General features: G+C 39.3%; 47 protein-coding genes, 1 tRNA gene, 2 rRNA genes, 1 pseudogene and 1 riboswitch (1 of these 52 running past the window's edge). Of the genes and pseudogenes, 24 read left to right on the top strand and 27 right to left on the bottom strand.

The genetic code is table 11. The features are described from left to right. The 6 genes and pseudogenes from DC083_RS05970 to DC083_RS05945 form a co-directional block, all read left to right on the top strand. A protein-coding gene (locus tag DC083_RS05970) for a hypothetical protein (protein WP_229822376.1) crosses the window boundary here: on the top strand, positions 1-881 show its 3' portion. Its footprint begins 580 nt before the window's first position; 881 of the gene's 1,461 nt are visible here — the last part of the coding sequence; its start codon lies beyond the left edge, outside the window; the stop codon is at positions 879-881. 256 nt (positions 882-1,137) lie between these two features. Continuing rightward, on the top strand, positions 1,138-2,298 hold the full coding sequence (locus DC083_RS05965; RefSeq protein ID WP_109189329.1) for an iron-containing alcohol dehydrogenase: 1,161 nt from the start codon (positions 1,138-1,140) through the stop codon (positions 2,296-2,298). Between the two features lie 681 nt (positions 2,299-2,979). Next, positions 2,980-3,852 (top strand): metal ABC transporter substrate-binding protein, encoded by an 873-nt coding sequence (locus DC083_RS05960; RefSeq protein ID WP_229822406.1) that lies wholly within the window; start codon positions 2,980-2,982, stop codon positions 3,850-3,852. Next, positions 3,849-4,772: pseudogene (locus tag DC083_RS05955) on the top strand (manganese/iron ABC transporter ATP-binding protein); the annotation flags it as partial. The gene DC083_RS05960 and the pseudogene DC083_RS05955, both read left to right, overlap by 4 nt. Positions 4,773-4,837: 65 nt before the next feature. After that, positions 4,838-5,719, top strand: coding sequence for a metal ABC transporter permease (locus DC083_RS05950; RefSeq protein WP_109189327.1), 882 nt, complete (start codon positions 4,838-4,840; stop codon positions 5,717-5,719). After that, entirely contained in the window at positions 5,716-6,564 is an 849-nt protein-coding gene (locus DC083_RS05945) for a metal ABC transporter permease (RefSeq protein ID WP_109189326.1), read from the top strand. The genes DC083_RS05950 and DC083_RS05945 overlap by 4 nt, the downstream gene beginning before the upstream one ends. Positions 6,565-6,907: 343 nt before the next feature. On the opposite strand, the gene DC083_RS05940 is transcribed toward DC083_RS05945, so the two are convergent. Next, positions 6,908-8,524 carry an N-acetylmuramoyl-L-alanine amidase gene (locus DC083_RS05940; RefSeq protein ID WP_109189325.1) on the bottom strand — a complete coding sequence of 539 codons (1,617 nt, stop codon included), beginning with the start codon at positions 8,522-8,524 and terminating at the stop codon, positions 6,908-6,910. 343 nt (positions 8,525-8,867) lie between these two features. Next, complete coding sequence (locus DC083_RS05935) at positions 8,868-10,736, bottom strand: tetratricopeptide repeat protein (protein ID WP_109189324.1); 1,869 nt, start codon at positions 10,734-10,736, stop codon at positions 8,868-8,870. A gap of 762 nt (positions 10,737-11,498) precedes the next feature. On the opposite strand from DC083_RS05935, the gene elbB reads away from it, so the two are divergent. The 11 genes from elbB to DC083_RS05880 all read left to right on the top strand — a co-directional run bounded on the left by elbB (position 11,499) and on the right by DC083_RS05880 (position 25,107). Continuing rightward, complete coding sequence (elbB, locus tag DC083_RS05930; RefSeq protein WP_229822379.1) at positions 11,499-12,185, top strand: isoprenoid biosynthesis glyoxalase ElbB; 687 nt, start codon at positions 11,499-11,501, stop codon at positions 12,183-12,185. A gap of 453 nt (positions 12,186-12,638) precedes the next feature. Continuing rightward, complete coding sequence (locus DC083_RS05925; protein ID WP_109189323.1) at positions 12,639-13,922, top strand: homoserine dehydrogenase; 1,284 nt, start codon at positions 12,639-12,641, stop codon at positions 13,920-13,922. Positions 13,923-14,153: 231 nt separating this feature from the next. Then, a complete protein-coding gene (gene ilvB / locus DC083_RS05920) occupies positions 14,154-15,896 on the top strand; it encodes a biosynthetic-type acetolactate synthase large subunit (RefSeq protein ID WP_109189322.1) in 1,743 nt (580 codons plus the stop codon). Positions 15,897-15,907: 11 nt separating this feature from the next. Further along, positions 15,908-16,420 carry an acetolactate synthase small subunit gene (ilvN, locus tag DC083_RS05915; protein ID WP_026878326.1) on the top strand — a complete coding sequence of 171 codons (513 nt, stop codon included), beginning with the start codon at positions 15,908-15,910 and terminating at the stop codon, positions 16,418-16,420. A 333-nt stretch (positions 16,421-16,753) separates the two neighbouring features. After that, a complete protein-coding gene (gene ilvC / locus DC083_RS05910) occupies positions 16,754-17,770 on the top strand; it encodes a ketol-acid reductoisomerase (RefSeq protein WP_026878325.1) in 1,017 nt (338 codons plus the stop codon). A gap of 242 nt (positions 17,771-18,012) precedes the next feature. Beyond that, positions 18,013-19,377 carry a class II 3-deoxy-7-phosphoheptulonate synthase gene (locus DC083_RS05905; protein WP_109189321.1) on the top strand — a complete coding sequence of 455 codons (1,365 nt, stop codon included), beginning with the start codon at positions 18,013-18,015 and terminating at the stop codon, positions 19,375-19,377. An 80-nt stretch (positions 19,378-19,457) separates the two neighbouring features. Beyond that, positions 19,458-20,417 carry an acetyl-CoA carboxylase carboxyl transferase subunit alpha gene (gene accA, locus DC083_RS05900; RefSeq protein WP_026878323.1) on the top strand — a complete coding sequence of 320 codons (960 nt, stop codon included), beginning with the start codon at positions 19,458-19,460 and terminating at the stop codon, positions 20,415-20,417. 289 nt (positions 20,418-20,706) lie between these two features. After that, a complete protein-coding gene (locus DC083_RS05895; protein ID WP_109189320.1) occupies positions 20,707-21,585 on the top strand; it encodes an ATP-binding protein in 879 nt (292 codons plus the stop codon). A 140-nt stretch (positions 21,586-21,725) separates the two neighbouring features. Further along, positions 21,726-22,745: an SIS domain-containing protein gene (locus tag DC083_RS05890; protein ID WP_189364569.1), complete on the top strand. Its 1,020-nt coding sequence runs from the start codon at positions 21,726-21,728 to the stop codon at positions 22,743-22,745. 277 nt (positions 22,746-23,022) lie between these two features. Beyond that, positions 23,023-24,180: an N-acetylglucosamine-6-phosphate deacetylase gene (gene nagA, locus DC083_RS05885; protein WP_109189318.1), complete on the top strand. Its 1,158-nt coding sequence runs from the start codon at positions 23,023-23,025 to the stop codon at positions 24,178-24,180. Between the two features lie 24 nt (positions 24,181-24,204). Next, the gene (locus DC083_RS05880) at positions 24,205-25,107 is read left to right on the top strand and encodes an AEC family transporter (RefSeq protein ID WP_026878319.1); all 903 of its coding nucleotides are present in this window, start codon (positions 24,205-24,207) and stop codon (positions 25,105-25,107) included. A 57-nt stretch (positions 25,108-25,164) separates the two neighbouring features. Here the strand turns inward: DC083_RS05880 and ttcA are convergent, their stop codons facing one another. The 4 genes from ttcA to DC083_RS05860 form a co-directional block, all read right to left on the bottom strand. Further along, the gene (gene ttcA / locus DC083_RS05875; RefSeq protein WP_109189317.1) at positions 25,165-26,082 is read right to left on the bottom strand and encodes a tRNA 2-thiocytidine(32) synthetase TtcA; all 918 of its coding nucleotides are present in this window, start codon (positions 26,080-26,082) and stop codon (positions 25,165-25,167) included. A gap of 155 nt (positions 26,083-26,237) precedes the next feature. After that, positions 26,238-28,118 (bottom strand): ATP-dependent zinc metalloprotease FtsH, encoded by a 1,881-nt coding sequence (ftsH, locus tag DC083_RS05870; RefSeq protein ID WP_268248490.1) that lies wholly within the window; start codon positions 28,116-28,118, stop codon positions 26,238-26,240. 469 nt (positions 28,119-28,587) lie between these two features. Continuing rightward, positions 28,588-29,214, bottom strand: coding sequence for a 23S rRNA (uridine(2552)-2'-O)-methyltransferase RlmE (gene rlmE, locus DC083_RS05865; protein WP_109189315.1), 627 nt, complete (start codon positions 29,212-29,214; stop codon positions 28,588-28,590). A gap of 216 nt (positions 29,215-29,430) precedes the next feature. Next, the gene (locus DC083_RS05860; RefSeq protein WP_109189314.1) at positions 29,431-29,766 is read right to left on the bottom strand and encodes a hypothetical protein; all 336 of its coding nucleotides are present in this window, start codon (positions 29,764-29,766) and stop codon (positions 29,431-29,433) included. Here DC083_RS05860 and yhbY point away from each other — a divergent pair. Continuing rightward, positions 29,765-30,073, top strand: coding sequence for a ribosome assembly RNA-binding protein YhbY (gene yhbY / locus DC083_RS05855; RefSeq protein ID WP_109189313.1), 309 nt, complete (start codon positions 29,765-29,767; stop codon positions 30,071-30,073). The genes DC083_RS05860 and yhbY overlap by 2 nt on opposite strands. Positions 30,074-30,268: 195 nt before the next feature. Here the strand turns inward: yhbY and DC083_RS05850 are convergent, their stop codons facing one another. Together DC083_RS05850 and xerD are read right to left on the bottom strand one after the other, a co-directional pair. Then, positions 30,269-30,997: a thioredoxin fold domain-containing protein gene (locus DC083_RS05850; protein ID WP_109189312.1), complete on the bottom strand. Its 729-nt coding sequence runs from the start codon at positions 30,995-30,997 to the stop codon at positions 30,269-30,271. Between the two features lie 228 nt (positions 30,998-31,225). Further along, a complete protein-coding gene (gene xerD / locus DC083_RS05845; protein WP_109189311.1) occupies positions 31,226-32,134 on the bottom strand; it encodes a site-specific tyrosine recombinase XerD in 909 nt (302 codons plus the stop codon). A 481-nt stretch (positions 32,135-32,615) separates the two neighbouring features. Between xerD and DC083_RS05840 the strand changes: the two genes are divergently transcribed. Together DC083_RS05840 and DC083_RS05835 are read left to right on the top strand one after the other, a co-directional pair. Beyond that, entirely contained in the window at positions 32,616-34,481 is a 1,866-nt protein-coding gene (locus tag DC083_RS05840) for a Na/Pi cotransporter family protein (protein WP_189364570.1), read from the top strand. A 279-nt stretch (positions 34,482-34,760) separates the two neighbouring features. Further along, positions 34,761-35,576: a hypothetical protein gene (locus tag DC083_RS05835; RefSeq protein ID WP_109189309.1), complete on the top strand. Its 816-nt coding sequence runs from the start codon at positions 34,761-34,763 to the stop codon at positions 35,574-35,576. A gap of 97 nt (positions 35,577-35,673) precedes the next feature. Here the strand turns inward: DC083_RS05835 and DC083_RS05830 are convergent, their stop codons facing one another. From DC083_RS05830 to DC083_RS05780, 11 genes are all read right to left on the bottom strand, one after another. Beyond that, on the bottom strand, positions 35,674-35,916 hold the full coding sequence (locus DC083_RS05830) for a DUF3820 family protein (protein WP_109189308.1): 243 nt from the start codon (positions 35,914-35,916) through the stop codon (positions 35,674-35,676). Positions 35,917-35,988: 72 nt separating this feature from the next. Further along, positions 35,989-37,317 (bottom strand): tRNA uridine-5-carboxymethylaminomethyl(34) synthesis GTPase MnmE, encoded by a 1,329-nt coding sequence (gene mnmE / locus DC083_RS05825; protein WP_109189307.1) that lies wholly within the window; start codon positions 37,315-37,317, stop codon positions 35,989-35,991. 118 nt (positions 37,318-37,435) lie between these two features. Beyond that, positions 37,436-39,181 (bottom strand): membrane protein insertase YidC, encoded by a 1,746-nt coding sequence (gene yidC / locus DC083_RS05820; RefSeq protein WP_109189306.1) that lies wholly within the window; start codon positions 39,179-39,181, stop codon positions 37,436-37,438. Between the two features lie 43 nt (positions 39,182-39,224). After that, positions 39,225-39,434 carry a membrane protein insertion efficiency factor YidD gene (gene yidD, locus DC083_RS05815; RefSeq protein ID WP_109189305.1) on the bottom strand — a complete coding sequence of 70 codons (210 nt, stop codon included), beginning with the start codon at positions 39,432-39,434 and terminating at the stop codon, positions 39,225-39,227. Positions 39,435-39,521: 87 nt separating this feature from the next. Next, positions 39,522-39,914 carry a ribonuclease P protein component gene (gene rnpA / locus DC083_RS05810; protein WP_109189676.1) on the bottom strand — a complete coding sequence of 131 codons (393 nt, stop codon included), beginning with the start codon at positions 39,912-39,914 and terminating at the stop codon, positions 39,522-39,524. Between the two features lie 137 nt (positions 39,915-40,051). Beyond that, positions 40,052-40,186: a 50S ribosomal protein L34 gene (gene rpmH / locus DC083_RS05805; RefSeq protein WP_026878661.1), complete on the bottom strand. Its 135-nt coding sequence runs from the start codon at positions 40,184-40,186 to the stop codon at positions 40,052-40,054. A gap of 222 nt (positions 40,187-40,408) precedes the next feature. Continuing rightward, on the bottom strand, positions 40,409-41,617 hold the full coding sequence (gene metK, locus DC083_RS05800) for a methionine adenosyltransferase (protein WP_109189304.1): 1,209 nt from the start codon (positions 41,615-41,617) through the stop codon (positions 40,409-40,411). 661 nt (positions 41,618-42,278) lie between these two features. After that, entirely contained in the window at positions 42,279-43,961 is a 1,683-nt protein-coding gene (gene leuA / locus DC083_RS05795) for a 2-isopropylmalate synthase (RefSeq protein ID WP_109189303.1), read from the bottom strand. A 603-nt stretch (positions 43,962-44,564) separates the two neighbouring features. Then, a complete protein-coding gene (locus tag DC083_RS05790) occupies positions 44,565-44,831 on the bottom strand; it encodes an oxidative damage protection protein (protein WP_109189302.1) in 267 nt (88 codons plus the stop codon). Positions 44,832-45,116: 285 nt separating this feature from the next. Further along, the gene (locus DC083_RS05785) at positions 45,117-46,076 is read right to left on the bottom strand and encodes a ribose-phosphate pyrophosphokinase (RefSeq protein ID WP_109189301.1); all 960 of its coding nucleotides are present in this window, start codon (positions 46,074-46,076) and stop codon (positions 45,117-45,119) included. Between the two features lie 125 nt (positions 46,077-46,201). Next, positions 46,202-46,276, bottom strand: a tRNA-Gln gene (locus DC083_RS05780). Between the two features lie 211 nt (positions 46,277-46,487). On the opposite strand from DC083_RS05780, the gene lolB reads away from it, so the two are divergent. After that, the gene (gene lolB / locus DC083_RS05775) at positions 46,488-47,045 is read left to right on the top strand and encodes a lipoprotein insertase outer membrane protein LolB (RefSeq protein ID WP_109189300.1); all 558 of its coding nucleotides are present in this window, start codon (positions 46,488-46,490) and stop codon (positions 47,043-47,045) included. A 93-nt stretch (positions 47,046-47,138) separates the two neighbouring features. Continuing rightward, positions 47,139-47,993, top strand: a complete 855-nt coding sequence (gene ispE, locus DC083_RS05770) for a 4-(cytidine 5'-diphospho)-2-C-methyl-D-erythritol kinase (RefSeq protein WP_109189299.1) — start codon at positions 47,139-47,141, stop codon at positions 47,991-47,993. An 81-nt stretch (positions 47,994-48,074) separates the two neighbouring features. Here the strand turns inward: ispE and DC083_RS05765 are convergent, their stop codons facing one another. The 3 genes from DC083_RS05765 to DC083_RS05755 all read right to left on the bottom strand — a co-directional run bounded on the left by DC083_RS05765 (position 48,075) and on the right by DC083_RS05755 (position 51,273). Beyond that, positions 48,075-49,622 carry a B12-binding domain-containing radical SAM protein gene (locus tag DC083_RS05765; protein WP_109189298.1) on the bottom strand — a complete coding sequence of 516 codons (1,548 nt, stop codon included), beginning with the start codon at positions 49,620-49,622 and terminating at the stop codon, positions 48,075-48,077. A 254-nt stretch (positions 49,623-49,876) separates the two neighbouring features. Next, the gene (xpt, locus tag DC083_RS05760; RefSeq protein ID WP_026878669.1) at positions 49,877-50,452 is read right to left on the bottom strand and encodes a xanthine phosphoribosyltransferase; all 576 of its coding nucleotides are present in this window, start codon (positions 50,450-50,452) and stop codon (positions 49,877-49,879) included. Between the two features lie 221 nt (positions 50,453-50,673). Continuing rightward, positions 50,674-51,273: a 2OG-Fe(II) oxygenase gene (locus DC083_RS05755; protein ID WP_109189297.1), complete on the bottom strand. Its 600-nt coding sequence runs from the start codon at positions 51,271-51,273 to the stop codon at positions 50,674-50,676. A 234-nt stretch (positions 51,274-51,507) separates the two neighbouring features. Between DC083_RS05755 and DC083_RS05750 the strand changes: the two genes are divergently transcribed. Next, positions 51,508-53,415, top strand: a complete 1,908-nt coding sequence (locus DC083_RS05750; RefSeq protein ID WP_109189296.1) for an FUSC family protein — start codon at positions 51,508-51,510, stop codon at positions 53,413-53,415. A 67-nt stretch (positions 53,416-53,482) separates the two neighbouring features. Then, positions 53,483-53,527, top strand: a riboswitch (PreQ1 riboswitch). Between the two features lie 7 nt (positions 53,528-53,534). After that, positions 53,535-54,194 carry a 7-cyano-7-deazaguanine/7-aminomethyl-7-deazaguanine transporter gene (locus DC083_RS05745; protein ID WP_109189295.1) on the top strand — a complete coding sequence of 220 codons (660 nt, stop codon included), beginning with the start codon at positions 53,535-53,537 and terminating at the stop codon, positions 54,192-54,194. 161 nt (positions 54,195-54,355) lie between these two features. Here DC083_RS05745 and cfa read toward each other — a convergent pair whose 3' ends face one another. The 5 genes from cfa to DC083_RS05720 all read right to left on the bottom strand — a co-directional run. Next, positions 54,356-55,504, bottom strand: a complete 1,149-nt coding sequence (gene cfa, locus DC083_RS05740) for a cyclopropane fatty acyl phospholipid synthase (RefSeq protein WP_109189294.1) — start codon at positions 55,502-55,504, stop codon at positions 54,356-54,358. 208 nt (positions 55,505-55,712) lie between these two features. Beyond that, the gene (locus DC083_RS05735) at positions 55,713-56,666 is read right to left on the bottom strand and encodes an NYN domain-containing protein (RefSeq protein WP_109189293.1); all 954 of its coding nucleotides are present in this window, start codon (positions 56,664-56,666) and stop codon (positions 55,713-55,715) included. Positions 56,667-56,693: 27 nt separating this feature from the next. Next, positions 56,694-57,017, bottom strand: a complete 324-nt coding sequence (locus DC083_RS05730; RefSeq protein ID WP_109189292.1) for a hypothetical protein — start codon at positions 57,015-57,017, stop codon at positions 56,694-56,696. A 128-nt stretch (positions 57,018-57,145) separates the two neighbouring features. After that, a 5S ribosomal RNA gene (rrf, locus tag DC083_RS05725) occupies positions 57,146-57,260 on the bottom strand. Between the two features lie 169 nt (positions 57,261-57,429). Next, positions 57,430-57,671: ribosomal RNA gene (locus tag DC083_RS05720) — 23S ribosomal RNA — on the bottom strand; the annotation flags it as partial.

The following is a 57,671-nucleotide window of genomic DNA, read 5'->3' as shown; positions in this document are numbered from 1 at the left end:
TTCAGAAAATTCAGAAGAAAAACCGAGTGCTTAAACTGCTAGCTCAACTCGGGATTTTTCCGATTATTATTCTCGCAGTCATCATCGCCCCTCTTACCGGTGAAGCCTCTTGGCCTACGATTGAATGGGGATTTTCAGCACCTGACTTTACTCGCTTATGGAAAGAATACACCGTATTTGGCCTCGGATTTCCGCCGATTATGATGTTTATTACAGCGATTCCAACCGTATTAGCCACCTATATTGTGTTATTTGGTGATATTTTACAGAATCAAGCGCTAATCAAAGAGGGGCAACGTCATCGTCCTGATGAAAAGATCGATTATCGTAGCGATCGGGCGCATCTTATCTTTGGGGGACGCAATTCAGCGATGAGTATTATTGGTCCTGATGTCACAATGTGTGGCCCCATCTGGTCGGCAATGCAAGTGGTAATGATCGAGCGTTGGAAAAAGGGGCGTAAAGCAATGGATTCGCTCTTTGGGGGCGTGGGTTCATTCCGCTGGGGAACCAATACCGGATTACTGCTTTTACCCATCGTGACGCTTGTACAACCGATTTTAGGGGTCGCACTAGCCCTCACGCTCTTAATTCAAGGATATGTGAATGTGAAAGTCGGCGTGTTGGAAGCCCGCAGTCAAACAGACTTAGGCATTGCCGGTGTTGTTGCAGCAATTCTCTGTATTAAAGGTGCAAGCTGGGCATTTGGTGCCGGCGTACTACTCTGCCTTTTGATCTATGGTCGCAATTTCTTTAAAGGCTCTGTTGATACTACTTTTACCAAAGATCAACCTACAGACCAAGCGACAGATCAGCTTAATGCTACGATCAATGGAGTTGATGTCTCGACCTCAACAGTCGCAACCAATGAGACAAAATAGTAAAACAATCACTAAAGATTATCACTGAACTTCGGTGCGGGTGAAATCGCTCACCTGGCGCAAATGTTACATGGATGTAACACTCACCGGCACCGAACCTATTTCAAAAATCTATTTCAACAAGCCAAAAAATAAATAGAACAAAAAGACGTAAATCATTTTGTGATTTTTATAAAATAACAATTTTATCTTAATATAAATTTTAACTACCCTATTTAACTACCCTATTTAACTACCTTAGCTAAAGGAAATACCTATGATTGCGAAAACAACGCTTGTTCCCCAAACTTATCATGGTTGGAATGCTTGCCAAAAACTCCCGGAAATCATCGAGCAACTAGCGATACGTAATATTATGCTTATTGCCGATCCTTTTCTCGTTAAAAGTGGTCAGATCGAACAATTCACAACCCTGCTTGCCCAATATCAAGTAGCCATATTCTCGGAAATAGAACCCGAACCCAGTCTTGCTCTAGGCGAACGGATTGTAGATTTTGCTCGGCAAAATGAAGCTGATCTCATTATTGGCATCGGTGGTGGCAGTGCTTTAGATTTAGCGAAACTTGTGGCGGTACTCGCCACTCATGAGGGGAAAGTCGCCGATTATCTTAATTTAAGTGGTCATTTAACCTTAACCCATAAAGGTCTACCCTCTATTATGATTCCGACCACGTCAGGTACCGGTTCAGAGGTCACCAATATTTCTGTGCTCTCGTTAGAATCGAGTAAAGATGTCATTGCCCACGATTATCTCTTAGCCGATATCGCCATTTTAGATCCGGCATTAACACAAAGTGTACCCCCAAGAGTCACAGCGGCAACCGGCATTGATGCCCTCACCCACGCCGTTGAAGCCTATCTCTCAATCAATGCCGATCCTATTAGCGATCAGTTTGCCCTTAAAGCGATTTCTCTAATCTATCATTCATTACCCAAAGCGTATACAGATGGCAATGATGTTGAAGCACGTACCGATATGAGCTATGGCAGTTATCTTGCCGGTCTTGCATTCTTTAATGCAGGTGTTGCAGGGGTTCATGCCCTTGCCTATCCACTCGGTGGACAATTTCATATTAGTCATGGCGAATCAAATGCACTTCTACTCCCTTATGTGCTTGAGTATATTAGCGGTGCTTGTGAAGCAAGATTATGTGATATTGGTAAAGTCATCGGCCTTGATCTTGGTAGATTAACAATTCCTGAAGGGGCAAAATTGACTATTGTTGCCCTGCAACAATTAGTTAAAACAGTGAATATCCCTAATTCTCTGCAAGAATTTGCCATTGAAGAGCACCATTTAGAAGGCTTAACAGTTGATGCATTAAAACAAACACGTCTTTTAGCAAGAAGCCCTCTAAAATTAGAGAGAGACGATATTTTCACTATCTATAACGCGGCTTATAAAGGTGGATTTTAATGATTGTTTTAAATGATTTGAACAATTTGAATAAGTTAAACAATTCAAATTAATCTCCTCTATCAATATTCTAATACTAAGGCCGATCTTACAAGATTGGCCTTTTTATCATCCAGGAAGACTGATCACTAGCCCATTATAGTAAGTAAATTTGGTTTAAGAAAAATGGCTTTTAAACAGCTATTTTGGGGTTTTAAAAGAACATAAAACCATACTAAACAACATTTGCAAGATGCCGGATAGAACAGCTTACGGACTTTTTACAGTTGATGCGCCGGCATTTGGATAAGCTTATTGTGACTCTATTTCTCTTAATTTCTGCTCAATCTATATAAAGTCGGCTGATATTATTTTTAAATCATTTAAATTTAAAAAATAACGATAAATTACATCAATATCCTATCCTTTATTTAAGGATTCCTTTTACTGCCTGATTTATATCGTTTATTATGAATGATCTACTTTCCGTAGTTACCTAGCCAAAGTGATTATTGATCTTAATATATTCAGTTTAAAGGCAATTTTCCAAATGGTCTTTAATAAATAATCTTTGACCTTTTAACCTAAATAATATAAATTTACAAATGAGAATGATTATCAAATAAAAGTCTTAGGAGGGCTTGCAATATGGGAAATAGAGAATTTAGAAAAGGGAAATGGTCACGCAAATGGATGAAAGTGATGCTATTGAGTAGCTTGTTTGCGCTGGCAAGTGGAATATCTTTTGCCAAAGAACCTTTTAAAGTTATCACAACCTTTACCATCATTCAAGATATTGCCCAAAATGTAGCGGGTGATGCGGCGATTGTGGAATCCATTACCAAGCCCGGCGCGGAAATTCATGATTATCAACCGACCCCGAAAGACTTAGTAAAGGCGCAAGATGCGCAACTTATTCTCTGGAATGGTCTGAATCTAGAGCGTTGGTTTGAACGCTTCTTCCAAAGTATTCGTAATGTCCCCTCTGTGGTCGTCACTGAAGGGATTACACCGCTCTCTATCTATGAAGGTGACTATGAAGGTATGCCTAACCCTCACGCCTGGATGAGCCCCAATAACGCCCTTGTCTATATTGAGAATATTCGTAAAGCACTCGTTGAATATGATCCTGATAATGCTGAAACTTATAATGCTAATGCAGAACGTTATGCCGAAGAGATTAAAGCACTCGATGCCCCTCTTCGTGCTAAGCTTGATCAAATCCCTGAAGAGAAACGTTGGCTAGTCACTAGTGAAGGAGCCTTTGGTTATTTAGCGCAAGATTATAATCTTAAAGAAGCTTATCTCTGGCCGATCAATGCCGATGAAGAAGGTTCACCACAGCAAGTTAAAAGATTAATTGATACCATTCGTGCTAATCAAATCCCGGTACTTTTTAGTGAAAGCACCATCTCCGATAAACCAGCGAAACAAGTCGCTAAAGAGACAGGCGCACAATATGGCGGCGTACTCTATGTCGATTCTCTCTCTGAAGAGAATGGTCCTGTTCCCACCTATATCGATCTATTACAAACCACTGTTGAAACTATTGTGAAAGGATTTAACTTAGAATGAGTATCGTCGTTGATAATGTTTCCGTAACTTATAATAATGGCCATCGAGCAATTTTCGATGTCAATTTCCGCCTAGACTCAGGGACGATCTGTGGCTTAGTGGGCGTCAATGGAAGTGGTAAGTCAACGCTCTTTAAATCCATTATGGGACTTGTTACCCCGACTGAAGGAACAATTACCATTGGGGGTATGCCGATTAAAGCGGCTCTCAAAGCGAATCAAATCGCCTATGTTCCCCAAACAGAAGAGGTGGATTGGAATTTCCCAGTGTTAGTAGAAGATGTGGTGATGATGGGACGCTATGGAAAGATGGGATTTTTACGAATCCCCTCTAAACAAGATCACACAATGGTAGAGGAAGCGCTTGCTCGAGTCGACCTTCTTCCCTTTCGTAAAAGACAAATCGGTGAACTCTCCGGTGGGCAGAAAAAACGGGTTTTCCTCGCAAGAGCCCTCGCCCAAGAGAGCCGAATTCTCCTCCTTGATGAACCTTTCACCGGTGTTGACCTAAAAACAGAAGATAGCATTATCGAACTCCTAATCTCACTGCGCGAAGAGGGTTATCTGATGCTAGTGTCTACTCACAACCTCGGTTCTATTCCCGAGTTTTGTGACCAGGTTATTCTGCTCAATCAGACAGTATTAGCACAAGGACCGACCGAAACCACCTATACGCAAGAGAATTTAACACAGACTTTCGGTGGCGTATTACGTGAAATCTCCTTACAAGGCGATCATCTACACGATGATGATGATCCCCGTAGTGTGACGGTCTTAACCGATGATGAACGTCCTGCAGTCTTTTATGGTTATGAAAATGCACAAAACCTTAAAAAAGCTCGAGATATTCCCTGTGTAGACTCATTAAAGATGCCTAAACAGTTCCAAAACCCTGAAAATAGTTGCCAAGCAAGTAGTTCCACAACGATGAAAAATTCGGCTGATCAATCTTCCGAACATCGTTCTACAGGTCAGGAGGTGTCGTAATGTCCTTAGCAATATTACTTGAACCCTTTGAATATCAATATATGGTTAAAGCCATTATTATGTGTCTTTTAGTCGGCGCAGCGTGTGCTTTTCTCTCCGCTTATTTAGTACTCAAAGGTTGGTCATTAATGGGAGATGCGCTCTCTCACTCCGTTGTCCCGGGGGTTGCTGGTGCTTATGCCCTTAATCTCCCTTATGCCATTGGCGCTTTCTTTACCGGAATCTTAGCGGCACTGGCAATGGGGCTTGTAAAACACTTTACCAAACTACGCGAAGATGCCATTATTGGCCTTGTCTTTAGTAGCTTTTTTGCAGCGGGGTTACTGATCATTTCGCTCAATCCTACCCATATTAATGTCAATTCTATTATCTTTGGGAATGTACTTGGTATTTCTGATGGTGATGCTTGGCAAGCAACCATTATTACTATTATTGCTATCGGCGTACTCTTCTTCTATTGGAAAGATCTTATGCTTCTCTTCTTCGATGAAGTGCAAGCTTCTACAATTGGCTTACCAGTTCATCGCCTGAAAATCCTCTTCTTTGTATTATTGAGCGCTTGTACTGTGGCAGCGCTACAGACGGTGGGGGCAATTCTGGTCATTGCAATGGTTATTACACCTGGCGCTACCGCTTATCTCTTAACCGATCGATTTGGCGTAATGTTGAGTTTATCGATCCTCATTGGCGCCCTCACTAGCTTTATCGGCGCTTATGTCAGCTTCTTTCTTCCCGGTGGTTCAACAGGAAGTCTCATTGTTGTTTTACAATCAAGTGTTTTCCTCTTTGCCTTTCTCTTTGCGCCTAAACATGGACAACTTGCAAAAAGACGCGCCATTCGAATTGCTCAAGATCATAACGCTCAGGAGGTATCATCATGATTGAATCAATCATTTTAGTACCCCTACACTATCCCTTTATGCAGCAAGCTTTACTCGGTGCGATGATCGCCGGCATTGTTTGTGCCGTACTCTCTTGTTACCTCATCCTTAAAGGCTGGGCGCTCATGGGGGATGCTATTTCTCATGCGGTATTACCCGGAATTGTCATTGCGTTTACCCTCGGGGTTCCCATTGTAATCGGTGCCTTTATCTCAGGACTTTTTTGCGCCGTTGCAACCGGTTATATCAAAGCCAATAGTCGAGTCAAAGAGGATGCGGTATTAGGAATAGTCTTCTCCGGACTCTTTGCACTGGGGCTCTTTCTCTTTACTTTCGTTAAAACCGATCAGCACCTCAATCATGTGCTTTTTGGTAATATCCTTGGGATTCTACCGTCAGAATTATGGCAAATTATTATTATCGCCATTATTACGCTAGTAATTATTGCTGTAAAACGGAAAGATTTTATGCTCTACAGCTTCGATCCTGTTCAAGCACAGGTAATTGGCCTACCGGTGAAACTGCTTCACTATACGCTTCTGATTCTTTTAGCGCTCAGCATCGTGGCATCTCTACAAGCAGTCGGTGTTATCCTCGTCATTGCGATGTTGGTCGCTCCCGGCATTATCGGTTTTTTGATGACTAAACGCTTCCCGATTATGATGCTCATTGCCATTGTCTCGGCGATTCTCTCCTCTTTTATTGGCGTATTGGTTAGCTTTCATATCGATGCAGAAACCGGCCCTTGTATTGCCTTAACACAAGCGGCACTCTTCTTACTTGCCTTTTTCTATAATCGCACCCGAGGCTATATCATTACGGCACGAAAAAGAGCGGCAACTTAGTCCCTATCTCATTTTAGGATTAATCTTGTAACTAAAAATTATAGTCAATTTGGTGTAAGAAAAATTGTTTTTAAACAGCTAGTGCAAGGTTTTAAAAAAGATAAAACCTGACTCACCAACACTTGCAAGATTGCCGGATAGAACAGCTTCCTTGCCTCGATCAGCTGATGCGTCGGCATTTAAATAATGCTTATTTTGAACCGATCTTACTATATAACTGAAAAGCAAAATCGAAAAGTAAAAGGCGATCTAGCATTAATCTCTAGATCGCCTTTATTATGACTTCAAAATAATCGAACTACTAATAACCGAATGGCTTTATCGCCCTTGCTCTATCGCATCATCATTGTGGAATGACTAGTCGTGTACCCACCGGTACGCGCAACTGATTATCTGGCAAGTTATTCGCACGTTTTAAAGCACTTTCACTAATGCCATATTTCCTTGCAACATCTGCTAAACTCTCTCCACGCTGTGTCATATACTCTTTCGTTGTACTATTTGAAATCAGTTCTATCGGTGCAGATGGTTCAGGGAATTGCACACCAATGCTCATAGGAGGAGGTTCTGCAACTGAAGCTGTGACTGAGCGTTCTGTAACATTCGTCACTGCCCCTTGACTGCTCGATTCTAAGCGCAATTCTGGCATTTTGATCTCAGCTTGTGGTGTCACTTTCGGTGCCACTAACTTCGGCGTAGGTGCTTGTGGTTGTAAACGGGAATTATCTTGCTTTTGTACCACCGTTTTATAGACAAGCTCTGTTGCAGGTCGCTCTTTATAGTAATCTTTAATCCCTTGTAAAATATCCTCTGCTAAGCGAGTTTGATGTTTTTTACTACGCAAATTTTGCTCTTCTTTCGGATTGGAGATAAAGCCTGTTTCCACTAATACCGAAGGAATATCCGGCGCTTTTAACACCGCAAATCCCGCCCGTTCTACTTGCCGCTTATGAAGATTTGCGTGTTTACTCACATTTTTAAGAATATGTTTCCCTAATGCATTTGAAGATTCAATGGTCGCTTCTTGCGATAAATCCAATAACATCGAGGCAATCGCATTATCTTTATCGGAGATTTTAACGCCACCAATGAGATCCGACTGATTCTCTGCTTGCGCTAAAAGCCGCGCTGCCTCACTCGAGGCACCACTTGTTGAGAGAATATAGACGGAAGCACCATCAGCTTTAGAAGAACCGGCATCTGCGTGAATGGAGATAAACATATCCGCCTTATTACGACGCGCAATGAGAACCCGCTCCCGAAGCGGAATAAAAGTATCATTGTTACGGGTTAAAATTGCTTTCATATTAGGCTGTTGATTAATCTTGGTTTGCAAAATCTTGGCAATTTGCAAGACCACATCTTTCTCCCTTGTGCCTGCCTTACCGTGAGCGCCGGGGTCTTTCCCACCGTGCCCTGGATCAAGCACTATGAGAATATTCTTCTTCGGCACACTCTGCGCCACTTGAATCTCTTGAGGTTTTGTAACCACAGTTTGCCCTGATGCCGCAAAATCTTGCTGCACACTGCCGGCGCTTAAACCTACGGCAATTACTAATTCATAACCGGATTTCCCTCGAATTACCGCCGCACTCGCCGGCACAGAAGCATTATTCAAATCAACGACAATCCGTAGATCCGTTCCTTGCTGTGTTCCTAGACGAACTCCGGCAACAACACCTGATGAAATGGGTAATGCGGTCACTTTCCGTTGCAATTGCGCATTCGGAATATCAATGACTAAGCGATGCGGATTTTGTAGCCGGAAGCTATTGAATTTAATCTGTTGGCTCAAAGGAAATGTAATTAACATCTCACCATTACGCTGCTCCGCCTTTCCCGTCCCGACGATTGTTGCGGCAAAAGCACTCTGCCCGATCAACAATAGGATGATCATCATTATCCCCGAGAAAAAAGTAGCCCAAGTAGAGCGTTGACTATCTTGGAATCGTTGTCTCATCTATTGAACCTTTCTGTTTATTTGCCGTATCGATCATAATATAAATTCATAATGCGAATGATCTTAAATGTCATTTTGATGCATTACCGTATCATATTTTATATAAAAATTTATATGATATTAATGAATAGCGCATTTACAAACCGTAATGGTAAATGCCCAATTCAATCATTCAACTCAGTAACGCCTCACTCATTCTTCACTAACTCTTCAGCAATTGAATATCCAATATGATCGCCATTTCATAGAAATCTTGGCGGATGTTAAATCATTTTTATAAGGAATCAATTTGCGAATAAAGCTGCGCATCACTTTTTCAATGACTTTTAAATGACATTTAAAATTATTTCAAATTTTTCCGATAGCTCGCTCTCTCTTCTGTCTCTTGTAACGTATTAATCCAATCAACGTGATCTCTTAAAAATTGTTGTTGAGGGGATTTTTGGAAAAAGAGATTAAATTTGCGATAGAGCTCTTCTGCTTGTGCTTTTTTCCCCAAAGCATCTAAAATGACAATATAGTGGCTGATGATCTCTGGATCTTTATTTTTGTGATACGCCTTTTTAATATATTTCTCGGCGCGAGCTAAGTCCCCTAATTGATAGTAAGTCCACGCAAGGCTATCCTCAATAAAGTCTTGCCCTGGCATCATTAGGTTCGCTTTCGTAATCAGTGGTAAGGCTTCTACCGCATTTTTAGGATCGATCTCAACCAACGAGAAACCTAAGGCATTATAAGCAATCGGATCTTGGGGATTTTGACGCATCTCTTCCCGGAAGATCTCTACCATTTTGTCATAATTTTGATGCCCAAAAGCACTCATTGCTCGTAAAAATGCTAAGTTTGCAGAATTTTCTTCCGCCAATAACTCGCCATCCTCTGCTAACGCTTCATCAAGAAGATCATACTCTTCTGTACCTTGTAGCATTAACATCTTTTTCAAAGCTAACTCGGCTTCACTACTATTGCCTAACGCTTCCATCTCATCAAAATATTGATTAAAGAGTACATAATCTTTGGCTAATAAGGCCACTTTTGCTTTAATCGTATCAATCGCTTCAGCATATTCCGGCGTGGGATTATCAATCTCCGGCAATACTTGTAGTAAATTTTCACTATTGCCTAAAATTTCAGAAAAATAGAAGAGATTCAGCACTGCCCGCGTTAAGACTTCAGGCTGATCTAAACGCATATTGAGCATATTTTGAATATTGTCATAATTGCCCATCACATAAGCCATACCGATGAATTTTTCAAAAATCGCCGGCGCTTCATTAGTCAGAATCATCAAGCTCACTAACTGCTGATAGGCACGCTCATACTCAAAATTAGCAATTAAGGCATTCGCCAGCTCTAATCCTATCTCTGGATTTTGATACTTATTGTAAGCTTCTTCTAAAAGTGCCACCGCTTTTTCTGGCGCACCCTCATTCCAATAGATAAATGAGTAGAGTGTATAGATTTTGGGATTCGAAGGATCGATCTGTAATGCTCGCTCAAGATAGCTCTCGGCCTCATAAAATTTAGAGTTATCGATTAAAAATCCCGCTAAAAGGATCATCGGAAAAGTATCATACTCCTCCATTGCCGCAAGATCTTTAAAGATCAACAACTGCTCATCGAGCGGTAAACCAAATTCGTGGAATTTTTTGAGAATAGCAAAATAAGGCGATTGCATTAAGACACTCTCATCTGTGAGATAGAGCATCTCTACTAGATGATGATAAGTTCTCGCAGCATCATCATAAGCGCCCGTCAACACATAGGCTTCTGCTAATAAGTTGTAATTTGCAAGGTTCGTTGGGTCTTGGATAATTAATTTTTGAATAAGCGGCAAAGCTTCAATGATATTCCCCTCTGCTAAATCAAGCTGAATACGGCGATTAAGCACTTGTGAATCTTGTCCATTTTCTACGATAGATTCAGGGTTCATTTCCGCTTCATTCTGATTAGCGATAAGCTCTGAAGCAATGAAGTCATATTTATCAACATTTCCCTCTTCAGTATAAAAACGCAGAGGTTCCTCTTCAGCGCTATCATTGACCCAAATAGTACTATTCGGAGCGCCCTCAGCTTCTAACTGTAATGCGGAAGGTTTCTCAGCTGATTGGGCATTTTGAGAGGGGATTTCCATCATTGATTCAGTCTGAGCGAAAGCACTATAGTGAGATACAGCAACTAAAAAAAGAAATAAATTCAAAAACTTCTTCATACAACAATGACTCCTATGCCCATTTCACGGTCAAAATTCTTTATTATAATGCGCTGACTGCTAACAGCGTTGATGCTACGGCTATTCTCTCACATTTTAAATCATTTTCTTATAAATCATATTGTTATGATTTTCATCCTAGTAAAATACTCTCTAAAAAAGGCTCTCTAGAAAAATGATTTTGTAATGTCGCAATACGGCGACCGTAACCTAATATGCTCAGTATCTAGATACAGATGGTGACATACTTTATGTGAATACTTTATTGTACAACTTCCGAGTTCATTACTGAACCCTTACACCATAAATCATTGTCCCTAGAAATCTGATCAAGATTACACTCCCTAAAACTCTACTTTGATAGTATCAGTCGATCATTCTCTAATAAGTCGTTATTATGTAATCACTACTATGTAATACAATATTGAATATACAATACTGAATATACACTATAGTATCTTCAACCATTATTAAGATTGAGATATAGTCAAATCGGTTCAAAATAAGCTTATTCAAATGCCGGCGCATCAGCTACGAGAAGCGAGAAAACTGTTCTATCCGGCATTTTACAAGTATTATTTAGTACGATTTTATATTTTTTGAAACTCTATACTCACTACTCAAAATTTTTTTCTTAAACCCAATTGACGATAAAACTAACAATAAAGGGATTTATACAAATCAACGACGCGAATCAATCACAAACCGCTAATGGACTTAGCTAACGTATTATGGATTAATGAATATAATTTAGGAGATAATATGATGAAATCAAATAAAACTTTTGCTTTAATTCTCGCCGGTTGCGGTCATCTTGATGGTGCTGAAATTACAGAAGCGACAGCGCTCAATATTGCCCTTACTAAAGCGGGTTATCAGGTCCAATTTTATGCGCCCGATCGCTTACAACAAGATACACTCAATCATATTAATGGCGAGCCGATGGAACCAAACCGCAATATTCTAGTGGAAGCTGCGCGTATTGCTCGCGGTCAAATCAAACCGATCAATGAACTGAATCTTAATGACGTTTCAGGCATTGCAATGGCGGGCGGTTTTGGTGTCATTAAAAACTTCACTAACTTTCTAGAGAAAGGCGTTGATGCTACTTTAAAAAGCGATATTGAAGCGCAATTAATCGAAGCGTTAACACTCAAAAAACCTATTATTGCTATTTGCGCCGCACCTATGGCACTTGCGATTGCCCTTAAAACGAAAGGGATTGCAGATGCCTCGATCTCATTTGGTAAAACGACTAATGCCGGGGATTTTCTACCCGCATTAGAAGCGTGGAATATCACCCATATCGAAACAGCCTTAGATGAAGCGCATATCGATCAGAAGAATCATTTGATTACAAGTGGTGCCTATATGGAGGGTAATGCCACGCCTTATGAGATTTTCTTAGGTGCAACTGCCTGCGTTGAAGGATTAGAAAAGCTCTCCTAATTCAAGCGCTCCTAATTCTATTAATCGCTATCAAAATATTGTCATATTTTATGCTTTCATTTTTATAACGATATTCATAGCGATAGCATCACGCTAGTCACAAAGTGCTGATAGCATATATTGCATCGCCTTTTTAATGAAAACACTTATGTAAATACTTGTTTTTCACCCAAAACCTGCATAAGATTTATGCAGGTTTTCTTATTGATCAAAAATCAGGTAAACTGCCAAGAGTATTGCAGATTAGAACCCACAAGGTCACGCGGCAGAGATGGTCTACCCACCTACAATCCTATAACCGCACTGCTGACTCATACATTACGATCCTCATTTAACAGATAGTAAGCTATTTGCAATGCAAGATCGCTAGCGTCTACGGTACTGAATATGTAGCGCATTTTAATAATTTGATCGTCACTTATTTTAATCATCATCGGAGAAATTTTATCTATTATGGAGCCTCTTAAATTAGGATTAATTGGTCTTGGCACAGTCGCTACTGGTGTTGCTTCAGTTTTACACAAAAATCAACAAACAATTGTGCGCCGAATAAGACAAACTCCCATTATAGAACGGGTCTATGTTCGTTCTTTAGAACGTGAAAATCCCTACAATCTTAATCTCACCACGAATATTGATGAGATTATTAACCACTCTGATATTGATATTGTCATCGAATTAATCGGCGGTATTGAACCGGCACTCAGTTATATCAAAACAGCGCTTACCAATGGTAAATCCGTCATTACTGCCAATAAAGAACTGATCGCAAAATATGGCACTGAACTGTTAGCACTTGCCGAAGAGAATGGCGTTTTCTTGCGTTTTGAAGCCGCTGTTGCAGGGGGTATTCCAATTCTAAAAAGTCTCCGGGAAGGTTTAGCCGCAAATGAAATTGATACTGTAATGGGGATTATCAATGGTACGACTAACTACATCCTCACCGAAATGAGCAGTAAAGGAAGCGACTTTGCACTTTGTCTTAAAGAGGCTCAAGCACACGGTTACGCTGAAGCTGATCCCACCTTTGATATTGAAGGTATTGATGCGGCACACAAATTAACCATTCTTGCCTCAACAGCTTTTGGAATCCCACTGCAATTTGATGCCGTATATACCGAAGGCATTACACAAATTAGTGCGGAAGATATTACAATTGCTCGTACCGAAGGATTTGCCATTAAACATCTTGGGATTGCCAAAAAGAGTGAACAAGGCGTTGAACTACGCGTTCACCCTACTTTAGTGCCATTAACGCATCCTTTTGCTCAAGTTCACGGGGTGCTCAATGGTATTTTCATTCAAGGGAATGCGGTAGGTGAGCAATTTATGAGCGGTCGAGGGGCTGGCAGTGAAGCTACCGCTTCTGCCGTTATCGCAGATCTGATTGAAATTGCCCATAATCAAACAGCACAATATAGTGCGCCGGCATTAGGATTTGATTCCCATCAATTAATGGAAGCACCTATCATTCAATCAAGCCAATTTGAATCTCGTTACTATATTAACTGCCAATGTAGTGCTAAAACGGATCTTAAAGCACTATCTGAGCGACTTGCAGAGATGGCTTCAGAAACATTAAGAAGCGCTTTTAAAATTAAAATTTACGATGAAAATCATTCAGTTATCATATTAACTGCAAAAACTATTGAAGAAAATGTAGAAAAACTGATGAATAATGCTATGTTAAATGAAGGCGTTGTTAACACAAAATCGATTCGGATAGAGATGTTTTAATCTCATTATCGCGTCTTCAACGAGCGAAATGATGACCCTGACCTTGATGAGTCTTTTTACAAGTATACACACGATACTAAAAAAGCTAACAATTAGACTGCACAACTTTACCCAAGATCATCCATAATAGAATGTAATATTTTTTCTGGAGGATTAAGGCCTTGTGCAGTTTAAGTCCGCCTAGAATAATAATTTAAAATAATAACTCGATATTAAAAATGAGGAGATCCTGTGAAATTAAGCGGTGCAGAAATCGTCATTCACTCCTTAATTAAGGAGAACGTGGAATGTATTTTTGGGTACCCCGGTGGGGCCGTACTTCCTTTGTATGATGAAATTTATAAACAAGACAAAATTGAACATGTCCTAGTGCGCCACGAACAAGCTGCAACTCATGCTGCTGATGGCTATGCACGAACAACTGGCAAACCCGGCGTTGTCCTGGTCACATCAGGCCCAGGTCTTACCAATGCTGTCACCGGAATTGCAACTGCTTATATGGATTCTATCCCAATGATTGTCTTCTCAGGACAAGTCGCCACAAGCTTAATTGGGAATGATGCCTTCCAAGAAGTCGACACCGTCGGAATTACCCTTCCTTGTGTCAAACATAACTTCCTTGTCAAAGATGCTAAAGATCTAGCTGAGACAATCAAGAAAGCATTCTATATTGCAACAACAGGTCGCCCTGGCCCTGTTGTTATTGACCTGCCCAAAGATGTTACAGTTCAAGAAGCAGAATTTGATTATCCTGATACGATTACAATGCGTTCTTATAATCCCACGATTAAAGGCCATTCTAAACAGATCGCTAGAGCTTATGATCTAATTCTTCAGGCTAAACGCCCTATGGTTTATACCGGCGGTGGCGTGATTATTGGGGAAGCTCATGAGGAACTTCGTCAATTTGTCAAAGCGCTCAATCTACCGATTACCAGTACCTTAATGGGCTTAGGGGCTTACGAAGGGACTGATCAGCAGTTTCTAGGTATGCTCGGCATGCATGGAACTTATGAATCGAATATGGCGATGCATGAATGTGATGTATTAGTCGCTTTAGGTGCTCGCTTTGATGACCGAATTACTGGTACCTTAGAACAATTTTGTCCGGATGCGAAGATTATTCATGTGGATGTTGATCCCGCCTCTATCGCCAAGAATGTCCCTGTGACACTACCAATCGTAGGTCAATTAAAGCCTGTACTCCAAGAGCTCAATGCGATCCATGCCGAAAAACAAGGAAAATTGGATCAAGAAGCGCTTGAGAAATGGTGGAAACAGATTGATGAATGGCGCGCGATGAAATCACTCGCTTATGACAATAGCGACATCATTATCAAACCACAATTTGTCGTTGAAAAACTATTTGAAGTGACAGAAGGTCGCGCTATTGTAACGTCGGATGTAGGTCAACACCAAATGTGGGCGGCGCAATACTACCCCTTCGATGAACCGCGTCAATGGCTCAATTCAGGTGGTCTTGGCACAATGGGCTTTGGTTTACCCGCGGCCATGGGCGCTAAAATTGCTCGTCCTGATCGCGATGTGGCCTGTATTACAGGCGATGGTAGTATTCAGATGATGCTACAAGAGCTTTCAACGATGTTGCAATATTGCGCACCTGTTAAAATTATCAACCTTAATAATGGTTACCTCGGCATGGTACGTCAATGGCAAGAATTCTTCTTCCAAAAACGTTACTGCATGAGCTATTTTGACTCATTACCCGATTTCATTAAATTAGCGGAAGCTTATGGTCATAGCGGTATTCAAGTTCGCAAACCAAGCGATGTTGAACCTGCATTAAGAGAAGCTTTCAAACAGAAAGATAAAACCATCTTCCTCGATTTCATCACCGACCCAAGCGAGAACGTTTACCCAATGATTCCCGCAGGAAAAGGCCATCACGAAATGATCCTTGCCGGTCGCGATAAGATGGAAAACACTGTAAAAGACGGCTTAAGCCAAGTTTAAGGGAGAAAAACATGACATTTAATACTGAAACATCGCGTCATATTATTTCGATCTTAATGGAGAACGAAGCCGGCGCACTCTCAAAAGTAGTGAATCTCTTCTCGGCGAGAGGATACAACATTGAAAGTCTCTGTGTTGCCCCTACCGAAGATCCCTCACTCTCTCGATTAACACTAGTCACTATTGCCAATAATCATATGGTTGAACAGATCGTTAAACAGCTCAATAAGCTCATTGACGTTGTGAAACTCACGGATCTTTGCGATAGCGCCCATGTTGAGCGAGAAATGATGCTGATTAAAGTTCAAGCCGAAGGTCAGAATCGCTCTGAACTCTTTCGGATCAATGAGATGTTTAGAGGACGGATTATTGATGTAACACCGCACTCTTACACCATTGAAGTGACTGGCACTCAAGATAAACTCGATGCGTTTATTGTCGCGGTCACTGAACTTGGCATTATTGAGATTGTACGTTCAGGAGCATTAGGTTTAGTGAGAGGTGCCAAGGGACTTGTACTCTAATTTGCCCCTTAAAAGCATCACTCAATAATCTTGCAACTGACGAAAAAAACTACAGTGCATAGATTTACATACCAAATTGTTGTATACCAATAGAGGTACGCTTCAATTTTAATAACCCAATGAATAAGTGAATTAACTCTTTGATTTCAATCTATCATCAACCGAGCCAAACTTAAGGCCTGATGAGTACGAAAAAACGTTGTTACAAATATTAATTTTAGTAATAGATCATCATCAAGGAATCGTCATCAAAGAGTTATTATTCACTGATACAAACAAATATACTGATACACAACATCAGATACATAACATATTAAGTATAAGGACAAAGAAATGAACGTTTTTTATGATAAAGATACCGATATCTCCTTAATCAAAAATACCACTGTTGCCATCATTGGTTACGGTTCACAAGGTCATGCGCATGCACAAAACCTTAAAGATTCAGGTGTCAATGTCATCGTGGGTCTACGTAAAGGTGGCGCATCTTGGAACAAAGCCGTCAATGCTGGCCATAATGTAAAAGAGATTGCGGAAGCTACTAAAGAAGCAGATTTAGTCATGGTATTACTTCCTGATGAAAATCAACCTGCGATCTATCGTGATGCGATTGAGCCAAATCTTAAACAAGGTGCAACACTTGCTTTTGCTCATGGTTTTAACATTCACTATAACCAAATCGTGCCTCGTAAAGACCTTGATGTCATCATGGTAGCCCCCAAAGGTCCAGGTCACACTGTTCGCTCTGAATATGTGAAAGGTGGCGGTGTTCCATCATTAATCGCTGTTTACCAAGATCAGTCAGGTAAAGCGCGTGATATCGCCCTCTCTTATGCTTCTGCAAATGGTGGCGGTAAAGCAGGTATTATCGAAACTTCATTTAGAGAAGAGACAGAAACGGATCTTTTCGGCGAGCAAGCAGTACTTTGCGGTGGTGCAGTTGAACTTGTGAAAGCCGGTTTTGAGGTATTAACTGAAGCGGGTTATGCACCTGAAATGGCTTATTTTGAGTGCTTACACGAGTTAAAACTCATCGTTGACCTCATGTACGAAGGTGGTATCGCGAACATGAACTACTCTATCTCTAATAATGCTGAGTATGGTGAGTATGTTACAGGCCCTGAAGTGATTAATGCTTCAAGTAAAGAAGCGATGCGTAAAGCGCTTTATCGTATCCAATCAGGTGAATATGCCAAGATGTTTATCCAAGAAGGTGCAATTAACTATCCTTCAATGACAGCTCGTCGACGCTTAACTGCAGAACATCCCATTGAGAAAACAGGAGCTAAACTTCGTGCCATGATGCCATGGATCACTGAAAATAGCCTTGTTGATCAAACCAAAAACTAATGAATAAGGGAGCGCTACTTTAGCACTCTCTCAATAATCCTCTCTAAGAGGAAAAATTGAAATCATTAGACTGATCAAACAGTAAATGGATGCCTTAAGCGTAATCTCTTAAGGCATTTTTTTCGTATTATTTTTAGACTACTTCTACATTTCAATTCACACAAAAGAGTTGTAGCAACAAATATTTAAATTGTTTATCATTTAATAACATGCAAACTCATGATGCAAAAATAGGAAAAATTATGACACAGATTTGGACCCCTTCTAGTTGGAGAGATTTCCCAGCGGTACAATTACCCACTTACAAAGATCAAGCGTCTTTAAAATCAGTAGAAGAACGCCTTCGTAAAGCACCCCCTCTTGTATTTGCCGGTGAAGCCCGTTCCCTGAAAGCGCAATTAGCACAAGCGGTTAATGGACAAGCTTTCTTACTTCAAGGGGGCGATTGTGCTGAGAGCTTTGCTGATTTTAGTTCAGATAACATTCGGGATACATTCCGTGTATTACTACAGATGGCTGTAACACTCACTTTTGCAGCAAGTAGCCCTGTCATTAAAGTCGGTCGAATTGCTGGACAATTTGCTAAACCTCGCTCATCAGATAGTGAAACTATTGATGGCGTAACTCTCCCCAGCTATCGTGGTGATGTTATCAATGGCATTGAATTTACGGCTGAAGCACGCGAACCTGATCCTGAGCGCCTTTGGAGAGCTTATGCGCAATCTGGATTAACGCTTAACTTACTTCGTGCTTTCGCTAAAGGGGGGTATGCAGATCTTCATCGGGTTCAGCGCTGGACAATGAGTTTTGTTGACAACTCTCCTCAAGCTGAGCGCTATATTGACCTTGCAACTCGTATTCAAGATGCGCTTAAATTTATGCAAGCTTGCGGTGTTGATCCAAACAATGCGATTATCCGAGAAACAGAATACTTCACCTCTCATGAGATGCTACTTCTTCCTTATGAAGAAGCAATGACTCGTACAGACTCCACAACAGGCGATTGGTACAATACTTCGGCCCATATGCTCTGGATTGGGGAAAGAACGCGTCAATTAGATGGTGCTCACGTTCACTTTGCAAAAGGTATCTCTAATCCTATCGGCGTAAAAGTGAGCCAAAAGATGGAAGAAGATGAACTGATTCGCTTAATCGATGCGCTCAATCCTCATAATGAACCAGGTCGTTTAACGCTGATTACACGCATGGGGGCAGAAAATATCCTTGACCATTTACCACGCCTGCTTCGTGCGGTTAAACGAGAAGGTAAAAATGTAGTTTGGAGCTGTGACCCAATGCATGGTAATACGATTACAGAGAATCGTTATAAAACAAGACCTTTTGATCGCATTCTTGCTGAAGTCATTAACTTCTTTGACGCTCATAATGCAGAAGGGACTTATGCAGGTGGTGTTCACTTTGAAATGACCGGTACAGATGTTACAGAATGTTTAGGTGGCGGCCAGAACATTACCTCGAAAGACTTAGAAAATCGTTATCATACTCATTGTGATCCTAGATTAAATGCACAACAAAGCTTAGAATTAGCATTCCAAATCTCTTCAAAATTGAAAGAACATCGCGAAAAGATTCCAGCACGCGTATAATAGCGCGTAATTCTTTAGCTTACTATTGTGTGTAGATATGGTATTTTATAGAACATATCGATTTACTTAGGAGTATTGTGTTGAATACGAATTACCTCGATTTTGAGGCGCCCATTAATGAATTACAGACGAAAATTAACGAACTGAAAAACTGGGCGCAAGATACAGATATTGATGTTTCAGATAAAATTGAAGCATTAGAGAAGCAGCAAAATAGCAAACTTGAGCAAATTTTTTCCAAGCTTTCATCTTGGGAAGTGACGCAGTTAGCGCGCCATCCGCTTCGCCCTTACACATTGGATTACATCAATCTGATTTGTGATGATTTCCAAGAGTTACATGGAGATCGGGCTTATGCCGATGATGCTGCAATTGTGGGTGGATTAGGTCGTATTGATGGTCGTTCTGTGATGATTATCGGTCATCAAAAAGGGCGTGATACTAAAGAGAAGATCAAACGTAACTTTGGTATGCCCCGCCCTGAAGGATATCGTAAAGCACTTCGTCTAATGAAATTAGCAGAGCGCTTTAATATTCCGGTCGTCACTTTTATCGATACACCAGGCGCCTATCCTGGTATCGGTGCTGAAGAGCGTGGTCAAAGTGAAGCAATCGCCCGTAATCTGCTTGAAATGAGTAAATTACGCGTTCCAATCGTCTGTACGGTTACAGGTGAAGGTGGTTCTGGTGGCGCATTAGCCATTGCCGTAGGTGACCGAGTAATGATGTTGCAATATGCCATCTACTCAGTTATTTCACCGGAAGGTTGTGCTTCTATTCTCTGGAAAAGTGCTGAGAAAAATAAGGAAGCAGCTGAAGCGATGGGCGTTACAGCACCTAAAAATCAAGATGCTAAATTGATTGACGGTATTATCGAAGAGCCGAAAGGTGGCGCACATCGTAACTATAAAGAGATGAGCGATAATATTAAGAAAGAGATTAATGCAGCTCTCGATGAGCTCTCTGCCCTTTCAGTCGATGAACTTCTTGAGAAGCGTTATGAAAAAATTATGGCTTATGGTCAATTTAAAACCAAGTAAATAGTCCTATCTGAGCGGTGGTTCTTCACAAAAGACCATCGCTCATTTTTTTATCTAAAAATCGGTACGGTTTCATGCATTGACAAGTTTTATTCTAAGCTGTTAATTTAAACAATATCTCTGTAACCAATTGATAGATAGACCAATCAATTGACTGAAATAATTAATTGAAATAGTAATTTTTAAAGTGCTAATTTTTAAAATAGTGATTTTTAAAGTAGTGTTTTTTATATCAGTAATAACTATTAGCGATATCATATATTAATATGGAATATGAGGTTTCTTACATATGGATCAGTTGCTTCCCTATCTGCAAAAAATAGCCAAGGTGCTTGATCGGTTAGATCCTCTCTTACCACCAGAACAACATGATTTTGATTTCGAACAAGCGATAGCTTTTCGTTGGCAAAAAGGACGGCACTCCCGATTTGGTCGCCTTGTGCCAATCACACGCCCTGCTACGATTGAATTTCATCAACTTCAAGGAATTGATCAGCAAGTTGCCCAAATCAGAAACAATACTGAACAATTTTTAGCAGGATTACCGGCAAACCATGTCCTCCTTACAGGTGCGCGAGGAACTGGAAAATCCTCTATCGTCAAAGCAATTTTAGCCACTTACCATTCTCAGAATCTTAAAATGGTCGAGATTGAGAGTCAGGATCTAGCAGATCTACCGGAGCTTCTCTCTCTACTAGAAAATGCCCCCTATTCTTTCATCATCTTCTGTGATGATCTCTCATTTGAAGCAAATGATGCAAGTTACAAACCACTCAAAGCGTTACTAGACGGTTCACTCTCTAGTCCTGCCCCTAATATTCTCCTCTATGCAACCTCTAATCGCCGGCATTTACTGCCTGAATCGATGCAAGACAACCTTGCGCAATACAATGCACAAGAAGTTCATCCTCAAGAAGCAGTGGAAGAGAAGATCTCTCTCTCTGAGCGATTTGGTATTTGGATCAATTTCTATCCTCACTCTCAAGCAGAGTATTTAACTATTGTGGAGAGTTGGTTACAAGAATTTGCGCCAGAGATCAACTTTGATGATGAGGTAAAGCGTGCAGCCTTGCAATTCTCCCAAGCACGTAGTGCCCGTAGCGGTCGCGTGGCTTATCAATTTGTGAAGCAATTTGTTGGACAACGACAATTGCAACAAGCACAATGATTCCCAAAATCTTAATCTAAATAATAGATCGAATATTAAAATTAACCCAATCATAGAATTATCGTAGTCATACATCGTCTGATGACCTCAAGATCATCCCGACATAATCCGAATTTTTCTACAGACAAAAGGAAATGAACATGTCCACTTATATGGCCAAGGAAATCCTAGATATCCCAAATGTCATCGAGCGACAACAAGATGCAAATGCTTCAACTTTAATTGCATTAGCTGAATACCTCAAAAAAGCAAAGCCCACGCAGATTATTACCTTAGGTCGAGGTAGCTCATATAATGCCTCAATTTATGGTAAATATCTCTTTGAAATTGGCTTAGGGCTTCCTGTTTCTGTGGCAGCTCCATCCCTTGCGTCTATTTATGAACATCCCTTAAATACCGATAATGCCATTTTGATTGTAACCTCTCAATCAGGTAAAAGCCCTGATCTCATCAGTTATGCAAAAATGATGAAACAACAAGGTGCTAAAATCATTGGCATCATTAATGATGAGAAATCACCGCTTGCACAAGAATGCGATTTTCTCTTTGGTATTAAAGCGGGTGAGGAGAAGAGTGTCGCAGCAACCAAAAGTTTTGTGGGTAGTCTCTCTGTCTATGCTTCGATATTTGCTGCTTGGAGTGAAGATAGTGCCCTTGCCGATGGGCTGATGAATCTCCCCTTTGTATTAGATCAAGTCGCCACGACAGAATGGCCGGCGCTTATTGAAAGCCTATCTCATACCAAAGATCTATTCGTGATCGGTCGAGGTATCGGCTTAAGCGTTGCCGCAGAAGCAGCACTTAAATTGAAAGAGACTTGCCAAATTCATGCTGAAGGTATTTCGGCTTCAGAGATTTTCCATGGTTCAGCTTCACTGATTACGCCACAGTATCCGATTATTAGCTTTGTCGGTTCAGATGCTTCTCGGGAATCAACCATTGAAATTAATAAAAAATTAGAGAATTTTGGCGCAAGAATTTTTGCGATTGATAGTAAACAAAGTAGTGAAGATACGCTCATTATTCCGGAAGTACATCCTTTACTACAACCGCTGGTACAAATTAGTGGTTACTATCGTGTTATCGAAAAATTATCACAACATCGTGGGCTCAATCCGGATGTCCCGCCTAATTTAAAGAAAGTCACTGAAACCATTTAACTATTAACATTGAATATCCATTGAGCCATTATTAAGTCGTGATTATACGATCATTGCATGGGTATTCAATGGCATACTCCGATGAAATCAAAGGGGCTTATTTTATCGCAAGATCGATTTAAAATAAGCTTATTGAAAGGCCGGTGCATCAGTTATAAGAAACAAAAAAGCCGTTCTATCCGGCATCTTGCAAGTATTGTTTAGTAAAATTGATGATCTTTTAAAATTTTACTCATTACTTAAAAACCATTTTTCTCAAACCAAATTGACTCACATTATGAATCCTATAGCCTCCCCCTTTTCAACAATCGATACTCAATCATCTTGTGCATTACTTGCAGCCCAAATTTATGATGGGATTACGCTTTATCAAGATCATGCATTATTGATTGAAAAAGGTGTCATCATAGAAATCACTCCTCAAGCAGCCATTCCTGCTACTTATGAACAATATGATTGTGGTGATCTACTCATGCCAGGATTCATTGACCTACAAGTCAATGGCGGGGGTGGTATTCTATTCAATGATGAACCAAACTTAAAAGGCATTAAAACGATTCTTCAAGCACATCAAGCTCGTGGAACGGCTGCCCTCTTACCAACACTCATTAGTGCTGATGATAATACTATTGAACAAGGTATAGAGGCAGTATCTCAAGGTATAGAAGCCTCATTATCAGGGCTACTTGGTATCCATATTGAAGGACCGATGATCAATCTTAAGCGCAAAGGGATTCATTCGGCAGCTAATTTGCGTATTTTAAGTGATCATTTAATAGATACAATCTGCGGTCATCAGGAAATGGTACGACTTGTCACGCTAGCGCCTGAAATAGTCTCTCTTAAACTCATTGAAAAGCTCACAAAGTCTGGCGTAATTGTCTTTGCGGGTCATACTGAAGCAAGTCCTGAAAGATTAAAAGAAGCTATTGATGCAGGCTTACAAGGTTTTACTCATCTCTACAATGCAATGCCGGCAATGGAATCTCGTAAACCTGGAACCACAGGATTTGCAATTCAAGCAGAACAGAGTTATGCCTCTATTATTCACGATGGCTTACATGTCGATCCACTCATGGTTCAATTAGCCTACCGCAGCAAACCCAAAGGTAAGCTCTTCTTAGTGAGTGATGCCATGAGTTCTATTGGTGCAACGCAGAATCAATTTCAATTGGATGATCAGATGATCTATCTACGAGATGGACGATTAGTAAATGCTGACGGTACTCTTGCTGGCGCGCATTTAGATATGGCACAAGCCCTGCTCAATACCCTCCGTTCGATCGACATCCCACTGATCGAGGCCATTGCGATGGCAACCTCAACTCCGGCACAAATTATTCAATCATTACAGTATGGTTATCTCAAGAAAGGGAATAAAGCAATGATCAACGTACTAAAAGATGATAAAATATTCCCGGTTTTTTTCAAATAACATCTTTTTTTAAAGGCCTCTTCAATGAATGGCATTATTTTGATCATCGCTTGTCTTATTGCAGGTAAAGCGGTGACAGCGGCAATTACCTGCAAAAAAGAATTTATCTACTCCCTCAACCGCGTCGCTATCACCATTGCCCTGCCGGCACTGATCCTCGACAAAGTTCACTCTCAAGCCTTTTCCCTCGAAGCAATCTTCCCGCTTCTCTCCCCTTGGATTCTCTTCTTTATTACAATCGGACTTGTCTATATTCTACGAATCTTTATTCCGATGTCCCGTATTACTATGGGAACCCTTATTCTCCTCGCCGGTACTTCTAACACCTCTTTTGTCGGCATCCCCTTAATTCAAGCAATGATGGGCACAGAACAATATCTCGGCATTGCCCTTTGGATTGACCAATCAAACTTCATTCTGCTCTTCACCTTAGGCGCATTCATTGCCGATTTTTATAGTGGTGAGCAAGTCTCTATTATTAAAAATCTCAAAGTACTCCTCAAATACCCGCCGATTATTGCCTTGATACTTGCATTTTTACTTAAACCATTTACCTATCCTGAATTTGTCACCTATACTTTAGAAGCTTTTGGTTCTCTCATTACCCCTTTAACAATGATCTCAGTAGGGGCTAGTTTAGCACTGCCTAGCAATAAAAAATTGGTCGGTTATCTCAGTATTGGGCTCATCATTAAACTCATTCTGCTCCCACTCATTGTGTTGGGTATTCTATTATTTATTTACGCTTCTCCGAACGTCTATATTAACCAGATTGTCTTAATGCAAGCAGGAATGGCACCGATGGTGATAGCCGTCATTATTGCTCTTGAAAAAGGCTTAGATGGTGAACTCGCCTCCATTATGACAGCCATTGGCATTCCGCTTTCTTTTATTACGGTTCCTCTCTTCTACTACCTTATTATCTAATAAGGATTGATCAAAGAGAGGTCCATCGAAAGATCAAGCGATCTAACTCCTGTGCAATTAAGAAGATTTCACATATTCTCTATTCGTTGTAAATGAGTCAAAATCAAATAATTCCGTATCACACATTTGTGATAAACGGATATTTTTGGTCGCTCTAAAAATATTGTCAATTCGCCCAGGATAACGGCGCTCCCAATCTTGAAGCAGCGACTTTACCTCTTGACGTTGCAATCCTTCTTGAGATCCACAGAGGTTACAAGGAATAATGGGAAAGGCTTTCAGAGTTGCATATTCTTCAATATCGACTTCTCGGCAATAACTAAGCGGACGAATCACAATATTATCAAAGTCATCACTCTGCAACTTAGGGGGCATAGCCTTCATTGTGCCGCCAAAGAACATATTCATAAAGAGCGTTTCCACAATATCATCTCGATGGTGCCCTAGCGCAATTTTATTAAAATTATTCTCTTTTGCATAAGTATAGAGAGAGCCTCGACGAAGTCTTGAACAGAGACTACACATCGTCTTTCCTTCCGGGATCTTCTCAGTCACAATCGAATAGGTATCTTGTTCAATAATATGAAAGGGTACCCCTAAATCCGTAAGGTAAGCCGGTAAAATATGCTCAGGGAATCCTGGCTGCTTCTGATCTAAATTGACTGCCATTAATTCAAAATCAATCGGCGCATGCTTTTGCAGTAGAAGTAATAATTCCAACATAGTATAGGAATCTTTCCCACCAGAAAGACAGACCATAATTCGATCACCAGGCGCAATCATTTGATAATCCATGACGGCTTTACCGACTTGGTGACGCAGTTGCTTCTCCAACTTTGCTAAACGACTAGCCGTTGTGTGGGTACGATCACTATCCTCTGATGATAAAGTGATATCTTCTTGCTGCTTACCCTCTTGCGTTCTAACTGTTTGCAATAGATCTGTAATGGATTGCTGATGAATAGTTTGACTCATAATAAACTCTAATAAAAAATACGGTTGCAATGAGACATCTCAAAACAACCTATTAACTGAAAAGTGAAAAGCCACTTTCATTCTCGAAAGCGGCTTTCCATTACTGATTGGGAAAATGAAGAATCTCTCTCAATTTTTCCCTCATACTTTTTAGCTTATGAAACAATATCAACTTTCGGTGGATTGCTCATATCTAATGAAGCAGGATCATCATGCTTTTGATCTAATCCTCGAATAGGACGACCTTCCATAATGTCTTCGACTTGATTCGCATCAATCGTTTCAATATCTAGCAGCACCTCTGCCATCTTATGCAACTTATCGATATCGTCTTTGAGCACTTTTTCCGCTCGCTCATAGTTACGATCAATAATCGCGCGAATTTCGAGATCAATCTGCCGCGCAGTCTCATCAGAAATTCCGGCAGGGTTACCACTTTGATTACCTAAATAAGAGTTATTACTATCAGCATACGTTCTGAAACCCATTGCTTCAGATAACCCCCACTCAGTGACCATTTTCTTAGCCATTGATGTCGCATGTTGAATATCGCTTGCAGCCCCTGTTGTAACTGCATCATAACCAAAAATTAGCTCTTCTGCGATACGACCACCAAAGATCATTGCCATCTTATTCTCAAGCCATTTGCGTGGCACGCTCACATGATCACGTTCAGGTAATGTCATTGTCACTCCTAGCGCACGACCTCTCGGAATAATTGTGACCTTATAGACAGGATCTGACTTCAAACGATAACCAATGATAGCGTGTCCGGCCTCATGATAAGCGGTTAATTTCTTATCATCATCCGTCATTTGCATTGAGTTACGGGCTGCTCCCATCATGATTTTATCTTTTGCTTCTTCAAGATCATAAAGAAACACTTCATTTTGATTCTTACGTGCCGCAAATAGAGCTGCTTCATTCACAAGGTTTGCTAAATCAGCACCTGAAAAGCCTGGCGTTCCACGTGCAATTTGTTCAATATCCACATCCGCATTCGTTGGCACTTTACGAAGATGTACTTTAAGGATCTCGATACGACCTTTTACATCAGGTAATGGTACAACTACTTGACGGTCAAAACGACCTGGGCGCAGTAATGCAGGATCTAAAACATCTGGGCGGTTTGTCGCCGCAATAATAATGATTCCTTGGTTATCACTAAAGCCATCCATTTCCACAAGTAATTGGTTCAATGTCTGTTCACGCTCATCATGACCACCACCCATACCAGAGCCCCGATGACGACCGACAGCATCAATTTCATCGATAAAGATAATGCAAGGCGCATGCTTTTTCGCCTGCTCAAACATATCTCGCACACGAGAAGCCCCCACTCCAACAAACATCTCCATAAAATCAGAACCTGAAATTGTGAAGAATGGGACTTTCGCCTCGCCGGCAATGGCTTTAGCGAGTAAGGTTTTACCTGTACCTGGGGAACCCACCATTAGAATACCACGCGGAATTTTACCACCCAATTTTTGGAAGCGACCAGGATTACGTAAGAAATCTACGATCTCACCTACTTCTTGTTTCGCTTCTTCTGCGCCAGCAACATCTGCAAAAGTGGTTTTGATCTGATCTTGAGTCAACATCTTCGCTTTTGATTTCCCAAAACTCATTGGGCCACCTTTACCACCACCACTTGATTGGCGCATCATAAAGAGGAAGAAGCCTAAAAGTAGTAAAATCGGTAACAGATTCAGGAATACCGATAAAAAGATTCCCTGATTACGAAGTGATTTTCCAGTAAAACGCACATTTTGCTCAATCAGACTTTTGACAAGCGGGGCGTTATTGGTTTCAGGATTATAAGTAGAAAAGCGTAAGCCATCACTCGTAACACCTTCAATTTCAGCGCTATTAGGACCACTCATCTGTATTTCACGAATCTGTCCGCTCTCTACTTGTTTTAAAAATTCAGAATAAGGAACTTCTCGTCCCCCACTGCCGCCAAAGCCCTGAAATAGCATAAAGACTAAAACGCCTATGCCGAGCCATAAAGCTATATCTCTTCCCTTGTACTTCAAAAGATTAACCTCTATTTATAGTTGAAATCAATTAACGTTTTCTAAGTGTAATCAAACTCATTGATGACGCTCATAACCTTAATTTGATGTAAGTAAGTTAAGATATTTAGATCTTATATCAAACCATCTATTCTACGCTATTTCTCAGGTAATTGAACAATTGATATCATATTAACCTTGAGATTTTAGATAGAAATATTTGATGTAATAATCCTTTCATTCCCTCAATGCCTTATAAAGAAGCTTCTCATGCTTCAAGGGTACTCTACATAATGTAGGGATTTTTTCTAATGTTTCAAGTAAAAAAAGAGAAAAATGCAAATGATTGTCATTAAGCAACTACACTCAAGCGGACCTTTAATTAATCACTCGATTGGCCACTCGAATACTTGACTAAAATAAGCCTCTATTTTGCTCGATACACTCATAATGATATATACGTATATTGCATTTTTCACATTACCCTATTTTAGCCTTTGAACCCCTTCGCTAATAGATAAATTTCTGCACTACGCGCCCGAGAAGCTTTAGGTTTGCGAGTGACCACTTTTGTAAAATTTTGCTGTAAAGCTTTATAGTACTCTTGAAACCCTTCCCCTTGGAACACTTTTAATAGATAGTCTCCACCAGGTTTCAAATTCCCTTGAATAAAATCTAAGGCTAATTCTAAAAGGTACATCGTTTTAGGCTGATCAACCCCTTTAATACCACTCATATTCGGGGCCATATCCGAAAGCACGACGTCTACTTTTCGACCATCTAAAATCGTTAAAAGTTCCTCAAGCACCTCATCATCTCGGAAATCTCCTTGGATAAAGTCAACGCCCGCTAAAGGATCTATAGGTAATAGATCAAGACCCACTACTTTGCCATTATGTCCCACTTTATGCATAGCATATTGAGACCAACTACCCGGTGCGGCTCCAAGATCGACGACAGTCATGCCAGGTTTGAATAAACGATCTTTCTCATCAATTTCTTGTAACTTATAGATTGCCCGAGAACGCCATCCCTCTTTCTTAGAGCGAATGACAAACTCGTCATCCATATGTTCTTTTAACCATCTTGTACTACTTGCACTTCTCTTTTTTGCCATAATTTTTATCTTTATGTTCTATCTATTGTTTTATATTTTAACGATTGCAGCCCAAATTAACTATTACTGCTCAAATCGTTCTTGCCAAATCGCTCGATTTTGATTTCACTAGCAAGCAACCTATTTTGTCCATTAATTATTGTTCGATATTTGTGAATTCAACCCTATTACTTCAAGCACTTTTTCTTCAGCCGTTATTTTAAGCTTTTATTTTTTCTACTCAGTTTGATTAACTGATTTTTCCTTATCTGTCACCTGACTGATCTTTTTCTCATTGGCCTTTTTCTGATGTCGCTCTTCTGCCACTTGATGCTGTAGAAGAATCGATTTTCCTCGCGCGACTAAATATAAACCGCCAGCAAATCCAAAAAAGAGTAAAATAGCAATCTCAAGACCGGGGGTTAAATCCATGTACCCCACGCTAATGACTAAGATAATTCCCGCCACAATCATACCAAATGCAAGTGCCTTCAAACTTTTAAAAAGATGACGTAACTGCGTATTGTGTGATAGGCTTACTTTTTTATTCTGAGAACTATTTTCACTATTCATGACACAAATTAAACTCACAACTGAACATATTAAATTCCTTAAAGCTAGAGCACATCATTTAGATCCGGTGTTAATTCTAGGGGATAAAGGCGTTACAGAAAACTTCATCAAAGAAGCCAAAAATGCAATTGCCCATCATGAACTTATTAAAATTAAACTCGCCGGACGTGATCGCGATGAGAGAGAGTCTATCACAGATGAGATCGTTACGGCACTTAATGCTTCATTGATTCAAAAAATTGGCGCAACCATTATTCTGTTTAAACGCAATCACGAAGATCCTAAAATCATCTTCAACTTTAAATAGATTTCACTGTAAAAGGTTAAATTAAAGGTTAAGTCTAAAGATCCTCAAAAATCTATTTCAAAAGGCCACCATTTGGTGGCCTTTATTTATCAAATCTTCTTACCCGCTCTTCTTATCGACTATTTCATATTAGCTTTAACAATAATGATAAGTGTCACTATTGATTTTAAGCTGATTTGATCTAGATTGGCACTATTAAAGCCCTTTCATCTCAATACGTTTTTTAAGCTCTTTAGCAGGAACATACCCTGGAATCATAGAACCATCTTCAAGAATAATCGCCGGCGTTCCCTGTACGCCTAATTCTAGCGCTAACTTATATTGATCGGCAACTGGATTATTACAGGACTTAGCAGGGATTTGTTGCCCTTTTTTAGCTTCTGCAAATGTCACAGCTTGATTCAATGATTCATTACGATTATCAGAACACCATACAGAAACCATATCCTCATAGCCTTGCGAGTTTAAACCTCGATAAGGGAATGCTAAGTAACGAACGGTAATCCCTTCAGCTAAATACTCATCTAATTGAGAATGTAACATCCGACAAAAAGGACAATCCGTTGTAGTAAAGACGGTAATCACCTGTTCTTCTTTAGGCGCTTTATAAATCACCATATCTTTCTCATTCACTTGATTGATCTTCTCTTTGATGTGAGAATTAATATAGGTTTCACTGAGATTAATACCTCGCACTAGATCAACAGCATTCCCCTCTAACATATAACGACCATCTTTAGAGATAAAGATTGGGTAAGGTGTCTCTTTGACAAAGACTTCATACAGACCTTCGATTTCAGAAGGTTGTGTTTTCTCAATAGTCACACCTTGAATGAGATCATTAAAATGCTTTAAATTCACATCCGCTACAGCGGTTGAACTCAATCCTACAGCGGTCATTGCAACCCATAATAATTTTTTCATAATTATCCTTTATTTAATGTTAAATCTCTGTCAATGTGTCTGAATATCTATTCGTTGAGTATTTTAGCTGTTATCTCAACATAACTCATCAATTTAATGCATGAGTGTATCCTATCGATCATTCACTTACAAAGTAAATATAATGTTATTCTCGGGATTATTTGAATAAGGTTACTCGTACTCTCCCTCAGTTAACCTACTTTATATTCGTTAATAACCTACACTTTATTACCCTCTTGGATGATTAAGTGCATGTAGTTTTTTCAAGCGCTCTTTAGCCACATGTGTATAAATTTGTGTTGTAGATAAGCTACTATGCCCTAATAGTAACTGCACCACGCGAAGATCAGCACCATTATTGACGAGATGTGTCGCAAACGCATGGCGCAGAGTATGCGGTGAAATTTCGCCTTGAATGCCGATCTGTTCAGCATATTTTTTGATGATATACCAGAAAGCTTGCCGGGACATTGCCGAGCCCCGATTACTGACAAACAAGGTATCACTTGTTCGCCCCTTCAACAATAGCGGCCTTGCTTCCCGAATATAATCCCTGACAGCCTCTAAAGCCATCTCACCGATAGGCACTAACCGCTCTTTATCGCCTTTTCCGATTACGCGCACATAACCCACTTCAAAATTAATCTGACTATAGGCAAGAGAAATTAATTCTGATACTCGAAACCCACAAGAATAGAGTAATTCAAGCATCGCATAATCTCGTAATCCTAGAGGCGTTGATCTATCCGGCGCACTTAATAAAGCTTCCACATCCTCAGCAGACAGTGCTACCGGCAGTGGTTTGTGGAATTTAGGTAAAGCAACCCCTTCGGTAGGATTCTCTTCGCGTATTTTTTCAATAATCAAAAAATTATAGAAGTGTTTATAGCAAGATAAGTAACGCGCAAGACTCCGTGGATTGGCTTCATTCTCTAAAGATTGCGTAAAAAATCGCGATAACTGTTCACTCGTTGCATCTTGTAACAATGTCTCTTCTAGCATCAAAAACTTTGCTAATTTTTGCAGATCTTGCATATAAGAGAGATCCGTCAAATCACTCGCGCCCTTCTCAAAGAGAAGAGATTCTCCAAATCGAGCCACAATCTCCCGATCTAATGGATTTTCAAATTTCTGCATTCTATTGATTCCTTATGACTATTCTCTTATAACAACGATTAATGAGAGTCTATATGAGAGCTAACAATATCTCAATGCAAACCTATTTCCGCAATGCTTACCGAACCCTTTATTTATAATAATTTTATTTAAAAGATAGTTTATGATATATCACTTATAATAACGAATCATTGATTTAGGGATTTAGTGGTTTATTGCATTTATCTATTGACCTTATCCACTGATCTGATATTTTCGTAAACTTACCTCACGAATTATAAAAGCCATAAAAACTTGGTACCTAGACATTCAATAGATCAATGAATCGTTTCAAAACCTCAACTCAAGGCTTCAAGGAAAATAACCTCAAACACAATAATGAACTTTAAAACCCTAAAATTTTAACATTAATGACTCAGCTCTTTATAATTTAATCCTGCCAATTACTACAATTATATAGATTAATCAATAGCTCAAGCTGATGACACATTCGGTGATACCTGTGACTAAACAATTTTTCCGAAATGGAATCATTTTACTTATTTTACTGATCTTACTCTATACCTTCTACCGTAGCAGTAGCTGGTTAGAGCTCTGTGCCGGTCTTGCCTTCTTTCTCTTTGGTATGCAATGCATGCAAGATGGGCTACAACAATTAGCCGGCGGTAAATTAGAACGAATATTAGCTAAAAGCACAGAAACACCGCTCAAAAGCTTACTTTTCGGGATCTCATCAACACTTATCTTACAATCAACGACCGTTGTTTCTCTCCTTATTATCGCTTTTATCAGTACAAACCTCATCACTCTTGCTGCGGGAATTGGGATCATTATTGGTGCAAATGTCGGTTCAAGTGGCGGTATATGGCTTCTCGCTTTAGCCGGTCAAAATGTGAGCTTAAGTCCTTTTGCTTATCCGCTTATTGTCATAGGTATCCTCGCCTCTTTCGCCGGTAAACGGGCAAAATCTGCTGGCAGAGTACTCATAGGCGTTGCCTTTATTCTCCTTGCCATTGATCTTATTAAAGGGGGGTTCTCTGCCTTTACCGAAGATTTTGATATCTTGTCTTATACACTCTCTGGCTGGCTTGGGATATTATTGCTCGTGCTCGTAGGATTAATATTAACGATTATCTTGCAATCAAGTCACGCAACATTAATGTTAATTCTTACAATGCTCTCCCTTGAGCAGATCGATGCAACGCAAGGATTTGCCCTCACGATCGGTGCGATTGTCGGTAGCGCACTTGCTACAGGAATACTTGGATTTCTTGGGGGAAATCGTGCCGGAATGAGAGTTGCGGCTTCGCATGTGATATATAATGCCGGAACGGGAATCATCGTTCTACTATTCCTCAAACCGCTATTACTATTGATTAATCTGATTAGTACACACTTAGGATTTAATGCACTGATCCAAATCGCACTCTTTTATACACTCTTCAATATTATTGGGCTTCTACTCTTTTGGCCTTTAAAAGGATCACTGGCCACTTTCCTAGAAAAAATAATTCCCAATCTCCCGGCACCTGAACAGTTGATCGAAACACAAACAATTCACCCTCAAACAACTGATATCGAAGAGAGCGCACCATCACCCTTCTTAATTGAAAGCGCCCTCTCTTCCACTCAAACAGCAACACAGGCCGTACTACAAGACCTACAACTCCTCTCCCGAGTCACATTAGAGGTGATCTGTCATATTCTATTACTGAAAACAACCATTTTGACCGTTGAAAGTACTGACGAAAACACAATCATCGAATATCAAGATCTCAATCCCTTTGATGCGGATGAATTATATCGGCAGCAGATTAAAAGCCGGTATAGTGAGTTACTTACATTTATCAGTAAAATTGATTACAACGAAGCCGATAAAGCCTATCAAACCGTCATTATGACTTCTCAGGTTATTGCTTTTAAATTGGTCTCTGCCGTTAAAAATAGCAATCATTTACAGAAAAACTTACGTTACTATCTCACAAAAGAGGGAAATCCCGCACAACCTCTCTATATTGAGTTACGTAACTATATCGTCAATAACCTACAATTGGCCTATCAAATTCAAGCAGAGATCACTCAATTGAAAGAAGATAGCGACCTCAAAGCAGAGTTTGATCATCTCTCATTAACCGCTCTCATCGAAGATTCCCGTAATTTTGAAAGCCAATTTCGCGCTCAAGTTTATCAAGCACTAAAAGAAAATACTCTAGATGGATTTAACACCAGCTCCCTACTCAATGATTTACAATATGCGACTCAAATAGTCGAGAGCCTCTTTAATATCCTTAAACTCGTCGCCATTCAGGATAATAATCTGCTGCAAAACATTGATAATATCATCCAAATGAATGAGGGGGATCTATAAGACAATGAGGCTTATCATCAATAATCTATAAATCTGATTTCCTAGAGAAACTAGTAATTTATAACAGAGGTAAATCAGGAAGTTGCTCTTGATTATTTTGAGTTTTTTTTAATCAAAAAATAGAGTACAATTCGTGAACTCATAAGAGTAATTTTAGGATTTTTAATAACTTAACGATAAAATGGTATTAGTATCGATCAGATGTAACGATATGATATAATGGTTACCTAAAGTTTATTCACCTATATTTATTATAAGAAAAATAAGGATATAAATAACATGAAACATTTTACTAAATTACTTTTAATCAGCTCGATCGCTTTTGCTGGCTTAGTTGCATGTTCTGATGAAAGTAAAGATCCTGCAGCTCAAGCCGCTGTAAAAGAGACACAAGAAGTTGCAAAACAAGCTGAAACTGAGGCAAAGAAAGCTGAAGAAGCTGCGGTAAAACAAGCTGAAGCTGAAAAGAAAGCTGCTGAAGAAGCCGCTAAGAAAGCTGAGGAAGAAGCAAAAGCTAAAGCGGAAGCCGAAGCTAAAAAAGCTGAAGAAGCAGCAAAGAAAGCAGCTGAAGAAGCTAAAGCAAAAGCTGAAGCTGAGAAAAAAGCCGCTGAAGAAGCCGCGAAACAAGCTGAAGAGGCTGCAAAAGCACAAGCAGATAGCCCTGAAGTTGTAAAACAAGCTGAAGAAGTTGCTAAAAAAGCGGAAGAGGCAGCAGATCAAGCAGCTAAAAAAGTAGAAGAAACTGCAAAACAAGCTGAAAAAGTGGCTGATAAAACAACTGAAGAAGCTGAAAAAGTAGCTACTGAGGCTGCTAAAGCACAAGAAAAAGTTGCAGATAAAGCCGCTGAAAAAGTTGCTGAAGCGAAAGAAGCTGCAGCTAAAGGTGTTGAGAAGTCTGTAGATGCTTCTGAAAAAGCAGCTGAGAAAGCAGCTGAAAAAGCGGGCGACAACATGACGAAAATCGAAGAAGCTAAAAAAGCGGCAGAAGAAGCAGCTGCTGAAATTGCTGATGAGATGAAAAAAGCAGCCGAAGATGCAATGAACAAAACTGTAGAAGATACTAAAAATGCAGTAGGTGATTTAATCAAAAAATAAGTCATTTTGATTGATCATCAACGATTATTAGTTGTAACACACAAAAGCCCTCCATTGAGGGCTTTTGCTCTTTTGTGCTATTAGTATCAGGCTATAATCACTTTTTATAAGCTTTAGCATTTTCGGGTTTTAAAGGTTTCACTAAATGATCTAAACCATCCACTTTTAGCATCAAAGCAAGTTCCATCAATGCGCCGAGCTCCCCTTTCGGAAAACCTTTATCAGGACGGTTAAACCACAATAGATACTCTTCTGGAAGATCAATCAAATAGCGTCCTTGATAGCGACCAAAGGGCATTTTTATTGTCGCTAGCTTGACTAAATTCTCCTTTGATAACATCCTTCTCCCCTTTTCACTCTTGAACTAAAAATCTAAATTAAGATCACCCTTACATCACTAATTTATTCTACGTTATTTACCAATACAGAAATTTGAGAAAATCTCGCCTAACAATGCATCAGAGCTAAATTCACCCGTAATTTCACCTAATGCTATTTGCGCTAAACGCAACTCCTCCGCCACTAGCTCAATGGCAACCGCTTCACCGATCAGACCTAATGCAACATCAAAATGTTGTAATACTCGCTTTAATGCTTGTAAATGACGCTCTCTCGCACTAAATAAGCCTTCTTGTGATTCAAAACCCGCATACTCAAGAATCGCTGCTTTAACGAGCTCAATCCCCCGTAGATCTTTAGCACTAATCGTAATATGGCTCTCTGTACGGCTAATATCATTGCCAGATAGATCTGCTTTATTATGAATAATAATCGTGGGGATCTTCAGAGCCTCTATGTCGGCATCTATTCCCACAAAGGATTCATTATCATCATGCATCCACAAGACTAAATCTGCACTCTCCATCTCTTTTTTCGCACGCTTAATACCTTCGGCTTCAATTCTGTCTGTTGTCTCTCGAAGCCCTGCTGTATCAATAATGGAAAGAGGAACACCATCAATAATAATACGCTCTCTGAGCACATCTCGAGTTGTCCCCTCAATCTCCGTTACAATCGCACTCTCCTCTCCTGAGAGTGCATTCAGTAAGCTAGATTTACCAGCATTGGGTTTCCCCGCAATAACAACTTTCAAACCATCCGTTAGCACTTTGCCATTCCCGGCAGATTGTAATAGTTGTGAGACTTGCTGATGCAAATTCTCTAATCCTGAAACAACATTACCATCGGAGATAAAATCAATATCTTCTTCACTAAAATCAATAGCAGCTTCGATATAGACACGCATCTTAATAAGCGTTTCTAATAATGCATCGACTCTATGGGAAAAATTACCCGTCAATGAGTTCATTGCTGCCCGCGCCTGAGCTTCACTTTGACTGACAATCAGATCATGAATCGCTTCAGCTTGGACTAAATCAAGCTTACCATTCAAAAATGCACGTTCTGAAAACTCCCCTCGTCGAGCCATTGTCGCGCCTAATTCAAGCACACGATTCAATACACGATTGAGCACAATCAAACCACCATGTCCTTGCAACTCAATCACATCTTCCCCCGTAAATGAATTTGGCCCGCGATAGAAGATCACAACCCCCTCATCAATGACTTCCCCATCCTCTTTTAGAAAAGGGGAAAAATAAGCGTAACGGGGTTTAAACTCTGTAATCTTCGTCATCGCCTGTGCAATTTTCACTGCATCATGCCCAGATATACGTACGATACCAATTCCACCAATGGCTGTACTTGTCGCAATCGCAGCAATTGTTTGATCTTTTAACATTCTAAAACCTCTTATAAAAAACAATCCCCATATAGGGGATTGTTTATCAGTCACACTTTATTGGAATCACAACCACTCGAATGTACTTCTAAAGTAGAAAACAGTGACCCCAAAACTTCTAATTGTGATTATGTTTATTAATATCACGTTCAACTCGTCTCATAATGAATGACTGCTGAAGAATCGTGAGTAAGTTGTTGGTAATCCAGTAAAGAACGATACCTGCTGCAAACCACATAAACATAAAGGTAAAGACAACCGGCAACCATTTCATTACTTTCTGTTGCATCGGATCTGTCGGTGCTGGATTTAAACGTTGTTGGAAGAACATCGTAACCCCCATAATCACAGGTAGGATAAAGTATGGGTCTCTTAATGAGAGATCTTTAATCCAAAGAATCCAAGGCGCTTGACGTAATTCAACACTCTCCATCAACATCCAGAATAGTGCAATAAAGACAGGGATCTGAATAATAATCGGCCAACAACCGCCGAGAGGATTGATCTTCTCTTTACGATAAAGTTTCATCATCTCTTCAGATTGTTTCTGACGATTATCGCCATACTCTTCTTTAATCAAAGCCAGCTTTGGTGCTACTGCACGCATTTTCGCCATTGAGGTATAACCCTTATTTGCAAAGTAGAAGAGCGCTAGCTTAACCGTTAAGGTTAAAAGAATAATTGACCAACCCCAGTTACCGATAAATGAATGGAAGAATTTCAAAATCCAGAGCATTAATTCAGAAATCGGACTAAACCAACCATAATCAAGTGTTAAATCTAAGTAATCTGCTGTCTCTTCTAGTTGCTCTTTAAGCTTTGGCCCCATGAAGTAGCGACTTTCAAAGTTATAAGACTCACCGGGTTTAATAGTCACAGGATTCTTATTCATCATGCTGATGACATAAGTATTTTGCGAAATATCTTTAAAATCACCAATTTGGAAAGTTTGAATAATATTTTGCGTCTGTTTTGTCGCTTCTTTATCTTTACCTGCTACCGAAGCAGCTACGAAGTACTGCTGAATCATCGCAATCCAGCCCGCGTCACCTTCAAAAGTTTTAGGATTATGACGCGTCACTTCTCGACCTTCTGAGTTAAATCCACGCTCAATAGTCGTCATTTTCTCATAAGCAAGTTTTTCATACTTATAATCATTATGTGGCAATGAGAATACGCTACCGTCGAAGCTTGAAGCACCTATTGCACTACCCTTAGGATTATGCGGTTTTTTAGTTGCTATTTGACGATACTCACGACCTACCCAATCTTGGCTTGAGCGGTTTTCCACTTGTTGTGAGAAACCAATCGTATAATGATCACGATTAAACTCATATACTTTTGTCACTGCTAAATTAGTTTCGGGATCAACGTAAGTGAGTGGCACAATAAGAGAATCATCCCCTTCAGCCATCTCATAGTGATCGGCACCTGAAGTGAAATAGCTGTCTGTATGAAGCACTGAACCATTTTCACTCTCTGCAAGTAGACCCGTTTGTGCTACTTGGAACAATTTTGGTGAGTTATCAAGAATTTTAAAAGGAACATCTTGTGCTTCTAAACTTTCAGGGTATTTAAGAAGCCCTGCTTCGATGATATCCCCACCTTGTTTTGCAATTTTGACTTCATAGAGATCTGTTACAACCGTAATGTAGTCGTCAAGATTTGCTACATGCTGCCCTTCAGAGTGCGATGAACCAAGTGTTGGTACAGCACTTGAACCATCTGCTTGGTTAGTTGTGACAACTTGTTCTGTTTCAACAACGGGTGTTGGATTTTTATAAGCATCCCATTTCGTATAGAGAAAATAGATAATGCCAGCTAAAATCAATAAGAGAAAAAGACGCTGCTGATTATTCTGCATAAATTGTTTCTTTAATTAACGTTTAACATGAATAGAGAAGATCCTAAGGTACAGGATCTTCCCCTCCTTTGCAAAGTGGTTGACAACGAACAAGGCGTTTAATTGTCAACCAGCTCCCTTTAATAGCCCCATAGCGTGTAATTGCTTCTAGCGCATAAGTTGAGCATGTAGGTTCAAACCGACATTGATTCCCCACGAGAGGACTCAAAAAGAGTTTATAGCCTTTAATGAGCCAAATTAAGATGATTCGCATATTTTACCCACTTAATTGATCTCTGTCCCACATTCCTATAGTTTAAACGGCTTAAGCATTCTATTTTGCCTATGCCGACTCATTTACTCACTCTTTAGTCGCTTTTATAATCTGCGCCCAATGACGTGTGAGTGACTGATGTAATCGATTTGAGTCTTTAACATTCGTAGTTGATCGACTCATTACTACAATATCCAATCCCACCAAATCCTGTTGATGTAAACGAAAAGATTCTCGAATAACGCGTTTTATCAGATTGCGATCCACCGCTCTCTTAAAGTTCTTTTTAGAAACAGCCAACCCTAATCTCGGAACTCCTAGCGTTATATCCGATGATATTTCAATATGCTCTGATGATAGCTGTTTTCGAACTAAAATCAAGAAGTCTCGATCTTTAAAAGATTGATTTGAAGCAAAGACAATTTGATAATCCTTTGCGGTTAAAAGCCGCTTTGTTCGCTCAAATCGAAAACTATCCATTATCACCATACTTCATATCATTTAATATCCATTAAAACTTAAACAGTAGAATACTACTCAAACCGCAAAAATAAAAAAGCGCCTATTATTTAATCAATAACAAGCGCCTTGAATCTGTATATAGACTCTATACTTTATTATGCTGATAAACGCGCACGTCCACGAGCACGGCGACGGTTGATTACTTTACGACCGTTTTTAGTTGCCATACGTGCACGGAATCCATGATTACGTTTTCTTTTGATTAAACTTGGTTGAAATGTACGTTTCATGCTTAATTCCTTTAATTTTATATAAGTGACAACACTCGCATTTAAAAAGATTTTAATGCGAGCATCAAATTCATACTAAGACAACGGATTATTCTAGCTTTTTCCATTTTAAAGTCAAGAATAATCGAATTGTCTACTGCTTTTAATTTGCTCAACTTACTGTTATTTAGCACTTTTAATCTAAAAGATTACTCAATAACAGCATCATCTAACTTAAATAACTTAGAGCGGTAATCCTGCCTCAGCACGAAGAAGCTCTGCCTTATCCGTCTTCTCCCAACTAAATGCCGTCGCTTTCACCAATTGATCATTACTATCTTTATAAGTAATTTCATAAGGATTGCGACCAAAATGGCCATAACTTGCTGTGGGTAGATAAATTGGATGAAGAAGATCAAGCATCTTCACAATACCGTATGGGCGAAGATCAAAGTGCTTACGCACAAGCTCTTCAATCAATGCTTCAGGGACTTTATTCGTACCAAATGTGGTAATAGAGATCGACGTTGGCTCTGCAACACCAATCGCATAGGACACCTGAATTTCACACTTATCCGCAAGTCCGGCTGCTACAATATTTTTAGCAACATAACGACCCGCATAAGCGGCTGAACGGTCTACTTTAGAAGGATCTTTCCCAGAGAAAGCCCCACCGCCATGACGCGCCATACCACCATAAGTATCAACGATAATTTTGCGCCCTGTTAAACCACAATCTCCTACAGGTCCACCAATTGTAAAACTGCCAGTAGGGTTAATATGATACTTGGTCTCTTTAGTTAACCATTCTGCCGGCAATGTTTTCTTGATAATCAGCTCCATAACGGCTTCTTCAAGATCTTTCGCTTTTACTTCTTCATCGTGCTGCGTTGATAAAACAACTGCATCAATATGAGAAATAGAACCATCATTATTATAAGCAAATGTGACCTGGCTCTTTGCATCTGGTCGAAGCCACGATAACTGACGGCTTTTACGCGCTTCAGATTGGCACTCCATTAAACGATGTGCAAATGTAATCGGTGCAGGCATCAAAACATCTGTCTCATTAGAAGCATAACCAAACATTAAACCTTGGTCACCCGCTCCTTGTTCTTCGGGTAATTTACGATCAACCCCTTGGGCTATCTCACTACTCTGCTTACCAATGATATTAAGAACACCACAGGTTTTACCATCAAATCCCACTTTTGAGGAATCATAACCAATATCAGTAATCACGTGGCGGACTAGATCTTCTAAATCGACCCAAGCATTAGTACTGACTTCACCAGCAACAATGGCAACACCCGTTTTAACTAACGTTTCGCAGGCTACACGCGCATTTTTGTCTTGCTTGATAATTGCATCAAGAACGGCATCAGAGATCTGATCTGCAACCTTATCAGGATGTCCTTCAGAAACTGATTCAGAGGTAAATAAATTTGTCATAACGTATCTTTCTTTATTGCTAATAGTTAATGAAAATGATCGTTTGTGAATATGAACTCAATACAATCCAAAAATTGATTGTACAACTCATACACTTAATTTGCTTTAAGATTTAAAGATTCTACCATTTTATTGCATCACTTGTTGAATAAATATCCTAGAAATAGACCTAAGCAAGACTCTATCGAATCATGAATCTGCGGACTTATAATCTCAAACTCATTGAAAATAGGCGATTTTCAACATAGGATATTATAAATATATACACTATATATCTATATATTCATATGTCTATATATTATTTATTGATAGATAATTCAATAATGTTTAATTTTATATATTTTAATATAACTGAGAGTTGCAGATTTATAGTAAATTTAGTTTAAGAAAAATGGTTTTTCAGCAGCTTTTGCGGGAAAAACATAAAACCGTCCTAAACAACACTTGCAAGATGCCGGATAGAATAGCTTCCTTATTTATTACAACAGATGCGCCGGCATTTCAATAATGCTTATTTTGAACCGCTCTTACTATAATAATCAAATTCTATAACAGCCACCTATTGCTACGAGCTATCCATGAACAGTATTAAATCCCAATAAAAAGGCCATTCCCCAGAAGAAATGACCTCAACCTAATAATTATCCTAATTCTATATTCATTACATGCTTAAAAAGCCTTGTGCAATTGCACGATTAATCGCAGAGACGACCGCTTTTAGCGATGAGCGAGACGTATTCGCATGAGTTGCTGCACCGAAGAGTGTTCTATTTTCAATCTGCAATTCTACATAAGAAACTGCTTCCGCTGTAGATCCTTGACTTCTAGCATGCTCATTATAGTCCACAACATCAATATTCCAGCCAAAGATCTCATTAACACCATGGACAAATGCTGCGATAGGTCCATTGCCTTTCGCATTTAAAGATTTTTCTCCATCTGCTGTTTTCAATTTCAACTGCATATGCGTATTACCATCAGAATCCTCTTCGATATCGATCGGCATTAAGATCTCTATAGCCGGCGTTGCATTTAGATATTCTGATTCAAAAATACTGTATAAGCGCTCGGAAGTCAGCTCAACACCTTCTCTATCGGCAAAGAGCTGCGCAACCTTACTAAATTCAATCTGTAAGCGGCGCGGTAATTCAATACCATGATCTTCTTCTAATAGATAAGCCACACCACCTTTCCCTGATTGACTATTCACTCGAATAACCGCTTCATAAGAACGACCTAAGTCAAATGGATCAATCGGTAAGTAAGGAACACGCCAATATTGATCAGGATTCTCTTTCATATCAGCAAGCCCTTTCCGAATTGCATCCTGATGAGAGCCTGAGAAAGCCGTAAACACCAATTCACCTGCGTAAGGATGACGAGGATGAACCGGAAGATCGGTACAATATTCCACTTCTCTGACAACAGTATTAATCTTACTAAAATCAAGCCCCGGATGAAGCCCTTGAGAATACATATTCAATGCCACAGTGACAAGATCCACATTCCCTGTACGCTCACCATGACCAAAAAGACAACCCTCTACTCGATCTGCACCCGCCATTAATGCTAACTCTGTTGCCGCAACCGCACAACCTCGGTCATTATGTACATGGGCACTAATCACAACTGAATCTCGGCAACTAATATGATCACAGAACCACTCAACTTGATCGGCATATACATTGGGCGTAGAAACCTCTACCGTTGCAGGAAGGTTCAAAATTAAGGGCTTTTCAGGCGTAGGTTTAAAGACCTCACAAACGGCTTCGCAAACCTCTAAAGAGAAAGGGAGCTCCGCATCAGAGAAAATTTCAGGTGAGTACTCAAAAAACCACTCTGTATCAGGGTACTTGAGTGACTCTGCCTTAATCATCCCCCCCCCTTTTACGGCAAGCGCTTTAATTTCAGGCTTCTCCATTTTGAAAACGACTCGTCTAAAAGTAGGTGAGACGGCATTATAGTAATGAACAATTGCTTTTTTTGCACCTTTCAAAGACTCAAATGTCTTCGTAATCAGATCTTGTCTAGCTTGTGTCAAAACTTGGATCGTCACATCATCGGGAATACGCTCTTCTTCAATAAGCTTACGAACAAAATTAAACTCTGTTTCTGAAGCTGAAGGGAACCCTACTTCAATCTCCTTAAAACCACACTCAATCAGCAGATCAAACATCCGAAGCTTTTTCTCCACATTCATCGGCTCAATCAGTGATTGATTGCCATCACGAAGATCTGAACTCAACCAACGAGGAACTTTCGTAATCTCTTTATTAGGCCAGGTACGATTTTGATAATTAGGTGCTTCAAATCGTTGATATTTAACTTCAGGATTGGTGATCATTGTGTTATTTCCTCTTTAAACTCAGTGTTATTATCTTTTAAATCTTAATCAATATTTTTATTTTAGCTGCTTGTAGTAACGGATAAATCACTTCAAAATAACTTCATCTCATTTTTGACTCAACCATTGCCTATTTTAAGCAAAAAATTGTGAAATATTGTCATGTAAAGCACGCCAATTGCATAGCTTTTTTGCTATTCCTTTCATTTAGGGTTTGAGATGAAGTCGTAAAGTGTAGGTGAATACATGCCAGCGTAAAATTTTATATTGCCGAATAATAAGTTGAAAATAATTACAACTAATTACTTCAATTACACGCCACAATGGGCCAGTATCTAATAAGAATGGGAAAATATATTGCATCACAACACCTAGTAAGACTTAAAATGTAAATCGTATTTAAACTGTATTAACGCTTGGAAAATTCAACTGTTATTTACATGCTTTTAATAGACAAAAGCTAATTTACGCTGCAACCATTGCGGTTACAGCAGAATAAGTCGTAGTTGTAGTAAGGTGTTATTTTTCGTAGTCATAAAAAAACCTTAACCTGTTTTTATACATCGGTCAAGGTTTTATTACTTTTTCTAAATCACAAATTTATTATTCTGGCTTAAAGGCATCTGGCAATTCAGCGCCACTTCCAAAAAAGAAATCATGCATCTGTTGCTCTAAAAATTCTCGAGATTTAGGGTCAAGCGGATTAATACGATATTCATTAATCAAAATTGTTTGTGCTCTAAGCCATTGTTGCCAAGCCTCGTTAGAGACATTCTCAAATATTTGCTTACCTAATTCGCCAGGATACATCTGTCTTGGCATACCATCTGCTTCTTTTTGTAATTTGACACAAAATACACGTCGAGTCATAAGAACTCCTTTTTAGTCTTTGTATGATCATATAATTCTAAGAGAGATAGGATATCATAGACAATCTTATTACGGGGATTCTCAGCAAAAAAATCAGTGCCACCATGATTTTTCTTACATTACTACACTACTTCTACCAGACCTCAAAAATATCATAACAAAAAGATACTAACAAAATGTCATAATAAAAAAACGTATATCCCACTCAGGAATATACGTCTAGAATATTTTTTGATCTCAATTCTTAGAACTTGTCGTCAATCAACAAAACTCTCAGATGAACAACTATTCATGGGTAAAAAGGGTACTTACAGACTCTTCTTCATGAATGCGTTGGATTGTGTTCGCGATAATATCAGAAATGGAAAGTACACGAATTTTTGCACAATTTCTAGCTTCTTCGCGAAGAGGAATTGTATCCGTCACAATCATCTCATCAAGGCCTGAATTATTGATATTTGAAACTGCTTTACCTGAGAAGATAGGATGCGTACAGTAAGCTTTAACAGTTTTAGCTCCACGCTCTTTCAATACTTGAGCTGCTGCGCCTAAAGTTCCTGCTGTATCAACGATATCATCAACGATAATGCAATCACGACCATTCACCTCACCGATAATATTCATCACTTCTGACACATTCGGTGCAGGACGACGTTTATCGATAATGACTAAATCTGCGCCGGGAATCTGTTTTGCCACAGAACGCGCACGAAGTACGCCCCCTACATCAGGAGAAACAACGGTAATATTAGAAGTATCATGCTTCATAATATCTGCTTGGATCACAGATGAAGCATAGATATTATCTACAGGAATTTCAAAGAAACCTTGGATTTGATCAGCATGAAGATCGATTGTTAATACGCGGTCACAACCCACGCTTGTAATCATATTCGCCACAACTTTAGCAGAGATCGGTACACGTGCTGAACGAGGGCGACGATCTTGACGCGAATAACCATAATAAGGAATAACCGCCGTAATACGACCTGCAGATGCTCGGCGAAGTGCATCACACGCAACCAGAAGCTCCATTAAGTTATCATTTGTTGGGAAACAGGTGGGCTGTACAAAGAAGACATCTTTCCCCCGTACATTTTCATTGATAGAGATCATTACTTCTCCATCTGAGAAGCGTCCAACAGTCGCATCTCCTAACTCAAGCCCTAAATGTTTAACAATCTTCTTAGCTAACTCTGGATTGGCGTTTCCGGTAAACACCATCATCTGGTCTTTGCTGCTCATTACAAAGAATCCTCTATCAAATAAAGTAAAGTGGGGGGATTAAAATAGAAAAAAGGTATTGCCACTAATTGTAATCTTTTCTTTGACATAATCAACTCAATTACAGTGCAATACCTTTATAAATTTGGCTGGGCTACCAGGATTCGAACCTGGGGATGGCGGGATCAAAACCCGCTGCCTTACCGCTTGGCTATAGCCCATCTGAAGAACAACTATTATAGACATCTTTTACAATTTGTCTAGCGCTTTTTTAGAAAGCATTGAGTTTTTTTTACTCATCCAGACTTCTGTCTATAATCAATTTCAAAGTGTAGAATAAGTAACAGAATTTATACATTTTATTATAAACTAGCAACTTACCCGTCTCTTAAAACGACGCAGATAATTCTATCAAATTTTGTAAAAAAAACCATGAAACGACTAAAAATTATTCCTTTTTCTGTAGCACTCTTTACTTTAGCCGCCTGTACCGTCCCAATGTACCAATCTTTAGATGAAGCACAGGACTATAAAGTTTTTGGAAGAACGGCTATTAAACATCCAACGCAAAGTGGACAAGTGAGTTTTGCGATTGAGCAGGCTAAAAATGAGGCGATCAATATCATTATTCAAGGGCCTTTCGCACAAGGTCGCGTCGATATTGCCATTGATGATCAAGAAACTAGTATTACTATTGATGAAGAGACCTTCAAAGATCAAAATCCTGATCGTCTTTTTGCGAATCTCACCGGCGTTGATTGGCCTGTATCAGGCTCTCAACAATGGATCAAAGGTAAGACAACTCACCCGGATACTAAGATTGTATTCGACGATAAAGGTCTCCCTAAACAATTTAAAGAAGATGGCTGGACAGTTAGTTACCAGGAATGGATTGAGAAAAATGGTATGCAACTTCCCCTTAAAATGACTTTAACGCGTGGTAATGATATTCGTTTACGCTTCCTGATTGATAATTGGATTATTCATTAAATAATTTGCACATCTCTCATTATAGATCGCTCATTATCATACCGATAGCGGTACAATATAGAAAACTTGTTATAGGATTATAGGATCTCCACTATGCTCTACTTCCCTTCTCCGGCAAAGATCAATCGTATGCTTCGTATTATTCGACAAGAAGCGAATGGCTATCATTATTTACAAACCGTTTTTCAATTTACCAATCTCTATGATGAAATTGGTTTTCAGGTCAATGATACCGGCGAGATTCATTTCGATTATGATCACGAACTGTTTCCACTTGAGGAAGACTTGATCTACCGGGCTCTGATTGCTCTGCAAGAATATAGCCAAATTGAGAAAGGAGTCACGATTGATCTTATTAAGCATCTACCTATGGGGGCCGGCATTGGTGGGGGAAGCTCCAATGCCGCAACGACGCTAGTGGTACTCAATCAATTGTGGGAACTCTATCTCACCACAGAAGAGCTTATTCAAATTGGCAAAAAACTCGGCGCAGATGTGCCGATCTTCATTTATGGTAAAAGTGCTTGGGCTGAGGGAATTGGTGAACAATTAACACCGATTGAACCTCCTGAATCTGATTTTATTCTGATCAATCCCGGCATTCATATTAGTACCCAAGAAATATTCGAAAGCCCGCATCTGATTCGTAATAGCCCTCTCTTTACCGAGCAATATTTTACAGAAGAACGCGCTATCAATGATTGTCTACCCGCTATCTTTGCGCATTATCCAGTTATGCAAACTATTATGACAAAACTTGAAGCGCTTGAATTATCTCCCTATATTACCGGCACTGGTGCTTGCCTCTTTATCCCTAAACCCACCGATGAAAAATGGGAATCTCTTCAATCATTAGCCCAAAAAGAGCAGTGGCAATTACAACCATTTAAAAGTTTAAATCGCTCAATGCTCTACACCGATTCGCCGATTGAGTTACCCCTTGATTGAATATCTAATGATAACAAGATCAGTTTAAAATAAGCTTATCTAAATGCCGGCACATCAGCTGATCGAGGCAAGGAAGCCGTTCTATCCGGTGCGATGTTGTCGCTGTCTTTGTGGTAATGCTTGCTTTGCCGCTTGTTCCGCCGGCGTTTCTCGTGCAAATAGTAAAGCATCGGGACGATCACCTAAATATTTAGGCCAACCTTTAATGCCGGTACGTAGAAAATCCTCGCACATCGCCTCTCGCACAACTTCTTCCGGCAATGCTCGCTCATTCACTAAATAATCAAAAATGGCTCTAAAAAGTCGATCTAACGCAATACCATAACTCCGCCCAAATGTTTGATAGAGTGATTGCGATAACGCGCTAAAATGTTTGAAAGGTTGCTTCTCTAAAATAATAGGTAAAATCGCTTTAAAACGACCAGAATTAGCCACACTATCCCAAAACTTAGCAAATCGTTCCATCTCCATTACGGTTGTAAATGGCATATCTCTATTTTGCAAAATAGAATATGGTGGTACTTGACTAAAACGATATTCAAATTCCTGACTATGACGAATAATCGGTACACCTTTTAACCGTTTTAAAATACCCACTTGAATCTCTTGCGGCTCCCACGACCAGAGCTCATCAAATCCTTGTGCAAAACTCGTTAAATCCTCATCAGGTAACCCTACAATGAGATCTACGTGCAGATGCACATCAGTATTTTTCGAGAGCCAGGAGATATTCTCCTTCGCAACCGGCAGATTTGTTCGCCGAGAGATCAACTGCTGAGTCGTCGTATTTAAGGTTTGAATACCAATCTCAAATTGCAGCGAACCATCCGGAAACTCTAAAATTTTCGCTTTAAGTTCATCTGAAAGGTAATCCGGTACCAACTCAAAATGTAAGAATAGTGGCTCGTCCGGATTGTTAGCAATTTTATCCAGAAAGAAATCTAAAATCGCTAAAGTGAAATCTTTCTTTAGATTAAAGGTACGATCAACAAACTTAAATTGCCGCAACCCCCTTTGATAAAGATCCTCCATCGCTTCCAAAAAAGGCTCTAAAGGAAAACGCCACGCAGTCCTATCTAAACTCGAGAGACAAAATTCGCACTTAAAGGGACAACCTCGAGAAGCTTCAATATAGACCGTTCTATGCGCAATATCTTCTTCATTATAGAGATAATAAGGTAATTTAATCTCTTCTAACGGCGGTTCTATCCCTTTAATGACCTTCGTTGGCCAAGGTTTCCCCTCTAATAGAATCGATTTAGCTAATTGATAAAAGCTAACATCTCCCCACTCCGTAATGAGATAGTCCACTAATGGAAAAATAGCTATTGTTTCATACTCATAAGAGACTTCCGGCCCACCAATATTGATAATTAAGTCCGGCATTAATGCTCGTAAATCCTGAATAAGAGCCGTTGTTTCATTAAAATTCCAGATATAAAGACCAAAAGAGACGATTTTAGGGGATCTCTTATGAATCTCTTCAAGCATTGACTCCCGATTCTGCTGAATCGTAAATTCTAAAATTTCTGCCCGATCTTCTAATTCATAGAGATTCGCTTTAAGATAACGAAGCCCTAATGAAGCGTGCGCATAGCGTGCATTGAGCGTTATCAATAATATATCCATTCTACCCTTCTAAAGATAAACAGATCAATCGACCTTAATCTGCTTCTCTTCCCTAATTAACCAAGACCTTAAACAAATACGCATTTGCACTCTTATAATGTATTTCTACCCATAAGAGATCGCAAATGCGCCGGATTTTACTCTAATTTTGCGAATCCCTACTTATCACTATAGGTTTTATCACTGTCGTCTTTATCACTATAGATAGCGATTGGGATTCGCGAATTATATCAACATTTCTATATCATCAAACTTTAAGGCTCTGCTGCAAATTGCACTTTGCCGCCGGCAAGTGAAGAGATGCGCGCTAGAGATTGGATATTAATACCCTCCGCTAGCAAGCGATCCCGCCCTTCCTGAAAACTCTTTTCAATGATAAAGCCCATTCCATAGAGTGTAGCACCTGCTTGATCAATCAGCGATTTCACGCCTAATGCTGCATTACCATTAGCTAAAAAGTCATCAATAAAGAGAACATTATCTTCTTTAGAGAGATACTCTTCACTTACACAAACATCATAAGTACGATCTTTAGTATAAGAGTAAACCGATGAGAGATACATCTTCTCCATTGTTTTCGGAGTTTTCTTCTTCACAAAAACAACCGGTAATTCAAGTAGATAACCAAGCATAATTGCCGGCGCAATACCACTTGCTTCAATCGTAATAATTTTATTGATAGGTAAATTAGCAAAACGGCGAACAAACTCAACCGCAATGGATTTCATTAAAATAGGATCCATTTGATGATTGATAAAGCTATCGACTTTTAATGTACCATCATCAAAAGCTAAGCCATCTTGAATAATTCTATCGTGAAGTAATTTCATAAGGGAACCTTTAAATGGTGAAACTCATTTTCACCTTTATTAGTATGGTTAAATGCAAGCTTTTAATTTGAAAAACAAGTGATTATCAAGCACCACTAGTCGTTACATTTCCTTGCATTAACCTAGAGAGATTGATCTAAAAATTTGTGCAATATTGTACCGCAAAATCCCTTGGAATGCTCCCTTTCTTCTAAAGAATAGACAATAAGCTGATTCAATGGCTATAACAATTTTTCTGTGAGATACCAACCTGTAATACTATCCCGCACCACATTTGTCGTAGTCACTTCATGCGGAAAATCTTCTGATAAGAAAAAGATAATACGCCCAGCAATAGGCTCTACAGTTAAAATTTTCTCTTGTGCCAAATTATAGATCTCTAACTCACCGCCATCACCAGGTTTCCAGTCTTCATTGAGATAGAGTACCGTTGTGATCTTTCTTCGACTTACTCCTTTAGGATTATCGATATGCATTTTATAGTAAGTACCAGGCTCATAACGAGCAAAATGCGTTTCAAAATCTTTCAAGCCTAAATAGAACTCTCGATTTAAAATCTGCCGAATTTCATCCATTTTTGCAAGATAATCCCGAATGATAGGTGCCATCCCATCATCTAACCACAATGTTTGATCGCCTCGAATCGCTTTGTTATTTTGCAGAGTATCTTTATGGCCGATACGGGCTTCATGTAGTTCATCATCGGGGATAGCCTCTCTGATTGCTTGAATTTCACTTGAATCCAAAAAGTGATCCCAAACATAATAACGGTCTGTTGCAAGCGTAGAGATAAATGCTTCTATTTGATGATTAAATGCCATGGTATTTTAAAGTCCCAGTTAAATGAAAAAATGAACAGCAAGACACAAACTAAATTCCGTAAAAGGCAGTGGTAATATTCTTTCAAAACCTCCTCATATCAATTGTTATCAGCCCAAATAAGCCAGAGTTATTTTGAATTAATTCCTATCTATAACCTAATTTTTTATTCATCACAAGAAAAAATCAAAAATCCCGTATAATATTGTTATTCAGCATAATTATAGAGATTAAAAATGAACGGATTACAAAAAGCTGGGCAGATATTTAAAGCCGCCATTGCTGTCAATAATCGCCCTTTTCCTTGGGAACGTGCAATAGGGGCAGCCTTAGCAATGTCGCTCCCCATTTTCATTGGACTTTGGTTTAAGCAACTTCAATATGGACTAATGGCAGGTTTAGGGGGATTTACCTACTTATATGCCTTTCGCTTACCCTATGCTCATCTTGCTAAGCGTCTTCTATTTGTGGGGGGAATGATTGTACTATGCGCTTTTTTAGGCTCTATTGTTGCACCCTCCCCCATAGCAATGGTCATCTTAATTGGACTCATTGCCACCGTCATGATCTTTATTTTTAATGCACTAAAGTTTATCGGTCCTTCAGCCATCTTTTTTATCATGGTATTTGCCCTCACGGCTGATATGCCTATCACAGATTTGCAAGGGGCTTTTTTCCGCGCAGGATTAGTTTCACTAGGGGCTATTCTCTCTTGGTTAATTGCTATGAGCGGTTTTTTGATTAATCCTCATCGCCCTGAAATTAAAGCTGTCAGTAATGTTTATCGTCAACTTCATCGCTTTACCGCAAGTATTGGTACAGATCAATTCCAAAATGAAAAATATAAAACAATGAGCTTGTTGCGCGATACTTTAGAGATATTAATGAGTGGAGAACTACCGGGTTCTCCTTCAAAAACATATCAACGTTTATTACACTTAACCATTACCGGAAATGAGTATTTTCTCTATCTCATGAGTCATTATGCTGAACATAAAGAAAAACTTCCTAACGAATGTCTCGCCTTAATTGAACAAATTGAGAGTGCTTTAAAAAACAATCTCAAAGAATCCTCGCTATTCACAATTCCACAACTACAGGACATAACGTTACAAAACTATTATCAGACTATGGCGAACATTATCAAGGATCCAGCCGAAAATCTGAAACCCATTTCTCTAGAAAAACGTATTACAATCAAAGAAATTTTGCTGAATACACTTGATCGTAACTCACTTGTATTTTTAACCTCTATCCGCTTTGGTATTATTACAGCAATCGCAACAATTGTTGCCCATAGTTTTGACTTTACTAGATCCTACTGGATTCCGCTCTCTTGTGTTGCGGTTATGTCCGGTTCTTCAATGGTTGCTACATTCCATAGAGCTTTACAACGCTCAATGGGAACGATGCTCGGCATTATTATTGCTACCGCAATTCTCCATTTTCACCCTTCAGGTTATGCTGTCGCACTCTTTATCTTATTTTTTACGGCACTCACCGAGCTTTTTATTGTTAAAAACTACGGACTAGCTATTATCTTTATTACACCCAATGCACTCATCCTTGCAGAAACAATTACCGGCGGTGAATTTTCTGCATTTTACTTTGCTAGTGCCCGTATGATCGATGTAATCATTGGTAGTATTATTGGACTTATCGGCGTTATTTTAATGGGAAGAAGAACAGCATCACTTAGAATTCCAAGAATCATGATGCGCACCCTTCGAAATCAATCTCAAATGTTATTGCTTCTATTCTCTCCAGACACATCCTCTTCTCATCAACAAATCAATGATCGTATTATCAAGATGCGAACAAATGTTACAAATCTAACAGCCCTTTATGATGCTGCTACAGGTGAAATTCCGCTTAAAAAATCGTTAATTGAATACTATTGGCCGATCATCTACTCTATTGAAAAGCTTGCTTTTTTATTAGAACATGCAGCCGAAGTGGACCATCGGAAATCACTTTCAGCAGAAGAGCTTGCATCACTCCTATACCTCTTTGAAATGTTAGCCAACGCTCTACAATATGGGGAACAAACAAGTATTAAACCTGTACCATCTATTCCGCAGTTTCCTGCGATTACACAAGAGATAGAGATGTTGCAACAAGCATGTCAGAAAACTATTGAATAAAGCCAGCATGTTAAATGCTATGCTTTAATCCCTTTTGTGATTTAACGCCATTTAGGCTACAATACCGCCTCTCGTGGTTCGTGAACCTCCCACGCAAAAAAACTAAGGAATTAAAATTTATGTATCAATTTACGCAAGCTGAGAGACGACGAGCACTCTATCAGCTCTCTTTCTTTCATATTCTGATTATTGCTTCGAGCAACTATCTTGTACAGTTGCCCTTTACAATCTTTGGATTTCATACTACCTGGGGTGCTTTCACATTCCCCTTCATCTTCCTCACCACAGATCTAACCATTCGAGTATTTGGTGCTTCACTTGCACGTCGCATTATTTTTGTCGTGATGATTCCAGCACTTATTATCTCCTATGTTATCTCAGTGATCTTTTTTAAAGGTGAATGGTTAGGCTTTAATGAGCTATCTACTTTTAATCTTTTTGTCGCACGAATTGCACTTGCTAGTTTCGCAGGATATCTCGTGGGACAACTAATGGATATTACTGTTTTTAGTTATCTTCGCAGAAATCATCGTTGGTGGGTAGCACCTAGCGCTGCAGCAATTGCCGGTAATTTTATAGATACTGTTGTTTTCTTCTTTATTGCCTTTTATCAAAGTGATGATGCATTCATGGCAGCCAATTGGCAAGAAATTGCTCTCGTGGATTATGCATTTAAACTATTAATTTGTGCGATCTTCTTTCTACCACTTTATGGTTTATTGCTAAACTTTATTCTTAAAAAAATGTCATCGCTCCAAACAGAAAAAGCCACAGCATAATTTAATAGATCATCACAACTTCGATGACTATTACCGATCTCTATATTGTTACTGATATAGAGCCATAACAAAAAATCCCCTAATATTTTATAACTCAATATTAGGGGATTTTCTTTTGTGAATTAGCTTGACTTAAAGCCTTAGACTTAAAGCATTAGATATTAACGAGGAACTCTAATCCCGCCAACGACGCCCTTTGGACTCCAAAGAATCTGCCATAATTGAATATCTCGAGCTCTAAAAGCACCCGCGCAAGCAAGGAGATAGTAACTAAACATTCGTTTGAATCTTGGCGTGTAATTATTCTCAATCTCAGGCCAAGTATTCATAAAACGCTCATACCATGCCATTAAGGTCCGATCATAATCGGCACCAAAATTATGCCAGTCTTCCATTACAAACTTATTTTGACTTGCATTCGCAATTCCTTGGATTGACGGCAAAATACCATTGGGAAAAATATACTTTTCGATCCAAGGATCAACATTTACCTTATTATAGTTAGAACCTATCGTATGAAGGAGAAATAGACCATCTTCTTTAATATTTTTACGTACAACATCAAAATATTCAGCATAATTTTTGGGACCAACATGCTCAAACATCCCCACAGAAACAACACGATCAAATTGATCATCAAGATCACGATAATCTTGCAACAATATCTTGACATCTAAATCTCGGCAACGATCTTGTGCCAATTTTTGCTGCTCTTGAGAGATTGTGACACCCGTTACCGAAACACCATAATGTGTTGCGGCATAAGCGGATAATCCCCCCCAACCACAACCAATATCCAATAAGCGCATTCCGGGTTTTAATTCTAATTTACGACAGATGAGATCTAATTTGGCTTTTTGTGCTTCTTCTAATGTTGTCGCATTTGCCCAATAGCCACATGAATATTGCATATAAGGATCAAGCATGCGGACAAACAGATCATTCCCAAGATCATAGTGCTCTTTTCCAACAATCCAAGCTCTATTTTTTGTCTGAAGATTCCAAATACGAGCAACAATAATCCGAACAATATCTCGCCAATTTTTAGGTAATTTTTGATCTAACTGAGCACTCAAGACTCGCGTAAAAAAAAGATCAAGGCGTTCACAATCCCACCAACCATCCATATAACTCTCACCTAATCCAATAGAGCCTTGTTGTAACACACGTTGGTATAGATCTTCATTATGCACTTGTATATCATAAGGATTAGGGCCATTAATCTCGATTCCGGCTTGATCCAACATCTCTTGCGTTATTCGCTTCCATTCTGTTTTTTTATTAGATGAAACATCACTCTTATTGCTCATAATAACTCTCCAATATTGAATAAATATATTTAAATTCTAAACAATATCCTATCGAGCCCCATAATCAGGCTAACTAGATGATATTTATATAGCTATATTATTTTTAATAAGGGAATATATTACTACAAAATTTACGCATATTATATATAAATACAAATATATATTTATTGATTTATATTTATTTAATATCCTAATTTTCGTCTATTACCTACCTCTCCATAAAATCCAATAATCTATTTTTTTTCAAAAAAGATGTTAACGATTTACAACCAAAGGCCTCTTTATAATAAATACCATTTTCTTTGAGTGATTGACTAATTAAATCCCGCTTTAATAAAGCACCATTTTCCGGGTTACTGCTATGCTTTTTAATAATTTTTCGCACTTTTTTTAGCTCATTTTTCGGAAGTGCACAAGTGATATGTAATGTATTTTCCTGTGCTTTTAACTTAAACAGACCTAACACTTCGATCAATTCTGATAGTTTAGAATAACCATAATTTCGCGAATCAAATTCTGGATTCATTTTATGAATATACTTTCCGACAGATCTTAAGGTACTCCATCCCGTATCTCGATCATTCTCTTTGATTGCGTTACGAATTAATTTCAAAAGCGGTAAATCAGCCCTAAGAGATTTTTGATCATATATCTTTTTAATTTCTATAACAGATGCATTATTATCATCGTTCAGATTGTCAATCATATTATTGACAGGAACTTTTTCTATAAAGTTATCAATAAATATATACTTATCGCAGGACTTACGGAAAGCTTCGGGGGTAGACTCTTTTCCAATGCCATATACTTTGATTCCATTTTTACGTATTCTAGACACTAGTCCCGTAAAATCACTGTCACTAGAAACAATACAAAATGCATTAAATTGTTGGCTATGTAATAGATCCATAGCATCAATAACCATTGCAATATCTGTGGCATTTTTATTGGCTGTATAAGTGAATTGCTGAATTGCAACTAAACCATGACTGAGACATTTTTCTTTCCAGTTCTTGAGGGACGGGGAACTCCAATCACCATAAACTTGTTTAACATAAGATGTACCATATTTAGCGACCTCTTCTAGAATCACATCGATTAAAGAATGAGAGGTATTATCTGCATCGATCAATACTGCTATATTTTCACCATTATGCTCCATAAAATACCTTCCTTAGTATATACATGATTATTCAGGGTGTAATAATATTAACCTCTCATTGAGTATCTCATATACCTTTTGTAATTGAACACCTATTTGTCCCATCACTTGTCCAAAATAGATAAGCCAAGTTTCTGATGTATCAAGACTCCCGATTGCCTGCCCTAAAAGATAACTATATTCCCATGTATAATGATCATCTGTTTCATATGATTCCAATGTAGAGATCATATTGATTACCGCCTGTAACTCACTACTAAGTATGTAGCTATATAAATCTAATTGCCCAATATCTTCTTGCCCTTTGGCACATATTTGAGCAATAAATAGTTTTGCATCTTCATAATTCATGATTAGCCCTCTCTCATTTTATATTGTTTTATATTTTTAATTTTGAGCTTTTAAAATAAAAAGCTTTTACATTTTTTCACCCAAAAGAAAAACCCCTAGTTCATTGAACTAGGGGTCTCTTAATTAAGCCCTGGAAATGACCTACTCTCACATGGGAACTCCCACACTACCATCGGCGCTGCTACGTTTCACTTCTGAGTTCGGGACGGGATCAGGTGGTTCCATAGCGCTATTGTTTCCAGGAAAACTGGTTTGTGTTTGAAGTGCCGATGCATCTCTGCATTCTATATCGCACTCCACTCACGAATAAATTTGATTAGTTGGTTAGTAACAGCAAGTAGACTGTATTCATAGTTTTAACTTTGGAAACGCTCATGTCTCATTGTAAGACAAATTGTCTAAGACCTATTATATGGTCAAGCCTCACGGTCAATTAGTATTGGTAAGCTCAATGCATTACTGCACTTACACACCCAACCTATCAACGTCGTAGTCTTCGACGGACCTTCAGAGGGGTTAAACCCCTAGGGAAATCTTATCTTGAGGAAGGCTTCCCGCTTAGATGCTTTCAGCGGTTATCCCGTCCGTATGTAGCTACCCGGCTATGCCATTGGCATGACAACCGGAACACCAGAGATACGTCCACTTCGGTCC

The organism is Ignatzschineria ureiclastica (genome assembly GCF_003121845.1).
GTDB lineage: Bacteria > Pseudomonadota > Gammaproteobacteria > Cardiobacteriales > Wohlfahrtiimonadaceae > Ignatzschineria > Ignatzschineria ureiclastica.
Note: the sequence above shows the minus strand (reverse complement) of the source record. Positions and strands in the feature narration are given on the sequence as shown.

Bases quoted from the DNA above. Each gene is read 5' to 3' on its own strand.
- DC083_RS05965 (WP_109189329.1), top strand. From the start codon at position 1,138: ATGATTGCGAAAACAACGCTTGTTCCCCAAACTTATCATGGTTGGAAT.
- DC083_RS05960 (WP_229822406.1), top strand. From the start codon at position 2,980: ATGCTATTGAGTAGCTTGTTTGCGCTGGCAAGTGGAATATCTTTTGCC.
- DC083_RS05950 (WP_109189327.1), top strand. From the start codon at position 4,838: ATGTCCTTAGCAATATTACTTGAACCCTTTGAATATCAATATATGGTT.
- DC083_RS05945 (WP_109189326.1), top strand. From the start codon at position 5,716: ATGATTGAATCAATCATTTTAGTACCCCTACACTATCCCTTTATGCAG.
- DC083_RS05940 (WP_109189325.1), bottom strand. From the start codon at position 8,524: ATGAGACAACGATTCCAAGATAGTCAACGCTCTACTTGGGCTACTTTT.
- DC083_RS05935 (WP_109189324.1), bottom strand. From the start codon at position 10,736: ATGAAGAAGTTTTTGAATTTATTTCTTTTTTTAGTTGCTGTATCTCAC.
- elbB (WP_229822379.1), top strand. From the start codon at position 11,499: ATGATGAAATCAAATAAAACTTTTGCTTTAATTCTCGCCGGTTGCGGT.
- DC083_RS05925 (WP_109189323.1), top strand. From the start codon at position 12,639: ATGGAGCCTCTTAAATTAGGATTAATTGGTCTTGGCACAGTCGCTACT.
- ilvN (WP_026878326.1), top strand. From the start codon at position 15,908: ATGACATTTAATACTGAAACATCGCGTCATATTATTTCGATCTTAATG.
- ilvC (WP_026878325.1), top strand. From the start codon at position 16,754: ATGAACGTTTTTTATGATAAAGATACCGATATCTCCTTAATCAAAAAT.
- DC083_RS05905 (WP_109189321.1), top strand. From the start codon at position 18,013: ATGACACAGATTTGGACCCCTTCTAGTTGGAGAGATTTCCCAGCGGTA.
- DC083_RS05895 (WP_109189320.1), top strand. From the start codon at position 20,707: ATGGATCAGTTGCTTCCCTATCTGCAAAAAATAGCCAAGGTGCTTGAT.
- DC083_RS05890 (WP_189364569.1), top strand. From the start codon at position 21,726: ATGTCCACTTATATGGCCAAGGAAATCCTAGATATCCCAAATGTCATC.
- nagA (WP_109189318.1), top strand. From the start codon at position 23,023: ATGAATCCTATAGCCTCCCCCTTTTCAACAATCGATACTCAATCATCT.
- DC083_RS05880 (WP_026878319.1), top strand. From the start codon at position 24,205: ATGAATGGCATTATTTTGATCATCGCTTGTCTTATTGCAGGTAAAGCG.
- ttcA (WP_109189317.1), bottom strand. From the start codon at position 26,082: ATGAGTCAAACTATTCATCAGCAATCCATTACAGATCTATTGCAAACA.
- rlmE (WP_109189315.1), bottom strand. From the start codon at position 29,214: ATGGCAAAAAAGAGAAGTGCAAGTAGTACAAGATGGTTAAAAGAACAT.
- yhbY (WP_109189313.1), top strand. From the start codon at position 29,765: ATGACACAAATTAAACTCACAACTGAACATATTAAATTCCTTAAAGCT.
- DC083_RS05860 (WP_109189314.1), bottom strand. From the start codon at position 29,766: ATGAATAGTGAAAATAGTTCTCAGAATAAAAAAGTAAGCCTATCACAC.
- DC083_RS05850 (WP_109189312.1), bottom strand. From the start codon at position 30,997: ATGAAAAAATTATTATGGGTTGCAATGACCGCTGTAGGATTGAGTTCA.
- xerD (WP_109189311.1), bottom strand. From the start codon at position 32,134: ATGCAGAAATTTGAAAATCCATTAGATCGGGAGATTGTGGCTCGATTT.
- DC083_RS05835 (WP_109189309.1), top strand. From the start codon at position 34,761: ATGAAACATTTTACTAAATTACTTTTAATCAGCTCGATCGCTTTTGCT.
- DC083_RS05830 (WP_109189308.1), bottom strand. From the start codon at position 35,916: ATGTTATCAAAGGAGAATTTAGTCAAGCTAGCGACAATAAAAATGCCC.
- mnmE (WP_109189307.1), bottom strand. From the start codon at position 37,317: ATGTTAAAAGATCAAACAATTGCTGCGATTGCGACAAGTACAGCCATT.
- yidC (WP_109189306.1), bottom strand. From the start codon at position 39,181: ATGCAGAATAATCAGCAGCGTCTTTTTCTCTTATTGATTTTAGCTGGC.
- yidD (WP_109189305.1), bottom strand. From the start codon at position 39,434: ATGCGAATCATCTTAATTTGGCTCATTAAAGGCTATAAACTCTTTTTG.
- rnpA (WP_109189676.1), bottom strand. From the start codon at position 39,914: ATGGATAGTTTTCGATTTGAGCGAACAAAGCGGCTTTTAACCGCAAAG.
- rpmH (WP_026878661.1), bottom strand. From the start codon at position 40,186: ATGAAACGTACATTTCAACCAAGTTTAATCAAAAGAAAACGTAATCAT.
- metK (WP_109189304.1), bottom strand. From the start codon at position 41,617: ATGACAAATTTATTTACCTCTGAATCAGTTTCTGAAGGACATCCTGAT.
- leuA (WP_109189303.1), bottom strand. From the start codon at position 43,961: ATGATCACCAATCCTGAAGTTAAATATCAACGATTTGAAGCACCTAAT.
- DC083_RS05790 (WP_109189302.1), bottom strand. From the start codon at position 44,831: ATGACTCGACGTGTATTTTGTGTCAAATTACAAAAAGAAGCAGATGGT.
- DC083_RS05785 (WP_109189301.1), bottom strand. From the start codon at position 46,076: ATGAGCAGCAAAGACCAGATGATGGTGTTTACCGGAAACGCCAATCCA.
- lolB (WP_109189300.1), top strand. From the start codon at position 46,488: ATGAAACGACTAAAAATTATTCCTTTTTCTGTAGCACTCTTTACTTTA.
- ispE (WP_109189299.1), top strand. From the start codon at position 47,139: ATGCTCTACTTCCCTTCTCCGGCAAAGATCAATCGTATGCTTCGTATT.
- DC083_RS05765 (WP_109189298.1), bottom strand. From the start codon at position 49,622: ATGGATATATTATTGATAACGCTCAATGCACGCTATGCGCACGCTTCA.
- xpt (WP_026878669.1), bottom strand. From the start codon at position 50,452: ATGAAATTACTTCACGATAGAATTATTCAAGATGGCTTAGCTTTTGAT.
- DC083_RS05755 (WP_109189297.1), bottom strand. From the start codon at position 51,273: ATGGCATTTAATCATCAAATAGAAGCATTTATCTCTACGCTTGCAACA.
- DC083_RS05750 (WP_109189296.1), top strand. From the start codon at position 51,508: ATGAACGGATTACAAAAAGCTGGGCAGATATTTAAAGCCGCCATTGCT.
- DC083_RS05745 (WP_109189295.1), top strand. From the start codon at position 53,535: ATGTATCAATTTACGCAAGCTGAGAGACGACGAGCACTCTATCAGCTC.
- cfa (WP_109189294.1), bottom strand. From the start codon at position 55,504: ATGAGCAATAAGAGTGATGTTTCATCTAATAAAAAAACAGAATGGAAG.
- DC083_RS05735 (WP_109189293.1), bottom strand. From the start codon at position 56,666: ATGGAGCATAATGGTGAAAATATAGCAGTATTGATCGATGCAGATAAT.
- DC083_RS05730 (WP_109189292.1), bottom strand. From the start codon at position 57,017: ATGAATTATGAAGATGCAAAACTATTTATTGCTCAAATATGTGCCAAA.